A 47,261-nucleotide genomic window follows, 5' to 3' on the forward strand; every position below is an offset into this window, starting at 1 on the left:
GTGATTGTTGGATAATGGTAGCCTTAGCAAGATATATGTCTTGCTAAGGCTCTTTTACTATTAGTTTTTGAAACTAACGAACTATTATTGTTTAGTGTTTAGAAATATATAATTGTGCACAATTGCTTACGCACGACATTTCAAATTTAGTCTAATAGTCGCATGGGTTTAAATCGTGAATGATGATCAACCTTATGTTGTGGAGTCGGCTATTAATTCGATGGGTCTGAATCCTGACATTTCCCCCATCTACTATGATGGCTGGCTCTAATTTGTGAAAGTGAACTTCGAATAATATTCAGAGTGGCAATACTAAATTGTTCCTGTCCGGCTAAAATGCTAACAGTGATCATCCGGTGATTACACGCAAACGTATAAGGCGCATTTACGTCATTGCAGCCATATGGTGCAGTGTGTATTGCGAGGGTAGCCGATATTGGATTATTCGAGATAATTTATGGCGCATTGCTTAGACCCTCTGCTCGGTAATAATTCAGTTCAGTGTATTATAGTTGCTAGGCGGATAAATATAGTTTGGGCTTCGTGTTTTAAAATTAAGTTATGATTGCGGTTATATTTAATCAATTGTTTTATATAGAAAATTTATTATAAAGCAGTACTGTCTGAGTGCAAGAGTCGTAGCGAAAATTTAGCTGAATGAGGGTGGGTTCTGGCGATTTAGCAGAGTAATAGTTGTTCTGTTGCCAAAAAATGCGACGAAATATATTCAACTCAACTAAATTGGTAGTCGATCCCCTTTAAGTCCGACAGGCTGCTAGATAAGAGTCTGAGCTCCATCACTTCCAAATTCAAAGAGGATGCCGAAGGGATAGTTGCCAAGAAGATATAGAGAGCCACAATTTTGCTATGAGATTTCCTTTTAAAACGGTCGCTCTGATTGGAAAATACAAGGCGCCGGAAATTACCGAGCCACTGCTGCGGTTGGCTACATATCTTTCCGAGCAAGATGTTTTTGTTATAGTGGATAGTTTCACAGCCGAGCACCTAAAGCCGCACGACTATAGTGTAATGTCACTGGATGCGATGGGGGACAAAGTCGATCTGGCAATCGTGCTGGGGGGCGATGGAACTATGCTGAACATAGCGCGTACCTTGGCGCCCCTTGGAATTCCGCTAGTGGGGGTAAATCAGGGACGGCTAGGATTTCTTACTGACATTTCGCTTGATACTATGCAGCAAACAATAGCCGCTATGCTGGGCGGCAATTTTGTCACTGAGCAGCGCATGTTGTTATCTACATGTGTTTTGCGCGATGGTGTAGAAGTATTTAATTCGCTTGCGTTTAATGAAGTAGTGTTGCACCGCGGAAATACCAGTAGCATGGTTGAATTCGAGGTGCGCATCGACGGTGAGTATCTGTATCTCCAGCGTGCTGATGGCTTAATTGTAGCGACCCCCACTGGCTCTACAGCATATGCTTTATCCGCTGGTGGCCCTATATTGCATCCTTCATTGGATCTTATCGTCCTGGTTCCAGTCTGTCCGCATACTTTAAGCAATCGCCCCATTGTTGTTAAAAGCGAATCGTTGTTAGAAATTTTGCCGCACCGCATTTCAGATGCGCGCGTGCATTTTGATAGTCACGCCTATTTTGATTTACAGGAAAATGACAAAGTGGTGGTGAGCCGTCATATACAGCCAGCTTGTCTGCTGCATCCGGTAGGACATAGCTATTATCATACATTGCGTGAAAAATTGTTCTGGAATAAAACATTGTAATGTTGAAGTTTCTTAGTATCTGCAATTTCGTCATCGTTGATTCCTTGGAGCTCGATTTTTCGTCCGGCTTTACCGCGCTAACCGGCGAGACAGGTGCGGGGAAGTCCATCTTGATTGATGCTTTGTCGCTGGCGTTGGGCGGGCGTGGCGATGCGGGTATGGTGCGTAGCGGTTGTGAACGTGCTGAGATCGGTGCGGAATTTGATATAGTAGATTTGCCTGACCTACAATCCTGGTTGTTCGAGCAAGAGCTGGTAGGTGATTCAAATGTATGTCTGTTGCGCAGAATACTTGAAGCCAACGGGCGTTCGCGTGGTTTCATTAATGGGCATAGCGCCACATTGCAGCAGATGCGCGATGCGGGCGGTTATCTGCTTGATATTCACGGTCAGCATGCACATCAATCATTACTACGTCCAGATGCCCAGCGCAATCTGCTAGATGGTTATGCCGGGTTGATAAGCGAAGTGGAAGAACTGGCAGGATTGTTTCACGAGTGGCATTCATTGCTACACCGTCGTAGAAAATTGGAGCAAAATGCTGAAGCAGTGGCTAGCGAGCGCGAATTACTGTTGTTCCAGCGGCATGAGCTGGAAATGCTTAACTTCAGTGTGCAGGCGTGGATGGAGTTACAGGCCGATTATGCGCGACTTTCTCACGCCACTGACCTGCTTGAAACTGCACAGTTTGGTGTAGAAATATTAAGTGAAGCAGATACTGCCTGTCTTACTCAATTGAATGCGCTCACTACCCGTTTACGCGATGGAATTGAATTTGACGGATCATTGCAGGATGCGCTTAATATGGTGGAAAGCGCCCAAAATGATTTGCAGGAAGCTGTGTATGCGTTACGCCATTACTCACAGAAGATTGATGCTGATCCACAAAGCTTGAGCGAGCAGGAACAACGTATGACTGCGGTGGTGGATGCATCGCGCAAATACCGAGTATTGCCGGAGCAATTACCTGAAACCTTGCAGTGTATTGTCGCGCGGCTGGACGATCTGGGTAGTAATGCTGACCTTGCCACACTAGCGCAGCAAGAAGCTGCCGCACGTGAACAGTATCTGTCCGCTGCGAAAAAATTGAGTGCGGAGCGGCAGAAAGCAGCTGACAAATTGTCGCGAGAAATTACTACTGCAATGCAGACTTTGGCCATGCAGGGTGGTAGCTTCGCCGTGATGCTGAAACCACTTGCAGAAGGGGGTGTGAAGGGGTTGGAAGTGATCGAATTTCAAGTAGCAATCAATCCTGGTTCTCCGTTACGGAATCTGGCAAAAGTTGTCTCAGGTGGCGAATTATCACGGATTAGTCTGGCGATACAAGTGGCTGTCAGTCTGTCAGCCACCGTGCCTACGCTCATCTTTGACGAAGTGGATAGTGGTATAGGCGGGCGTGTGGCGGAAATCATTGGCGCTTTGCTTAAGCGCTTGGGGCAGCGTCATCAAGTGATGTGCGTAACGCATTTACCACAGGTGGCAGCGATGGCGGATGCACAATTGCAGGTGAATAAGTCCATACGAAACGGTGCCTCTGTAAGTACAATTTCTACCCTCAATCATGCGGAACGTGTCGAGGAAATCGCGCGCATGTTGGGAGGAGTAATAATTACCGATACCACACGCAAACATGCGGCCGAAATGCTTGAGGTGGGGTTCGGCCTGTCATCTGGCAGCTTATCGGATTTTTAAAGAGTCGCAGCAATTCTTTAAGTCCGGCAGGCTGTCAGAAGCGGTGTTGATGTATCATGCGGAAATTCTGTTATCAATGGTTTTTACTATGCGCATTAAGATAATTGTTGTCTCAGTGTTGTTTGTTTCGTGCAGTGAAATGACTATGCCCAAGCTACCCACGCTCACTGCGCACAAAATTGAAATTAATCAAGGTAATATGGTTACTTCAGAGATGCGTCATAAACTCAAGCTGGGTATGACGCGACTGCAGGTGCAGGCTGTCCTTGGTACGCCGTTGGTTAACGACGTCTTTCATGCTAATCGTTGGGATTATGTGTATAGGCTCGAAAAAAAAGCTAAATTGCTAGAAGAGCAACGCATAACGCTATATTTCGAAGATGATTTATTGGCTCGTATTGACGATGGCAACATGCCCGCTCTACCTGCAGAGGTCGTGCCCGTAACGGTTGCACCACCAGTCGGCGAGAATTAGCCCTAAAATAGTCAAGGAGTAGCGATGAATAAAATAAAAGTCGCAATTGCCGGTTGTAGTGGAAGAATGGGTAAGGCTTTGCTCGAAGGCATACTACACTCAGATGATCTGACATTGCATACAGCTTTGGAGCACGCCTCAAGTGTTCAGTTAGGGAAGGATGCTGGAGAGTTGGTTGGTAACGCATGCGGCGTGAAAATCACAGCTAATGCGGAAGTTGCTCTACAAGGTGCGAATGTGTTGATTGATTTTACTCGCCCGGAAGGAACGTTGCAGCATCTTGGAATATGTATGAAACTTGGCGTGCCTATAGTGATAGGTACCACCGGTTTTTCTGCGCAGCAAAAGGCAGAGTTAGGTGCTGCAGCTCAGCACATCGGTATCGTGTTTGCTCCCAATATGAGCGTAGGTGTAAACCTTACCTTCAAGTTACTGGAAATGGCATCCAAAGTGTTGAGCCATGGATTTGATATTGAAATTATCGAAGCGCATCACCGTCATAAAGTGGACTCACCCTCTGGTACAGCGCTGGGCATGGGGGAAGTAATTGCAAAAACGTTAGGGCGAGACCTTGCTAAATGCGCTGTATATGGTCGTGAAGGCACTACTGGCGAACGCGATCCTTCCACCATTGGTTTCGCCACCGTACGCGGTGGCGACATTGTGGGAGACCATACTGTACTATTTGCAGGCACCGGCGAGCGTATAGAAATTACTCACAAGGCTAGTAGCCGCTCCACTTTTGCTCTCGGTGCGCTGCGTGCAGCACGTTTCTTGCAAGGCAATGCGGCTGGGATGTATGACATGCAGGATGTGCTTGGGTTGAAGTAAACGTAGAGAGAGTGCTTCAACAGAGAAAAACTGATATTTGCCACAATTATTTTGTTCGCTGTTGTGTTGAGATGCGTATTGATGGCTGCGTGATTGCTCATCTTTCACATTTTTATCAATAGGTTGTCATATTTGATGCAGTTGATGCTATTGATCCCAATCAGGATTTTTTTGAGGGTTTGATTTATCCAGGCTACTCTATTCTAAACGCATGACTGTCATGTTTAAATATTTTGAGCCTGATGCTTCTGAAGCATTGCTACTGGCAGATTCGCTGCCAGCATCTCTGTCACTGGAATATTCTACGTGCCAATTATTTGATAGGATAGGGTGGGTTGCAACTGCTGACGTATTGAATTGTATAAATTCACGGTGAGGTTACTGGAGAAACCATGCGCGATACGGGTGATAACGAGGATATGATTGCATATGTGCAAGCATTATTGCGCAAAGAAAAGCTTAAAGCCAACCCTGAAAGCCAGATATTGGAAGACGTTGTTGGCTTGGTGTTTCTTCAGTGATATCTAGCAGCCTGTCGGGCTTAAAGGGAATAGGCTGCAAATCCAGTCTGGCTGGTGCAGATTCAGGTTTTGCCGGTATTAGTAATGACTATTACCGGCAAAACCTGTCCTCGCCCAGTCGAATTTTCGCTTAGATTCTTCAAGTACGATAGGCTGCAAGCGAATTTTATGGGTAAATATAATTTTTTGAAGAAGAAAAGCTGCATAAGACTCTCTGTGAGACTTGGAAAAATGTCTGAGATTAGGTCACATAACTGAATTGAAATTTAACCCCGCAGCAGGACTACGAGTGGTGGTTAATAAAGCGCTTGATGTAAGGAGCCTTAAAAATTCTAGTTTTTAGGCAAGGCTTGGCACGAGCAAAAAATTTGAACGCAGTATATGATTAATTTATTAATGATAATGTTTTCAAATAACGCCGTATTGTGACGAAATGGGGTAAGCATGCACGCCGCAAAGCGGCTGCTCGCAAAATTGGTTTGTTAGAGCTGCTCTGTAGCTTGGATATTTGCCAAGAAGACAGTGAATTCTATTAAGCGGTCAGGTTAGGTTTACATTTGATACGCCCTACGCTATCAGGTATAATGCAGAATTAGTACTGGCGGGGTGAACGATCGGTTCATTCCGCTTCTTTATGTCATACAAGCTGTTAGCCCGGATGTTTCATAAAATTGGCGCGTGGTTTTTTGGTTGACAAGCAAGATTTGTTCTTACGGATGTATGGCCTCGTTCGTTCACAAAGTTGGCTAATCAAGTAAGCAAGGTTCGCTGAGGTGGGAAAATATTTCTCAAGCCGCAAAATCTTGTGTAAACCATCGCGCGATTTATGAAGAATTCAGATTGATAGCTATCCTTGGAGAATCTCTGGTGCCGCAAACGAACCCTGCCATTCTTGTGCTTGCCGATGGAACGGTGTTTCGTGGTGCTGCCATTGGCGTTTCTGGCATGTGTGTAGGCGAGGTGGTGTTTAACACCTCGATGACCGGCTATCAGGAGATTCTTACTGACCCTTCTTACTGCAAACAAATTGTCACTCTGACTTCCCCTCATGTTGGTAATGTGGGGGCAAATTTCGAGGACGAGGAATCGCGCCAAGTGTTTGCTAGTGGGCTGGTGATCCGCGATTTGTCCTTGACGGTGAGTAACTGGCGTAGCGCGCAACCTTTGTCTGATTACCTCAAAGCCAATAAAGTAGTGGCGATTTCTGACATTGACACCCGTAAACTAACGCGCATTTTGCGCGAAAAAGGTGCTCAGAATGGCTGCATTTCTACCGACATGGACGAGGAGGCGGCGCTGCAAGCGGCGCGTGACTTTGTTGGGCTCGACGGGATGGATTTGGCGCAGCACGTCTCTTGTGAAAAGAATTACGATTGGACGCAGCGAGAGTGGAGCTTGAAGGACGGCTACCGCTGCAATGCGCATTCCGAGTTTCATGTGGTGGCATATGACTTTGGTGCTAAGCACAATATTTTGAGAAAGCTGGCCGAGCGCGACTGCCAAGTCACCGTTGTGCCCGCAAAAACCAGCGCCGAAGATGTGTTGGCACTCAAGCCAGACGGTGTGTTATTGCCAAATGGCCCGGGTGACCCTGAGCCATGCGATTATGCTATCGCTGCAACGCAGTATTTTTTACGTGTTGGTATGCCGTTGTTCGGTATTTGTTTGGGGCATCAGATTCTTAGCTTGGCACTAGGGGCGCAGACGGTGAAAATGAAGCTTGGTCATCGAGGTGCAAATCACCCTGTTCAGGATGTGCAGAGTAAACATGTGGTGATTACGAGTCAGAATCATGGTTTTGCGGTGGATGCAACGACCCTGCCGGAGAATGCGCGTGTGACACATGTTTCTCTGTTCGATGGCACGCTACAGGGCTTCGAGTTGATCGATATGCCTGCGTTTGGATTCCAGGGTCATCCTGAAGCGAGCCCTGGCCCACATGATGTGGATTATTTGTTTGATCGCTTTGTGGCGATGATGCGCAAGAGCTCCTGATATGCCTAAACGTACTGACATAAAATCAATTTTGATCATCGGAGCAGGTCCCATTATCATCGGGCAGGCGTGTGAGTTTGATTATTCCGGCGTGCAGGCATGTAAGGCGCTGCGCGAAGAAGGTTATCGCGTGATTCTGGTGAATTCGAATCCGGCCACCATCATGACCGACCCAGATATGGCAGATGCTACCTATATTGAGCCGATCACTTGGCGGATAGTGGAAGAAATTATTATCAAGGAAAGACCGGACGCGATCCTGCCTACCATGGGTGGGCAGACAGCGTTGAATTGTGCATTAGATTTGGCTAAACACGGAGTGCTGGAAAAGTATGGCGTAGAAATGATAGGCGCATCGCGTGAAGCTATCGACATGGCAGAAGACCGCGAAAAATTTAAACAAGCGATGACGCGTATTGGTTTGGCATCGGCGCGCTCGGCTATTGCGCATAGTATGGAAGAGGCATTGCAGGTGCAGCAGGTGATGGGCTTCCCTACAGTTATACGTCCATCCTTTACAATGGGAGGCTCGGGCGGTGGTATTGCTTACAATCGCGAGGAGTTTGTCGAGATTTGTGAGCGCGGTTTAGAAGCTAGTCCCACCAAGGAGTTGTTAATTGAAGAGTCACTGCTTGGTTGGAAAGAGTTCGAAATGGAAGTGGTGCGTGACCGTGCTGACAACTGCATAATCATCTGCTCGATTGAAAATTTAGACCCGATGGGTGTGCACACTGGTGACTCTATCACTGTGGCCCCAGCGCAGACGCTGACCGACAAGGAGTACCAGGTCATGCGCAATGCGAGTATTGCTGTGCTACGCGAAATTGGAGTAGATACGGGGGGGTCCAATGTACAGTTCGCCATTAATCCCGAAAATGGGCATATGGTAGTAATTGAGATGAATCCGCGCGTATCGCGCTCTTCGGCGCTTGCATCTAAAGCTACAGGTTTTCCAATTGCTAAAGTGGCGGCGAAACTGGCGGTAGGGTACATGTTGGATGAGTTGAAGAATGAAATTACGGATGGGGCAACTCCAGCTTCATTTGAGCCCACAATAGATTATGTTGTGACTAAGATTCCACGGTTCGCTTTTGAGAAATTCACGCAGGCAAATGATCGTTTAACCACTCAAATGAAATCGGTGGGTGAAGTGATGGCAATTGGTCGCACTTTTCAGGAATCGTTTCAGAAGGCGCTACGCGGACTGGAAGTCGGGGTGGATGGGCTTGACAGAAAAACAAACGATCAGGATTTGATTGCCGCTGAATTGGGCACGCCAGGGCCAGATCGTATCTGGTATGTAGGAGATGCTTTCCGCATAGGTATGACGCTGGAAGAGGTGTTTGGGCTAAGCAAAATTGACCCTTGGTTCCTAGCGCAGATCGAAGACCTGATCAAGCGTGAAGCTGCACTAGCTGGTCGAACACTGGATAGTGTGGGTATGACAGAGATGCGTGGATTAAAGCGCAAAGGTTTTTCGGATAATCGCTTAGCTAAGTTGTTGAGAAGTGATGCCGCTGCCGTGCGCGCGTGCCGTCATGCACTGGGTATTCGCCCGGTGTTCAAGCGAGTAGATACTTGTGCCGCCGAATTCGCCACCGATACTGCTTATATGTACTCAACATATGAAGAGGAGTGTGAGGCACAGCCTACGACCAGAAATAAAATTATAGTGCTGGGTGGCGGGCCTAATCGTATTGGCCAAGGGATCGAATTTGATTATTGCTGTGTGCATGCTGCACTGGCGTTGCGTGATTATGGGTATGAGACCATCATGGTCAATTGTAATCCAGAGACTGTGTCAACTGATTATGATACGTCCGACCGTCTGTATTTCGAGCCGTTGACGCTGGAAGATGTGCTGGAAATTGTGTCTGTGGAAAAACCGGTCGGGGTAATTGTGCAGTTTGGGGGGCAGACGCCGTTGAAGTTGGCGCATGGATTAGAGATGAACGGTGTGCCTATTATAGGCACCACGCCGGATATGATTGGCTGTGCGGAGGATCGTGAGCGTTTCCGCCTAATGTTGCAGCAATTAGATTTAAAGCAACCGCCCAATCGCACGGTCAGCTCGCCAGAACAGGCGGTACTAGCAGCCCAAGAAATTGGTTACCCGCTGGTAATGCGGCCCAGTAATGTGTTGGGTGGGCGTGCCATGGAAATTGTTCATTCTCAACCTGATTTGGAACGATATATGCGGGAGGCAGTGGAGAGTGCTGATATTTTTCCAGAACGCATGCCAATTTTGCTCGACCGTTTTCTGAATGATGCGATCGAGGTGGACGTGGATGCTGTAAGTGACGGAACAGAAGTGCTGATCGGCGGTATTATGGAACACATCGAAGAGGCTGGTGTGCATTCTGGCGACTCAGCTTGTTCATTGCCGCCATTTAGTTTGTCGACCGAGCTTCAAAATGAGTTGCGCCGCCAAACCAAGGCGATGGCTAGAGCATTGAATGTGGTCGGCCTAATGAATGTGCAGTATGCCATTCAGGGTGAATCTGTATTTGTTCTGGAAGTAAATCCGCGTGCCTCTCGCACAGTTCCTTTTGTGTCTAAAGCTACTGGAATTCCGCTGGCCAAGGTGGCTGCATGCTGCATGGTCGGTAAATCATTAGCGCAGCAGGGAGTGACGAAAGAAGTTATTCCATCGTATTATTCGGTAAAGGAAGCGGTGTTTCCATTTATTAAATTTCCCGGTGTGGATATCATACTCGGCCCAGAAATGAAATCCACAGGGGAGGTAATGGGCGTGGGTGATACCTTTGCGGAAGCCTTTGTTAAATCGCAATTGGCGGCGGGAGTGAAGTTGCCGACTGCCGGGAAGGTATTTATTAGTGTGCGAGGTGGAGATAAGTTGGGCGCCGTGGAAATTGCCAAGAGCCTGCGCGATATGGGCTTTACCATATTAGCTACGCATGGAACCGCTGCAACAATAGCGGCTGCGGATGTTGCAGTGACTGTGGTCAACAAGGTGGCAGAAGGTCGTCCGCACATCGTGGATATGATCAAAAACGGTGAGATCAATCTGATTGTTAATACCGTGGACAGTAAACGGAGTGCGGTGCAAGATTCTTATTCTATACGCCATGCCGCATTGCAGGGACGTGTAACTTATTACACCACTCTGGCTGGTGCACGCGCTGCTTGTTTGGGCATGCAGCACATCGCTGAATTAAATGTGTATGACTTGCAGACGCAGCATATGCGTCTGATTCATTAAGAATATAGAAGGAAAATCAGTATGAGCAAGATTCCATTAACCGTGGTAGGTGCTGAGTTATTGCGTAATGAACTACATCATTTAAAAGCCGTGGATCGGCCGTCGGTTATAAATGCCATTTCTGAAGCGCGTGCGCAAGGTGACTTGTCGGAAAACGCTGAATATGAAGCGGCTAAAGAGCGACAAAGTTTTGTCGAGGGGCGCATCATAGAGTTGGGAAGCAAGCTGGGAAATGCTCAAGTGATAGATCCAAAGACCCTCAACGCGGACGGTCGTTGTGTGTTTGGTGCGACGGTGAAGCTGGAAGATCTCGCAAGCGGAGATGTAGTGACTTACCAGATTGTTGGAGATGACGAAGCTGACATCAGGCAATGTAAAATTTCCATCAGCTCTCCGATTGCACGGGCACTGATAGGTAAGTACAGCGGAGATATTGCCGAAGTCCAAGCTCCAGGCGGAATTCGCGAATATGAGGTCGTGAACGTACAATATATTTAAGCTTTTCCGGCTGGCTGCCATGGTAGTCTACGATTTGTATGCAGGTGAGCTCTCCATCTCTGCTAGTGGTTGTCAGATTATTGGGAAAGTACGCCTGCATGTTTGCTAAGTGGTGGTAGGACTTAAGATCAAGCTGGGAGGCTTATCGGCTGCTCAACTGTTTTTTACTGAGCGTTTTACCTTTTTGCTGTGTTGGTTTCTTCACGGGTGTATCTTCTTGTGGTTGGTATACAACAAGAATTTTGCCAATATGTTGCACCGCTGCTGCGTTCAATTGTGTACAAATTTTTTCCAGGGTTGCCTCGCGTGCTTCACGATCTTCACTCATAACCCTGATTTTGATTAATTCATGGCTCTTCAGTGCGCAGGAGATTTCTCTCAGCACGGTGGTGGTCAATCCTGCTGATCCAATCATGACGGTAGGTTTAAGCGGATGAGCGCGTGCTTTGAGATTTTGGCGTTGTAGTACAGATAGTGTTAGCAATTTTAGTGGCTCCTCATAAGGCTGACATTTTAAACGATGAAACGATCCAAAAGTAGCAAACAGTGGATGAGTGAACATGTTAATGATTCATACGTGCAGCGTGCACATAAGGAAGGCTATCGTTCGCGGGCGGCATACAAGTTATTGGAAATTGATGCGCGTGACCACATACTCAAGTCTGGTATGGTGGTTGTTGATTTGGGTGCGACTCCAGGAGGTTGGTCGCAAGTTGCTGCCAGCAAGGTGGGTGGTGGTGGCAAAGTAATTGCAGTTGACTTGTTGCCATTGCATCCGATAAATGGTGTGGAGTTTATTCAAGGCGATTTCTGTGACGATAGTGTTTTGGCTCAAATTGAAAATAAATTAGGCAGCAAAAAAATTGGGCTTGTAATCTCTGACATGTCCCCCAATATTAGCGGTATAAATATGACTGATCAGGCTCGTGCTATGCATCTGGCAGAGCTGGCATTGGATTTTTCATTGCTTCATTTGCAATCAAGCGGCGCTTTTCTAGTAAAAGTATTTCAAGGCGCAGGGTTTGAAGAGTATATTAAGCTGATGCGCAGTTACTATGCTCGAGTGGTGACGCGAAAGCCGGATTCTTCGCGAGATAGAAGCAATGAACTATATCTCTTGGGTACTTTCAAAATTTGAGACAAAGTTTTAAAGTCAAACTTAGTCCATTGGGATGAGATGCGAAAAAGAATTTAACACGCAGTATATTTTTAACATGTAAGCGGAAGAACTTAAAGGTTAAAGCAGTATTGCTATATAGTTGGAGATAAAGTGGTGCCCTTGAGTAATCGGGTCAGACGTAGTCTAATGGTCGCATGGCAGCGAATGTGCGCTGGTTTAAGGAGTAACTTTGAACAACTTGTTTAAGAGCATCGGAATTTGGATGGTCGTGGCGTTGGTGCTGATGACTGTATTCAATCAATTTAACACACGTCAGCAAACCTCGCAGACGCAAATGGATTACTCGCGTTTTCTAGAAGAGGTAAGGCTAGGGAGTATCACTAAGGTCACTATCGAAGGACGCATGCTGAAAGCTGTTGCTAGTGATGGTAAGCGCATTATCAGTTATGCACCGCAAGATTTATGGTTGGTATCTGACTTGATCAAAAACGGTGTTGCGATTGAGGCCAAACCTGAAGAAGAGCAATCTTTTTTGATGAGCATTTTTGTTTCTTGGTTCCCAATGCTTCTGCTTATTGGAGTGTGGATTTTTTTCATGCGCCAGATGCAAGGCGGGGGTAAGGGTGGTGGGCTTTTCTCTTTTGGTAAGAGCAAGGCGCGGATGCTGGATGAGACTAAAGAACGAGTTACCTTTACCGATGTGGCAGGTTGCGATGAGGCCAAAGAAGAAGTATCCGAGATAGTAGATTTTTTACGCGACCCAACCAAGTTTCAAAATTTGGGTGGTCGTATTCCGCGCGGAGTGCTATTGCTCGGTAGCCCCGGGACCGGTAAAACCCTGCTGGCGAAGGCTATTGCAGGTGAGGCAAACGTGCCATTTTTCTCAATTTCAGGTTCTGATTTTGTAGAAATGTTTGTCGGTGTGGGTGCGGCGCGCGTACGTGACATGTTTGAACAGGCAAAGAAACAGGCACCATGCATTGTGTTCATTGATGAAATTGATGCCGTCGGTCGCCAGCGCGGCGCCGGTTTGGGTGGTGGTAATGATGAACGTGAGCAAACCTTAAATGCATTGCTTGTGGAAATGGATGGTTTTGAAGGAGCCAGTGGGGTGATTGTGATCGCAGCTACCAATCGGCCTGATGTACTTGACGCAGCACTGTTACGTCCGGGTCGTTTTGATCGTCAAGTAGTAGTGCCGTTGCCGGATATTCGTGGCCGCGAACAGATTCTGAAGGTTCATATACGTAAAGTTCCAGTTGCGCCTGACGTTCAAGCCGATATTTTGTCGCGTGGTACACCTGGTATGTCTGGTGCCGATTTGGCGAACTTGGTAAATGAGGCGGCACTTTTTGCTGCTCGGCGTGGCAAGCGATTCGTAGAGATGGACGATTTCGAAGCAGCCAAAGATAAGATTATGATGGGTGCTGAACGTCGATCAGTTGTCATGCCGGAGGAGGAGCGGCGTAACACTGCTTATCATGAATCCGGCCATGCTGTTGTGGCCAAGTTGCTACCAAAAACTGATCCGGTTCACAAGGTTACCATTATTCCGCGTGGACGCGCACTGGGATTGACCATGCAATTGCCAGCAGAAGACCGTTACAGCATGGATAAAAACCGCATACTTGATACGCTTGCAGTATTGTTTGGTGGTCGTATCGCGGAAGAAATTTTCATGCACCAAATGACTACCGGAGCTTCCAATGACTTTGAGCGAGCCACTGAAATGGCGCGCCGTATGGTAACGCAATGGGGTATGTCGGAAGCTTTGGGAACGATGGTATATGGCGAAAATGATGGAGAGGTATTTCTCGGCCGCTCTGTGACCACCCATAAAAATGTTTCAGAAGCGACCATGCAAAAAGTGGATGAGGAAATTCGTCGCATTATTGATCAGCAGTACGCATTGGCTCGGGGGTTAATTGAAGCTAATCGGGATAAAGTCGAAGCGATGGCGCAAGCATTGCTTGAATTTGAAACGTTGGATGCTGACCAGCTCGACGATATTATGGCCGGTAAACCGCCACGTCCGCCAAAGGTCGTCCAGTCGAGCAAAGATACGCAGCCGCCTAAGGATGCAGCGCCGACAGCAACAGAAACTCAATCCGCTCAGCCTGCGCCGGAAGCTTGAAAAGCTGAAAAGTATAGTTTAAGGGAAAGGCGTGATGTGCATTTTTCCGCGCATCTTTGTGTTTCTAGATCCCTTTTTATGTTTTATCTGCATTTGACATATGCTTCTCCACTGTGGCTTATTCAAGCTTGACCTGTCCCGTACTTTGATTATGGGCATTGTCAATGTCACTCCTGACTCATTCTTTGATGGAGGCCATCATTCGCATCGCGATGCAGCACTGGTTCATGCACACCAACTGATTAAAGAAGGCGCTGACATTCTCGATATAGGTGGCGAATCCACTCGTCCTGGAGCGCTATCGATTAGCGTACAAGAAGAGCTGGATCGCATTATGCCGGTCATTGAAGGTTTACATGGTGCCCCGGTTCCCCTTTCAGTAGATACTTATAAACCAGAAGTGATGCGTACGTCATTGATGGGAGGTGTTAGTATGATTAATGATATCAATGCGTTGCAGCATAAAGAGGCGTTGGCCGCCGTGGCAGCAAGCGATGTGGCGGTGTGTCTGATGCATAAGCAAGGCCCTCCCCAGACTATTCAGCGAGCGAACTATCAAGATGTGGTGGCAGAGGTGCTTCAATTCTTACATTCTCGTATAGTATCTGTGCAAAAGGCTGGCATCGCGCGGGAGCGTATCATGGTTGATCCGGGTTTTGGTTTTGACAAATCCTTGGCGCATAATCTCACTCTGTTAAGACGACTGGATGAATTTTCTGTATTGGGCGTACCTCTACTAGCGGGGATCTCACGTAAATCCATGCTGGGGACAATAACTGGCCAAGACGTGGAGCACCGAATACATGCCAGCGTAGCAGCAGCATTGCTGGCAGTTATGCGAGGGGCATGCGTGGTACGCGTGCATGATGTGCGCGCCACAGTAGATGCTTTGAAAATTTTGAACGCGGTGAAGGGAGTTGTCTTGTGAGCAAGAAATTTTTCGGTACGGATGGTGTGCGCGGACGGGTAGGCGAATATCCTATCACTCCGGAATTTGTAATGCGCTTGGGCTATTCCGCAGGCAAAGTGTTGGCTTCTGCAAATTGGCATTTGTCACAAGGAGAAAATCCCGGAGTACTGATTGGCAAGGACACGCGTATATCTGGATATCTGCTTGAATCGGCTTTACAGGCGGGTTTGATTGCAGCTGGGATTGATGTTTATCTGGCCGGACCGGTGCCAACGCCTGCAGTGGCTTATCTAACTCGTGCATTGCGCTTACAGGCCGGTATTGTGATTTCTGCTTCGCATAATCTGTTTGAGGATAATGGTATCAAGTTTTTTTCCAGTCAAGGCAGTAAACTGGCAGATGAAACTGAATACGCCATAGAAGCCAAGCTAGAAACAGCAATAGAAACCATGCCTTCGTCTAAACTGGGCAAAGCCAAACGCTTACAAGATGCTGCAGGCCGTTATGTTGAGTTCTGCAAAAGTAGCTTTCCTTACGATTTAGATCTGCGTGGTCTTAAATTGGTAGTGGATTGCGCACATGGTGCTTGCTATCACATTGCCCGACATATTTTCCACGAGTTGGGTGCGGACGTTGTAACTATTGGTGTGCAGCCGGATGGTAAAAACATCAACGACGGTTATGGTGCGACCTCCCCAGCCAATTTGCAACAAGCCGTTAAAGATCATCATGCCGATCTCGGCATTGCTCTTGACGGTGACGGCGACCGATTGGTGATGGTTGATGCGGATGGATGTTTGTACGATGGAGACCATCTTCTCTACATTATTGCCAAACACCGTCATGTGCAGGGCACGCTCAAGGGCGGGGTGGTGGGAACGCTAATGACCAATCTGGCTTTCGAACATGCTATGCAACGCATGCACATTCCCTTTGTGCGTGCCAAGGTGGGCGATCGTCATGTAATGGAAACTATGCTGCAACAAGGCTGGCAACTAGGCGGAGAAAACTCCGGTCACATAATCTGTCTTGATCGGCATACAACGGGTGATGGCATCATTTCCGCCTTGCAAGTATTGCATGCACTTCGTATTAACCAACAGACCTTGGCTCAGGCTGTTTCAGATTTGACGCTGTATCCACAAATACTGCTGAATGTGCGTGTCGCCAGAGGGTCAGATTGCTCTGCACATGCCAGCATACGTGAAGTGGTGACGGCTGCTGAAGCTGCTCTCGATGGTTGTGGCAGAGTATTACTGAGGCCTTCTGGGACCGAACCGTTATTGCGTGTGATGGTGGAAGGCGAGGATGGGGAAAAAGTGAGGCACTGGGCGGAAGCCATCGCACAATCCGTACGAGAGGTGACGCAGATAACTTGACAGGAGCACTTGTTAAAAATATTGGATTTTGTAATTCAACTGGCTCGACATCACACGCATCAGCAATTACAGTAGTTGCATGAAACAAAGGGTCGACGGATAGTGCATGGGCAAAGCCTTCATCGGCCCTTGCCCTGATTTAATTTGTGGAGAACCTTAGGCATAACACTACGTGGGGATAATTTGTACCCTCTGCATGAGGTTTTCTGTCAGCAGCTGCACTACCATCGGGAGCCGGATTTATGTATTTTCCAGCTGAGAGTCGCGCTCGTTGCTGAGTGGAGCTCTTCCTGTTTCAATCCATAAATTGAGATATTTGTTCATGATTATATTGAACACAAATACGGGCAGCGATGACGGCTAATCGGACGCATTATCTTTAAACGAGTTGTCTTTTTGAGGGAGATGTGTCGCGCTTCTATCCGGTATGTCTCTTTTGATAAGGTTTTCGACGTTGGCCGTATGCGATTTACCTTCACCATGAGTGGGTAGCGTTAGCTTGAGATGACGAGACAGAGTTTGTGCTCTCAGTACTTCAGCTGCATTCATGAGATTTGCTACATTATTTCGCCCAGCAATGCTGGGTTCATAGCCATGTGCTGACGCGAGGTTATACCAGACGTAAGCCTGTGTCAGATCACGTTGGATACCTTCCCCAGTTTTGTAAAATGTTGCAAGCTGATGCTGAGCTTCAGGATAACCTTGGTGGGCTGCTTTCTCAATCCACTGAGCTGCAGCGGTGAAGTCTTGTAATACGCCACGACCATTTCTATATAGCAGGCCGAGATTGAATTCTGCCCCCGCATGCCCTTGTTTAGCAGCTAAATCAAACCACTTATGCGCCTCTTTATAATTTATTGAGAAGTCGCCACCAGGCATGTACATGAGGCCCGCAGCGTATTGATCATCGGCTTTACCCTGCTTAGCTTTCTCCAGGACAATTGTTCTGCTGGGCTTTATCCCTTGAGAGATGGGTGGAGGTGTGGTGCTAGGGCCAGGTTTGGATAATAGATAAATCGTAACAAAAACACCTACGCAGGTAAACAAACCCAAGGTGGCAGTAATAGAAAGCTTGAGAGGCCTGCTTAATTTAAAGAATCGATGCTTGCACTCACGACAACGATACGGTGCATAAAGAAAATGGTTCATGTGGCCTTCGTTTTTCTTCCACGAAGAACGGCGCACGTTCATACTTTCGCAACGCGCGCATATCATTTGGTTAACGTCCAATGGGCGCAAAACTTGCAGACACTGAAACGATGATCCGATTTAAGGATAAATGCTGAAGTTGCGGGTTGCACTATTAAAGGCACCTTGTAAGAAAATCGAACATGTTACAACAAATACCTTTCTCAATACCGTCTCTGGCGGCAACCACCAGATCGTATTGTTCAATTGTTCCATGCCCATGCAATAATCTTTCTGAGCGTATATGATTTCTCTCCAATTTTATATATAAAACAATAAAACCTAGCAGCCTGTTGGACTTAGAGATTCGAAAACCAATAAAGAGAAATAATTGTTCAAGAGTCAGGTAAATGTACCACTTGTAAATTATTCAACAGCAATCGGAATATGTTAATCAATATTTCTGACAAGTTGGTTTTTTGGGCAGCTGGTCTAGTAGTAAGCCATCTGCTCAGTTATCCTGTCGATTTTGAGTGTAACCCATCCAACAAACCATAAGTTTACCTTGCAATAGACGTTTGGCGTAGTTTTAGGTGGCTAAATTCACTATCTGGTTGGCTGTTATGGTCAGAATTCCAAACATCAGATAGCGCATGATCTTAGCGTGCCCGCATACACGAACTATTAATCTACAAAATTCCTCTTTCAAGAGGGCGTTAACGAATTCAACAGTGTTGAGTTTGTTATAGCGTATTGCACGGCGGTTATATCACTGACAAATTGATAGTGTTTCTTTTCAGTCGTTAGTGCCCAGTTATCGGAGACATTGTTTATAAGTTCCCAGCCGAAATTCAACGTAAGGCGCCACTGGCTTCCAATTGATGTAGTAAAGCACGTGTCGTTGACATGTTATGAATAATTTTGCCACAAAAGCCTTGGCTATGGCAGTACGGTCTTGAGGGGGGCTGGAAAAACACGGCTAAAGAATCGAATTTTTCGATGCGTAGTAATTCTAATGTGGCCATCAATTCCTCTTGTTCTCTATTTAGAGTTTTAACTCTTCCGACAACCATGGTAAGAAAGGTCCTTGTATATTGAGGTATGCTCGTGATAAAGTGCTCCTTGGATTTCTCATCTCATTGATAAAATTAGATTTATAAGTTATGTTATATCATTCTGGTTAAGTTATTTTTCTTTGTTAACTGTTCCAGCTACTAATTCAACTAGCTTGGTTGGGTTTCGCAAGTCCCCAGAGGATGGGTTTGAATTGAATTTACTCAATACGTATACATAATAGAGTTGGGTTTTCTTGTAGTTAACTAAAGTCATGGAGGATTAAATGGTTGCCAAGTATCAGTAAATAGCTTAATGCGTGGCCTAATATTTCTGCCATTTTTGGTGAGTTGCTAAAGCAAATCATGTTCGACTAGCAGATTTTTAAGTTTTTTGGTGGTTAGTCAAACAGTCAATGAGAACTTTTACTTGCTTCAGCCATAATCACTCCAATAATAAAGTCAACTAGCCTCTTGCTATAAAATCATATAAACAAAATTATTCACACACTTACTAAAATATAAATATAATAAATGCGACTCTAGCGCAGTTATAAACCGCCATTTTAGACATTTGCTGCGGTTTGTGTGTGCGAGTACGCGAGTACGTCATTTTTACTTTAATTAAGAGATATATATGCCTTGTATTACATTGCCAGATGGCTCGCAACGCAGTTTCGAGCAGCCCATTACCGTGGCCGAAGTAGCGCAGAGCATAGGCGCGGGCTTGGCGCGTGCGGCGCTGGCCGGCAAGGTGGATGGGAATCTGGTTGATACCTCTCACCTTGTTGTTGCTGATTCCGCATTGTCCATCATCACCGATAAAGACGAAGACGGGTTGGAGATTATTCGCCATTCCACTGCACACCTTCTGGCTCACGCAGTAAAGGAGTTATTTCCCGAGGCTCAAGTGACTATTGGTCCGGTGATTGAAAACGGGTTTTACTATGACTTTTCTTATGAGCGTCCGTTTACCCCGGATGATTTAGCGGCGCTAGAAAAACGCATGGCGGAATTAGCCCGGCGCAATATTCCAGTATCGCGAAAAGAGTTGCCGCGCGACGAAGCGGTGACTTATTTCAAAAACATAGGTGAGCATTACAAGGCGGAGATTATTGAATCCATTCCAGTCGAGCAGAGCGTGTCACTGTATACCGAAGGTGACTTTACCGATCTGTGCCGTGGTCCGCATGTGCCGTCCACTGGCAAGCTCAAAGTGTTCAAGTTGATGAGTGTGGCTGGTGCATACTGGCGCGGCGATCAACGCAACGCTATGTTGCAGCGTATTTATGGTACAGCCTGGGCTAAAAAGGAAGATCTTGATGCTTATCTGTACCGCTTGGAGGAAGCAGAAAAACGTGATCATCGAAAACTTGCCAAGCAGCTTAATTTGTTCCACATGCAGGACGATGCGCCCGGTATGGTGTTTTGGCATCCGAATGGTTGGACTATTTGGCAGGTAGTTGAAAGTTACATGCGTGGCAAGTTCCGTGAGTATGGCTATCAGGAGGTGCGCACTCCAACCATGATGGATCGTACGCTTTGGGAGCAATCTGGGCATTGGGATAATTATCACGAGAATATGTTCACTACCCATTCAGAGGCGCGGGATTTTGCGGTGAAGCCGATGAATTGCCCGGGGCATGTACAGATTTTTAATTATGGCCTACGCAGTTATCGTGAGCTGCCCCTGCGGCTGGCTGAATTTGGATCCTGCCATCGTAACGAGCCGTCTGGTTCTCTGCATGGCTTGATGCGTGTGCGTGGCTTTACCCAGGATGATGCGCATGTCTTCTGTACCGAACGTCAGATAGAAAGTGAAGTGGCAGATTTCATTGTAATGTTACAAAAAGTATACGCAGATTTTGGTTTTAATGATGTTTTGGTAAAACTTTCTACGCGTCCAGAGAGGCGTGTTGGTTCAGACGAAACTTGGGGCAAGGCAGAAGCAGCACTTTCTGCGGCATTACGTCAGAATGACCTGGAGTATGAGTTGCAGCCTGGAGAGGGGGCGTTTTATGGGCCAAAAATAGAATTCTCACTGAAAGACACGCTGGGTCGTGTGTGGCAATGCGGTACCATCCAGCTGGATTTTAATCTGCCAGCTCGCTTGAGCGCGGAATATGTTGACGAAGATAATACGCGTAAAGCGCCGGTTATGTTGCACCGTGCTATTCTTGGTTCATTAGAACGTTTTATGGGGATTCTTATCGAGCACCACGCTGGAGCTTTTCCGCTGTGGTTATCGCCGATACAAATAGTGGTGTTGAATATCTCGCAGGACCAAGATGGCTATGCTACTAAAGTTGCAGAAATTTTGCGTGCGGCTGGATTTCGTGTGCACTTGGATTTGCGCAATGAGAAAATTACCTATAAAATACGAGAATATAGCTTGCAAAAGTTACCTTATCAACTGATAGTAGGCGATAAGGAAATGGCTGCTGAGTTGGTTTCTGTGCGAACCCGAAAAGGTGAGGATCTTGGGCAGATGTCGATTGCGGTGTTATTACAACACCTGCAAGTTGAGCTGCAAGCGGGTAGTACGGTTTAATTTTTTGTGGAGAAACTGCAATAGCTCAGGATAAAGAACAACGCCTCAACGAGCAAATAACAGCACCTCAAGTGCGGCTGGTTGGAGTAGAAGGGGAGCCACTCGGAGTTGTGGCAATCGGAGAAGCGTTACGCTTGGCTGAAGTAGCTGATTTGGATCTGGTGGAAGTAGCGCCGATGGCGGAGCCGCCTGTTTGCCGGATTATGGATATTGGTAAGTTCAAGTATGCCGAGAGTAAAAAGCAGCACGAGGCTAAGCTTAAACAAAAACAAATCCAGATCAAGGAAGTTAAGTTCAGGCCTGGTACGGATAATGGTGATTACAATATCAAATTGCGTAACCTAACCCGATTTCTAGGGGAGGGTGACAAGACCAAAATCTCGTTACGATTCCGTGGGCGGGAGATTGCGCATCAGAGCATTGGTATGCAAATGATGGAGCGAGTCATGATCGATCTCGGAGAGCACGGTACCGTGGAGCAGTATCCTAAAATGGAAGGTCGTCAGATGGTGATGGTACTGGCGCCGAAGAAAAAATAATTTAATGAATTGCCCTTGGCATTGCTAGTGGTGATTTTTTCGACACTGCTCGGGTTAAGGGGCTGGTCAGAGCAGTTTAGCAGTAAACAGTCCCAGATAAGTGATCCCGGGTTTTTTAAGTGTTCCTGTCAGGAGCCTCCTGGTGTTATCAAATAATAAGGAGTCGTTATGCCTAAAATGAAAACAAAAAGTGGTGCGGCAAAGCGTTTTAAAGTTCGTGCAGGCGGTAGCATTAAGCGCGCACAAGCATTTAAGCGCCACATTCTGACCAAAAAGACCACCAAGAGCAAGCGTCAATTGCGTGGTACTACCGAAGTTCACGCAAGCAACACGGCGACTGTTCGCGCCATGATGCCCTACGCATAAGGAGTAGAACATGCCAAGAGTTAAACGTGGTGTAACGGCGCGAGCGCGTCATAAGAAAATTTTAGATTTGGCCAAGGGGTATCGGGGTCGTCGTAAAAACGTCTATCGTATTGCCAAAGCTGCAGTAATGAAGGCAGGTCAATACGCCTACCGCGATCGCCGACAACGCAAACGGCAATTCCGTACATTATGGATTGCACGTATCAATGCGGCTGCACGTGAGCAAGGACTGAGCTACAGTGTGTTTATGAACGGCTTAAAGAAAGCCTCGATTAGCATCGACCGCAAAGTGCTGGCGGATATTGCAGTATTTGATAAGCTTGCATTCATACAGATTGTCGGACAGGCTAAAGCCAGCCTCGGCGTTTAAGCACACGCTAAACCACATTTAAAGAGGCGTTCAGCGCCTCTTTTTTGTTTTTTATACCGTCTTTAGGATGTCTGCTTGACTGGCAACAAACTTTATAACTTTTATGACCGTTCAGGCGATTTGTGATGTCGGCTTAATAGCTCCTATAGCCTTTCTGTCTTGACAGCCGAAGTAGATACATAATAAATAATTATCATGCAAGAACTAGAGAAAATTCTCGACGAAGCGCTGCAGCAATTTGCGGCGATTGATCAGGCAGCGGAATTGGAGCAGGTTAAGGCGCGCTATCTGGGTAAAGAAGGCCGTTTGACATTGTTGTTGAAAGGTCTTGGCAAGCTGTCTGCTGAAGAGCGCCCAGCAGCAGGGGTTAGGATCAATCAGGTTAAGCAGGGCGTCGAAAGTGCGTTGCAGCAAAGACGTGAAGCCCTGCAGTATAGCCAGTTGCAGCTTAAGCTTAAAGCGGAGGCGCTAGATGTTACCCTGCCTGGCAGAGGGCTGAGTTGTGGTGGATTGCATCCGATCACGCGCACACTTGAACGCATTGAGAACCTGTTCCATTCACTCGGTTTTACTGTTGCATCTGGTCCGGAAATAGAGAGTGATTTTTATAATTTTACAGCGCTCAATATCCCGGAGAATCACCCCGCACGTGCCATGCATGATACGTTTTACGTCGACCGAAAGCATGTATTGCGCACCCATACTTCGCCGGTGCAGATCCGCTATATGGAAAATAATGCGCCTCCATTGAAAATTATTGCACCGGGGCGTGTGTACCGCTGTGATTCAGATGTGACTCATTCACCAATGTTTCATCAAGTGGAAGGTCTGTGGATTGATGAGGATGTGAATTTCTCTATGCTTAAGGGTGTGCTATCGAATTTTATGCAATGTTTCTTTGAGCGCGATGATTTACAGGTTCGCTTTCGTCCCTCATTCTTTCCATTTACCGAGCCGTCGGCAGAGATGGACATCCAGTGTGTGCAATGTAATGGTAAGGGGTGCCGCGTGTGCAGTCGTACGGGATGGTTGGAGGTGCTAGGCAGTGGTATGGTGCATCCGAATGTACTGCAGCACGTCAATATTGATAACGAAAAGTATTTGGGCTTTGCCTTTGGTCTAGGAGTCGAGCGTTTGGCGATGCTGCGCTATGGTGTGGCTGATTTGCGCCTGTTCTATGAAGGTGATTTGCAATTTCTGAAGCAATTCAATTAGCATGAAATTTTCTGAGAAATGGTTAAGGTCCTGGATCAATCCCGAGCTTTCCAGTCACGCACTGGCTCATTCATTGACTATGGCTGGGCTGGAGGTGGAAGCTCTGGAAGCCGTGGCGCCTGCATTCAACAATGTAGTAGTGGCGGAAGTGTTGGAGGTGATCAAGCATCCTGATGCGGATCGACTAAGTGTGTGCCATGTTAATGTGGGTGAGGCGGTATCTCTGAATATCGTTTGCGGCGCACCTAATGTTGCCGTTGGTATGAAAGTGCCTTGCGCGCGTATTGGTGCGGTCTTGCCAGGTGAATTTGTAATTAAGCAAGCCAAGGTGCGCAATGTCGACTCTTTCGGTATGTTGTGTTCTGCCAAGGAGCTAGGATTAACCGAAGAGATTCAAGGCTTGTGGTCATTGCCTGGGGATGCGCCAGTGGGTGTGGGGTTACGCGAATATTTAGAGCTAAACGATATGCTGTTTACTTTGAAACTTACTCCCAACCGTAGTGATTGTTTAAGCATGGCAGGTGTAGCGCGGGAAGTGGCGGCAATTGCCGGGGGGGCATTGAATGCGTTGCAGGTAGATCCCGTTCAGTCGAGTTTTGCTGAAACCGTAACCGTCAGTATTGATGCTCCCGAAGCTTGTCGGTTATATTGCGGCCGTATTGTGCGAGGCGTAAATTCTGCTGTTGCGACTCCCTCGTGGATGATGCGCCGTCTGGAACGTGGCGGGCTGCGCAGCATCAATGCAGCAGTAGATATAACCAATTACGTCATGCTTGAGCTTGGTCAGCCTCTTCATGCCTTCGACTTGGCTAAGCTTGCCGGTGGCATTACAGTGCGTTATGCGCGAACGGATGAGGAATTGGTTTTGCTCAATGGACAAAATATCATTCTGCAGGACGACATGCTGGTGGTTGCAGATGATAGGCAATCGCTGGCATTGGCTGGAATTATGGGCGGCATTGCAAGCAGCGTGGAAACGGCCACTAGTGATATTTTCCTGGAGAGCGCTTTCTTTGCCCCCGATGCTATTGTTGGAAAAGCGCGTAGATTGAATATTTCCACCGATTCTTCATATCGATTTGAGCGAGGCGTAGATTTTGCCGCGACACGCATGGCACTGGAACGTGCTACGCAATTATTGCTGGAAATTTGTGGCGGGCAAGCAGGTGCAATAAGCGAGGTGTGCGGACAATTGCCAGCACGTAATGAGATAATGTTACGCACCAGCCGAGTAAAGCGCGTGTTGGGTATTGTGCTGGGTGCTGCCGAAATCACTGCTTTGCTGCAGCGATTGCAATTTAAATTTGAACAGCAGGGTGACGATTTTTATGTGACTCCACCCAGCTACCGCTTTGACCTGTCGCTGGAAGTGGACTTGATCGAGGAAATCGCACGGCTAGTTGGTTACGATACCATTCCGGCACAGCCACCACAAGTTGTAGGCATGATGGTGCCGCAAACAGAAACACAGCGCCCAGTGTCTCGCCTGTGTCAAATTATGGTGGCGCGTGACTATCAGGAAACGATTAATTATGCTTTTCTTGAAGCAGAGGTCGAGCGTGATTTGTGCGCTAATGCCACGCCTGTTACTCTGAAAAATCCTATTTCCAGTCAATTAGCGGTGATGCGTAGCAGCCTCTTAGGTGGTTTGATCGGTGCTTTGTGTATCAACTTGGTACGTAAACAATCACGTGTACGTCTGTTTGAAATAGGGATGTGCTTTACACGTGAAGGTTACACCCAACGTGAGCAGTTGGCAGGATTGTGTTATGGGACACAGCTTCCTGAACAATGGGGTGAGGCGGCGCGCAGCGTGGATTTTTACGATGTAAAGGCAGATATAGAAGCACTGTTTGCGCCAGCGCTATTAAATTTTGTGGCGAGGCCGCACCCTGCTTCCCACCCTGGACGTTCGGCACAAATCTTGCTGCATGAGCGGGCGGTGGGTTGGATAGGAGAGTTGCACCCGAAGTGGTTGCAGCAATATGAAATTCCGCGGGTGGTGGTGTGGTTTGAAGTTGAGCTGAACGCGCTGTTGTCAGGAGATGTGCCGCATGCCAGCGAGATATCTAAGTTTCTGCCGGTGCGTCGCGATCTAGCTGTAATAGTGGATGAAAGTGTAACGGCTCAATCGTTATTGGATGCTATGCTAGGTAGCAATACCCCTTATGTGGTAGAACTTGCACTGTTTGATCAGTATCGTGGTGAAGGAGTGGGAGACGGAAAAAAAAGCCTTGCTTTCCGTGTGTTATTGCAAGATACTAAAAAAACATTAATTGATAGTGAAATTGAACTAAGTATCGCGCGTTTGGCCGAGATTTTGCAGCAAAATGGCGCGCAGTTACGAATATAAGGGGTGATCAATGACATTGACCAAAGCAGAACTCGCAGATTTACTATTTGAAAAAGTTGGCTTGAATAAACGTGAAGCCAAGGATATGGTTGAGGCCTATTTTGAGGAAATTCGTGCTCAACTAGAACTTGGTGAAAGTGTCAAACTATCCGGTTTTGGTAATTTTCAGTTACGCGATAAGCCCCAGCGCCCTGGACGTAATCCAAAAACAGGCGAAGATATACCCATAACGGCTCGCCGCGTAGTGACTTTTCATCCCAGCCAGAAACTAAAGAGCATGGTAGAGATAAACTATCATGGAAAACCACAAGCCTAAGTCAATTCTTCCAGCGATTCCGGCGAAGCGTTATTTCACTATTGGTGAAGTAAGTGACTTGTGCGGGGTGAAGGCGCATGTATTGCGTTATTGGGAGCAGGAGTTTACTCAGCTTAAACCAGTTAAACGGGGTGGTAACCGGCGCTACTACCAGCATCACGAGGTTTTACTCATTCGTCGTATCAGGCAGCTGCTGTATGAGGAGGGTTTTACCATCAATGGAGCTCGTGGCCGCCTGAATAACGCTATCGAGCAACGTGCGGAGGATTCTCAGCCGCAACTACTCCAGTCATCCGCTAATTTGTCCGAGTTACACCGAGAAATCCGAGAAATTCTCGCTTTGCTGGATTAGTGCTTCGATTCTTCAATGAAGTTTACGATTGGTGCGAATAGCATTCATTACGTGGAATTACCACTCTTTGCGGTTTAGATCGGGTGTCTTTTCCTTTGCATGTATTTCTCGGGTACAAAAGCTGGAGCATTCGGTAAATGCTGGCGCTGGTAGATGCGCTATTTATTGAGCACGTTAAGTTATGTCATCAAGTTGACTATGCAGTATCTTGGCTCCTTTTTCAGTGGCAGTGCGAGTTAAGCATGATTTTGATGGTAACGAGAGTTCCCTATTACTATATAGTTGTCAGTAACCAATGAATAATTGTGACGAAGTCAGTATTAATACGAAAGTGTTACATATTGATATACCCAAAAAAATTGACACCTCGCTTCATGTAAAATGAAAGACGTGATGACGTCAATTTCCACTAACAGATTATTTTTGCTATAATCCGAGCAGATTTTCAGATGGGCCTAGGCCCGTTTTTCATTTGTGGGCACGATTTATGGATGTGGTGAAACTGGTGGAAACGACGGTGACTGGCTTGGGGTATGAGTTAGTTGACTTTGAAGTATCTGGTAGAGGCTTGATGAGGGTGCTTCTCGATAAGCAAGCTGGAATTACGGTGAACGATTGTGAATTGGTCAGTCACCAGTTGACACGCTTGTTTGCGGTAGAGGGGGTGGATTTTGGACGCCTCGAAGTCTCATCTCCAGGATTAGACCGGCCAATCAAAAAAGAAGCAGATTTTGTCCGCTTTTGTGGTGAGAAGGTGCAGCTAAAATTGCGTATACCGTTGGCAGGCCGTAAGAATTTCATCGGCATTCTCGGGAGCCTTCAGGACGGTGTGTTGCAATTAGACGTGGATGGCAAGCAGGTGCTGGTTGAACTATCTAATTTGGATAAAGTGCGTTTGGTGCCTACATTTTGATGCTGTAACCGTATATTTGCGGCGAACGATTTGCTTGAGTTAAATGCTTTTAAAATTCGATTTACGCGTTATCGTTAAAAATATATAACAAAAATTTTTTTTGTTTGTCTGACCTCACAATTGTGAAAAGTAAAGTGGTTACCAATTTACTTGGGTGGAACAAAATTTAATATGGCGAATATTAAGCATATACAAATATGCGAGTGAACGCGTTAGTTTAAAAACATTTGGGTTGGTTGGAGGCAGTGATGAGTCGTGAAGTTTTATTATTGGTTGACGCCTTGGCACGTGAAAAAAACGTGGACAAGGCAGTCGTGTTTGATGCACTGGAATCTGCTTTAGCATCTGCCACCAAAAAACGTTTTGCCGAAGAGTCTGATGTACGTGTCAGTATTGACCGTAATACTGGTGAATATGAGTCATTTCGTTGCTGGCAAGTGATGGATGATGAAACATTTGAAACGCCTGATCTGCATGTCAAGCTTAGTGAGGCACGGAAACGTAATCCGGATGTCCAACTAGATGAGTTTATCGAAGAGCCATTAGAGTCTATCGATTTTGGCCGTATTGGTGCTCAAGCAGCCAAACAGGTGATCTTTCAGAAAATTCGTGACGCCGAACGCGAACAGATCTTGAGTGACTTCATGGAGCGAAAAGAGCACTTGGTATCTGGTACAGTGAAGCGCATCGAGCGTGGTAATGCCATCATCGAATTCGGCAAAATTGAAGCATTGCTACCACGTGATCAGATGATTCCAAAGGAAAATATGCGTGTTGGAGACCGAGTTCGTGCGTATTTGTTGCGCGTGGATCGTTCAATACGCGGGCCACAAATTACCTTGTCGCGTATTACGCCTGAGTTTTTGATAAAGTTGTTCGAGCTTGAAGTTCCAGAGGTAGAGGAGGGGCTGTTGGAGATAGTTAGTGCTGCGCGTGATCCAGGTGTTCGTGCAAAGATATCGGTACGCTCCTACGATAAACGAATAGATCCGATTGGCACTTGTGTGGGTATGCGCGGCTCGCGTGTGCAAGCTGTAACCAATGAATTGGCGGGAGAGCGCGTTGACATTGTGATGTGGTCAGAAAACTCGGCTACAAGTGTAATTAATGCCTTGGCTCCGGCTGATGTGGCTAGCATTATGGTAGATGAAGACAATCACAGCATGGATGTGGTCGTTGAGGAAGAGAATCTCGCGCAGGCTATTGGTCGAAATGGGCAGAATGTACGCTTGGCGAGTGAGCTGACCGGATGGGAGCTCAATATTATGACTATGGAGGAATCAAGCCAGAAGAATGAGCAGGAATTTTCCAATGTGCGCGATTTATTCATGGACAAGCTTGATGTGGATGTAGAGGTGGCGGATATTCTAGTTCAGGAAGGTTTTAACACATTAGAAGAAGTGGCTTATGTGCCACTGAGTGAAATGCTAGAAATTGAAGCACTTGATGAGGCAACAGTGAATGAGTTACGTAGCCGTGCGCGTAATGCCCTGTTGACAGCAGCAATTGTCAACGAAGAGCAGGTGGAGCATAACATTGAAGATTTAGTAAAACTTGAAGGCATGGACGAGCACACTGCGCGTGTTCTGGCAGGCAAAGGAATCAGCACACAGGAACAGCTGGCCGATTTAGCCGTGGACGAATTGGTTGAACAGGCGAGTATAGATGAAGAGCGTGCAAATCGGTTAATTATGGCCGCACGCGCTCCTTGGTTTGCTTAATGGTGTTAGCTAAGGGTAATTGTGTTAACCAGTGCTATCAAAAATAGCATGAGATATATTCCAGATTTTATTGGAAATATAGATTTTGTATCGAGTCAATGCGGTCATTTATGTATGTCCGATAGAACAAAGTCTTGCTTAGAAAAAGCCTGGATGGATGGATGGATTTAATTTATAAACTGTTCTGGCTGATGGTTTCTGTTGACTATTGAGTACTATAAGTCTCAAATTTTTGGGGTTAAGGGGTAGTAATGGGAAAAATGAATGTAGCGCAGTTCGCTGGTGAGCTTGGCTTGCCCGTTGGATTGCTGCTTGAGCAACTACAAGCTGCCGGTGTTATTAGACAGCAGGAATCAGACAGCATATCGGAACAGGATAAAGCAAAGCTGCTGGAACATCTACATAGTACGCATGGTAGTGGCAGCGCCAACAATAAAAAAATAACATTGACTCGTCGTGAAACCACTGAGATCAAAAAGTCGGATAGCACGGGCAGAGCTCGCACCATTCAGGTTGAAGTGCGCAAGAAGCGCGTTGTTGCCTCAATCACAGCTGTCCAGATGGAACAACCAGTTGCTGATGTCGTAAAGGTGACCCCAACGCAAACTATATCAAAGACTTCGAAAGCAGAAATATTGGGCGAGCAAGAGCTTGCTCTGCGTAGTGCAGAAGCTCGTAATCAGGCAGAGTTAGCCTCGCGCCAAGCTGCTGAATTCCAAGCTAAGAAAGAATACGCCAAACGCAAAGCGACGCCAGTTGCCCAGCCTGTGGCTCCAATCGTTAATGTGTCAGACAACAAGGTGGCTTCAAATGCTGAAAAAGTGGAAGTCTCTGCTTCAAAGCCCGATTTAGCCGAAGGTACATTGCATAAGCCCACGCCCAAGCCGGGTGACAAGGTTGCTCGACCTACGGCCCAAAAGGGCGTTAAAAATTCAGCTCCAGACAAAGCTAGTCCATGGACTGATACCGGCCACAAAAAGCGCACCCCCGCTGTCATCGATTCGCGACCTGGCGGTTGGACAGCTAGCCGTGGAAAAGGTGGTCCACGCCATCATGCTAAGCATGTCAAGCAAGAAGAAATTGCCCAGCACGCATTCTCCTTGCCGACAGAGCCAGTTGTACATGAGGTTATGGTGCCAGAAACGATAAGTGTCGCGGAATTGGCACAGAAAATGTCCATCAAAGCTATTGAAATTATCAAGACGCTAATGAAGTTGGGATCCATGGTGACCATTAATCAGGTTCTGGATCAGGAAACTGCGATGATTGTGGTGGAAGAATTGGGGCATATTGCCAAACCAGCCAAAGCGGATGATCCTGGCGCTTACCTGACAGAATCTGACGAGCACAAAAATGCTCCTCTTGAACCGCGAGCGCCGGTAGTTACTGTAATGGGCCACGTTGATCATGGTAAAACATCTTTGCTAGATTATATCCGTCGAACTCGCGTGGCCAGTGGCGAGTCGGGAGGTATCACGCAGCATATCGGTGCCTACCATGTAAATACACAGCGAGGTATGATTACTTTTCTTGATACGCCAGGCCACGAAGCATTTACGGCTATGAGGGCGCGTGGCTCGAAAGTGACAGACATTGTGATTTTAGTGGTGGCAGCCGACGATGGTGTGATGCCCCAGACCAAAGAGGCAATCCACCATGCCAAGGCAGCCAACGTACCCATCGTGGTAGCAGTAACCAAGATTGATAAGGCCGATGCTAATTCCGAGCGCGTAAAACAAGAATTGGTTGCAGAGGGTGTGGTACCGGAAGACTGGGGGGGTGACACAATGTTTGTTGAAGTGTCTGCAAAGAACGGGTTGGGTATCGACTCTCTGTTGGAAAGTGTGTCATTGCAAGCTGAATTGCTGCAACTAACCGCACCCAAACTAAGCTTGGCCAAGGGTATTGTGATTGAAGCTAGATTGGATAAGGGCAAGGGGTCAGTGGCGACCATACTTGTGCAATCAGGTACCTTGAGGCGAGGTGATGCTGTGCTTGTAGGCGCTGTATCCGGACGTGTCCGCGCTATGCTGGATGAAAATGGCAAGGCAATAAATGAGGCAGGTCCGTCGATCCCAGTGGAGATACAGGGGTTATCCGAAGTGCCTATAGCTGGTGAAATTTTGTTAGTACTTTCAGATGAGAAAAAGGCACGTGAAATTGCCTTGTTCCGTCAAGGCAAGTTCCGTGCCGTGAAACTTGCCAAGCAGCAAGCCGCTACGCTTGAAAATATGTTCGAACAGATGGCAGAAGGCGAAGTGCGTATGCTGCCGTTGATAATCAAGACCGATGTACAAGGCTCTTGCGAAGCTATTGCACATGCCCTGCAAAAACTATCCACCGATGAGGTCAAGGTTAATCTGATTCACAGTGCTGTCGGTGCGATCAGTGAATCTGACATTAACCTGGCGCTGGCTTCTAAGGCCATTGTGATTGGTTTTAATACTCGTGCCGATGTTGCTGCGCGCAAGCTTGCGGAATCTGCCGGCGTAGATGTCCGTTACTACAATATTATCTACGAAATGGTAGATGTTATTAAAGCAGCCCTGTCAGGCATGCGGGCTCCGGAACAAAAGGAAGTTATCCTCGGTACGGTGGAAGTACGTCAAGTATTCGTCATCTCCAAGATCGGTACAGTGGTTGGTTGCTACGTAACTAATGGCATAATCAAACGTAATGCGCAGGTACGAGTTCTGCGCAACAATGTGGTTATTCATGCTGGCGAACTGGATTCGTTGAAACGCTTCAAAGATGACGTCAAGGAAGTTCGATCGAATTTCGAGTGTGGCTTGTCGTTGCGTAATTTTAATGACCTCGAAGTAGGGGATCAAGTTGAAGCGTTTGAAATAATTGAAGTGGCACGTCCTTTAAATGCCTAAAGGCTACACTAGGACAGACAGAATCGCCGAGCAAATTCAGCGTGAGTTGGCTCAGCTGTTGCGCTTGGATGTGAAAGATCCTCGAGTACGCATGATCACTCTTACAGGAGTTGAAGTGACCAAGGATTATTCTCACGCCAAGTTGTTTTACACCGCCTTGGATGGTGAAAGCACTGCAGTGCAGCAGGGTTTGGAGCGTGCTAGCGGTTATCTGCGTAGTCGACTAGCACATGCGATGAAGCTGCGTATCATGCCGCAACTGCATTTTATCTACGATCCGTCGATCGAGCGTGGCGCACATTTGTCACAACTTATTGATCAAGCAGTTGCCAGCGACAAAATATCTCACAGCCCTTCCATAGCTCATTTTGACCTTTTATTAACAGAGGACGCATCCGATCACTCGATTCCTTCTGACAAGGTAGTAGTGAAGGATGTATCGAGAAGTTAATATGGCCCGTATAATGCGTCCTTTAGATGGCGTTTTGTTATTCGATAAGCCTCTAGGACTCAGTTCCAATATCGCATTGCAAAAGGTACGCCGCCTGTTTCAAGCGGAGAAAGCGGGTCATACCGGTACGCTGGATCCTCTGGCGACTGGTCTGCTACCTGTTTGTTTTGGTGAGGCAACTAAGTTCACCAGCTCACTGTTGGAGGCTGATAAAACATATTGCGCATTGATTCGGCTTGGGCAAACAACCACCACAGGTGATGCCGAGGGCGAAATTACCAACACCTGTGCTGTTGAGCAGGGTGAAGCTGAAGTACGCTCGACACTATGTAAATTTATCGGCGAAATTCAGCAAATCCCGCCTATGCATAGCGCCATCAAGCACCAGGGAAAGCCACTATATGAGTACATTCGTAAGGGCGAAACTGTTATACGTGCAAGCCGTAGTGCGAGCATACATGAGCTGGTGTTGGAGCGGTTCGCAGGTAACGTGATTGAGATTAAAGTGCGTTGCAGCAAGGGTACTTACGTGCGTACACTGGCTGAGGATATTGGATCGTCATTGGGATGCGGTGCGCACCTGCAAGGTTTACGCCGCACAGCGATTGGCCGGTTTGACCTTGGGGGTGCGCATAACTTGGCTCATATGGAGTCGGTAACCATGATAGAACGAGAGGCATATATTTTGCCGTTAGATAGCTTGCTGCGAGATCTACCCGTGCTTGAGTTGGATGCGGCGCAAGTGACCCGCATTGCTCAGGGGCAGCGGCTCGTCATTGATACAGCGGTACTGGATGGTAAAGTCCGATTGTATGGAGCAGGGCGCTTCATCGGAGTTGCCGATCTGGTGGAGCGACGGCTGACCCCTGTAAGATTGTTGTCCAGCGTGGCGAAAAATGCCGCTTGCGTAGTATAAGTTTGTGTTCTATTTAAAGTGCTTCTTATAGAGTTGGTAGAGACATAAATCAGAGCGAAAAGTTGTAAAGCTGCATTGATGATTCTTAATGCTTGAGAGTTAGGTTCGTAACAGTAGGATGCAAAATGAGTAATTGATGCCCACTCTAATTTCATATCAGATGGAACAAAGCTTTACATAGCTACTGCTTCTAAAGAGTAAGCAATGATTCGTATTAATTTATGTAGCTTTCGGGCTGGTTAACGTAATGTTGGGTTACGTTCTTGTCCGAATAAACTTGAGCAACCGCCGCATTCGAGAGTAAAATGCGGCACTTTTTATTTTGTGGAGTGTGAATAATATGGCTATTTCGGCAGCGCAAAAAGCGCAAATTGTGACTGATTACCAACGCATCAAAGGTGATACTGGTTCACCAGAAGTACAGGTTGCATTAATGACTGCACGTATTAATTACTTGACTGGTCATTTTAAAGAGCACATAAAGGATCACCACTCTCGTCGGGGTCTGCTGCGATTGGTGAGTCGTCGCCGCAAGCTCTTGGATTACCTTAAAGGTAAGAACGAGGGTAGCTACCGAGCATTGATCCAGCGTTTGGAATTACGTAAGTAGTTAATATAAGTGGGCCGCAGATGCGGCCCGTGTTGTTTTAGTTGAGTTTATCCCGATTATGGCTTTACCCCATGGCGCATAGGCGCTATGGCATGCATAGAGAGGCGCACTTTGAGTCACTATAAGAAAACATTAGCGTATGGCAATCATCAACTCACCTTGGAAACCGGGGAAATTGCACGTCAGGCAAGCGGAGCAGTCGTGATCAGCTTGGACGATACGGTCGTTCTGGTCACCGTGGTAGGCAGGAAAGATGCCAAACCGGAGCAGGATTTCTTCCCGTTGACTGTGGATTATCAGGAGCGTACCTATGCTGCAGGCAAGATTCCAGGCGGTTTCTTTCGACGTGAAGGACGTCCTAGCGAAAAGGAAGTCTTGACATCTCGTTTGATCGATCGCCCTTTACGCCCGCTGTTTCCGGAGGGTTTCTATAATGAAGTGCAAATCGTTGCAACGGTGATATCTTCCGATAACCAGATTGACTCTGATATTCCTGCCCTGATTGGTGCTTCTGCAGCCTTGGCGTTGTCTGGTATTCCATTTGATGGACCCATAGGTGCGGCTCGCGTCGGTTATCTAAATGGTGAATATGTACTCAACCCGACCGGGGAGGAGCTTGCTCTCACCAAAATGAATTTGGTAGTCGCTGGTACGGAACAGGCGGTCTTGATGGTGGAGTCAGAAGCTCAAGAACTTTCTGAAGACGTTATGCTAGGCGCTGTAATGTATGGTCACCAGCAGATGCAAGTAGTGATTCAGGCGATTAACGAAATGGCGGATGAAGTCGGTGCTCCGGATTGGGATTGGAATGCACCAGTGCATGACATTGCGTTGAGTTCTAAAGTTGCCGAACTGGCCGAAAATGACTTGCAGAAAGCTTATGCTGTTCGCGAAAAACAGGCACGTACCAATCAAGTGGACTCGATTCGTGTACGTGTTCTGGACGCTATGTCCGTATCTGAAAATGGATCTGTTCCAAAAAATCATATTAATGATCTGTTTCAAGCACTGGAATCTAAGATTGTACGTGGCCAGATACTAAGCGGCGAACCTCGGATAGACGGACGTGACACACGTACAGTGCGCCCGATTGCCATACGTACTGGCGTACTGCCACGCACACATGGTTCAGCCTTGTTTACCCGAGGTGAAACTCAAGCACTGGTAGTAGCCACTCTAGGCACTGCACGTGATGCGCAGAAAATTGATGCTTTGCAAGGCGATTATTTGGATCGCTTCATGCTTCATTACAATTTCCCCCCCTATTCTACCGGTGAGACTGGTCGTGTTGGTACACCAAAGCGACGTGAAATTGGTCATGGTCGTCTGGCTAAGCGTGCCTTGGTCGCAGCATTGCCGAGTGAGGAGGAGTTCGGGTATTCCATTCGCGTGGTTTCTGAAATCACCGAGTCGAATGGATCCAGTTCAATGGCTTCAGTATGTGGGGGTTGCTTGGCGATGATGGATGCTGGTGTGCCAGTCAAGACTCATGTGGCAGGTATCGCCATGGGATTGATTAAAGAAGGTAATCGTTTTGCTGTACTAACCGATATCCTTGGTGATGAAGATCATCTGGGTGACATGGATTTTAAAGTTGCAGGATCAGAGCAGGGTATCACTGCTCTACAAATGGACATCAAAATCAATGGAATAACGAGTGAAATTATGCAAGTTGCCTTGAGTCAGGCGCGCGAAGGACGCTTGCATATCTTGGGTATCATGAAGCAGGCCATGCCTACTGTACGTGAAGAGGTGTCGGCACATGCGCCGCGTATGATTAAAATTAAGATCAACCCTGAAAAAATCCGTGATGTGATTGGCAAGGGCGGCGCTGTAATACGCACGTTAACTGAGGAGACTGGTACCACTATCGATATTGACGATGAAGGCAATGTAACTATCGCAAGTATTAGTGGTGAAGGTGGAATGATAGCTAAGAAACGTATTGAAGATATAGTAGCAGAAGTTGAGGTAGGAAAAGTATATGAAGGTCCAGTTGTCAAGTTGTTGGATTTTGGCGCGATCGTTAATATTATGCCTGGGAAAGATGGTTTACTTCACATTTCGCAAATTTCAAACGAGCGTGTTAATGTTGTGTCGGATATTCTGAAAGAAGGTCAGATTGTTAAAGTTAAGGTGCTGGAGGCTGATGAGAAAGGTCGCTTGCGTTTAAGTATGAAGGCTCTTATTGTGGTAGAGCCTTCAGCCCCTGAAGTTCCTGAAGCTCCTGTTGCAGAATAAAAGTTGAAAATATGGTGTAATAAAAAAGCCCCTCAGTATGGGGCTTTTTACATAGAAAATTTCAATGCATTGTAAATGCACATGCGAATGGAATGAATAAACCGATTACTTGCGATATTTTTTGCACTGTGATCGATAACTTCGGTGACATTGGCGTGTGTTGGCGGTTGGCTAAACAACTGACGCACGAGCATGGGATGATAGTGAGATTATGGGTGGATGACCTGTTGAGTTTTTGCAGGCTGCACCCGATAATCTGTCCCGATATGCCAATACAGGATTGCTTTGGCGTGGAAATCAGGCACTGGAGCTCATCTTGTTTTGAGATTCCATTTCTAAATGTAGAGCCGTCGCAGCTGGTGATTGAGGCGTTCGCATGTGAGCTGCCCGAGCACTACGTGGCAGAGATGGTTGCGCAAGAGTACAAATCGATTTGGATTAATCTGGAATACCTCAGTGCGGAAGAATGGGTGGCTGGCTGTCATTGCCTACCCTCCCCCCATCCTACTTTACCGCTCACTAAATATTTTTTTTTCCCAGGGTTTGCACCACAAACCGGTGGATTGCTGCTGGAGCAAGATCTCATTGCACGACGCGATGCATTTCAGAGCGAACCGCATACACAGGCTGCGTTTTGGCGAGCACTTGGCGTGCCATTACCTAAATCAGACGAAATGCGCGTGTCAATGTTCTGCTATGAAAACATCGCGCTGCCGGAATTATTTTGTACTTGGAGTGAGTCCAATTTCCCAGTGTTGTGTTTAGTATCGGAAGGCTGTGTGTTGTCCCAGGTAGCGTCCTTTTTTGGACGGGAACACGTTGAAGCGGGTGACACATTACAGTGCGGTAATTTGGAAGTCCGAGTATTGCCGTTTATCGAACAGGATCGTTACGATGAACTTATGTGGGCCTGCGATATTAACTTTGTACGAGGAGAAGATTCATTTGTGCGTGCGCAATGGGCGGGCAAGCCATTTGTTTGGCACATTTATCCGCAGCAGGATTGCGCTCATATTAATAAGCTTAGTTCATTCATGGAGTTATATTGTTTAGGACTGCAATTAGATATAGCACAAGTATTAAATAATTTGTGGGAAGGATGGAACATTGGGAACAGCGCAGATCAAGCATTCTTTCCAAGCTCAAAGCAAGCTTGGAAAGAATGCTTGGCTCATAAATACTTATGGCAGAGACATTCGCGCGACTGGTCGCAACGTTTATCCGGAAATAGCCTCGTTTTGAATTTGCTGAATTTTGTTAAAAAAATTGATAGAATACACAGCTTAGAATGTAAATCAGATATTTAAGGTAAGTAAACATGAAAACAGCACAAGAACTGCGGGTAGGTAATGTCGTTATGGTCGGCAGCGACCCCATGGTGGTGCTAAAGGCTGAATATACCCGTTCTGGCCGTAATGGTTCGGTAGTTAAAATGAAACTTAAGAACTTGTTGACTGACTCCCCTAGTGAGGCAATATATAGGGCGGACGACAAATTTGAAATAGTACTGCTTGATCGAAAGGAGGCCACTTATTCTTATTTTGCCGATCCTATGTATGTTTTTATGGATGCTGATTACAACCAGTATGAGGTAGAAAAAGAAAATTTGGGCGAATCGCTCAATTATCTCGAAGATGGTATGGCCTGCGAGATGGTATTTTATAACGAAAAAGCTATTTCGGTTGACCTGCCTAATACGGTTGTACGTGAAATTATCTACACCGAACCGGCAGCGCGTGGCGACACTTCCGGCAAAGTAATGAAGCCTGCAAAAATTGGTTCTGGGACAGAGTTGCAGGTGGCCGCATTTTGCGAAATTGGTGATAAAATTGAAATCGATACACGCACTAACGAATTCAAACGCCGTGTTAATGTTTGATTATACAAATTTAATTTGCATTCTGCTAAAGTCAAGTCAATATCTTAAATTTGGTGAGACGGTTACATATTGGGATGAATAATTCTCACGGATAAGCGACAAGGAACCGTCGTTGAGCTTAAGGAGGTTTGACGGAGTTGCGAGCCACTGTTTATCAAGAAATATTATTTATAAACAGCAGGATACGAAAATATGTGATGTGTCAAAGTCCAGATTGATTCTTTCATCAACGCACGTATCCTTCACGTTCTAGTTTGAGCAAAATTTGTTGTACTGCCTCTTCCACGCTGATATTGGAGGTGTCAATTACTAATTCTGGTTTTTCCGGTGTTTCATAGGGGTCACTAATGCCGGTGAATTCTTTAACAATGCCTGCACGGGCTTTAGCATAAAGTCCTTTTCGATCACGACCTTCGCATACTTGCAGCGGCGTAGCCACGTAGATTTCAAAAAAACCGCCCAATGGTTCAATCATGTTCCGTACGTCTCGGCGTGTGACTTGATAGGGGGCAATCGGTGCGCAAATTGCAATACCGTGGTTCTTAGTTATTTCGGAAGCTACGAAACCGATTCTTCGCACGTTGATATCGCGATGCTCGCGCGAGAAGCCTAGTTCGCTGGAAAGATGTTTGCGCATGATATCGCCATCCAACAAAGTTACTTGCCTGCCACCCATTTCCAGTAGCTTGGTCATAAGCACTTTGGCCAAAGTTGATTTTCCAGCGCCAGACAAACCTGTAAAAAATATCGTAAGGCCCTGTCTGTCCCGGGATGGATTGGCTATACGTAATTCGTTCAGTACTTCAGGATAAGAAAACCATTCAGGGACTGGTAGCCCTTCCACTAGACGACGTTTCAATTCCGTATCGGTCAAACTAGCGCTAAATACTCCTTCAGGCACTTCTTCCAGAGGTAGGTATTGTGCACGTTCTTCTACGTAAACCATGCGTGGAAATGGGATCAGTTCTACGCCTACAGCGTTGCGCTTCGCTGCATTGGCGGGCAAACTGTACTCTTGGAACAAATCAATGCCGCGTCGTGTACCTTCATTTTCTGTATATTCGCCACCAACAATTAAATGAGAGCAGCCATAATTACGTTGCACAATGGCTTTCCAAAAAACTTCTCGCAAGCCAGACCCGCGAGGGTATAGAGGAAGTAAGGAGATGGCCGTTGTTGCGGAAGAAAAACGTGGCATGATAGCCTGATAGCAGCGAATCATGGTGAAGTAATCAGGATGATCAGGTCCTGTGTCACCGATGACAGGGTGGATTAATAAATTGGCTTCATAGGCCATGGCAGAACGCAAAGTCAATTCATATTGAGCACGATGTAAGGGTTGATGTGCCTGAAAAGCAATGATACGGCGCCAGCCGCGCCTAGTGAACGATTTGCGCAATTCTTCCGGTGTAAGGTGGAGAGTCGGGTAATCGTGGCGTAAGGGCGAGGACAACCCCTCAAGGTGCCCAGAAACAGTATGCTGGCCTTTTTTCTGGAAAAGGTGGGCTACACCAGGGTGAGCGGGGTCATTGGAATTGAATAGGGCTTGTGCTTCTACTGTTCTGTCAGGCTGCCAAAGCTCTTCCACTGTAATCACAGCTAGCATAAAGCCCTCCGGATCGCGCAACGCAAGGCGGCTTCCGGGCACAAGTTGCTGGGCAGTTGAGGCTGGAACATCCAGAGTAATGGGCATAGGCCAAAACGTACCATCAGCAAGGCACATGTCGTTCAGAACACTGTTGTAGTCGGCCTGATTCATGAATCCGCGTAATGGAGAAAATCCCCCGTTAAGTAGCAACTCCAAATCTGATAATTGTTGCTGGTTAAGATCCAGAGATGGAAAATCTATAGCTTGCTGGCACAAGGTCTCTGCACGTGCTTGGTCGATATTCAGATCAACCAAATCGCCACCATAAGGTGAAATTAATTTGTCTATTATGTTATTCATTGTGATTGAATGTTGTGTTGAATACTTGATTGAACCGGCCAAATTGATCTTCGGGCAGGCAATTAATGCCTGCAGCCCCTTTTCTTCCCCCGCCCGTTTCAAATTGCTCGCACACGTTATTGGCCCCGTTTTTTGTAGCCAATGGTGCGCGCACGCTAACTACGAACCCTCCATTAGTGCGTTTAGTTAAAATGGCATGTGCTTTTAAAGGAAATGCAGTGGCCAGGAGATTTCCAAATACGCCAGAGATGCGCCGACTCCATGGTGCATCGGGAAGCAAGTATATCGCCCCAGCGGTAGTTTCCACTTCTGGTTTCAGTTTTTGGGCGAGTGTAATATCTTCAATATAGCCATTTTTCAAAGTTTCAAAGGCTGGTTCTTCATGGATAAAGGTAAATGGGTTGTGATGGTGGTGTATGACTTGATAAAGTTCAGCTGGGTGAAAATATAAATCTTGTAATGACTCACCATAGGCATTGTAGTTGATGCATTCTCCCAATTCTTTCAGCGCATCTAGCTGAGTAGTGGTAAGTTGCAGAGTTTTGGATGTGTGAATAGCACTTTCATGCATGTTGTCCCCAAATGCGGCGACTACTGCCCAGATTAAAAATTGTCCGTTTAGGTGATTGTTAACCAACATGCTAGTGCAGGTATTGGGGCAAGTGTCGATAAAAGTAGTGAGTTGAGGATGAGCTGGTATGTCGCCAGGAATATGATGGTCAAAATATCGCACTTGCGCTCCGCGCTCCAAAGCTAGCAATAGTGCGTCCCGGTTTTTGCTCATGGCAATGTCTAATACAGTAATTTGGTCACCAACTTCAGCCTGAATTTTTTCCAACAATAAAATATCTCGTTTTACGCCCGTAACAAGAATACTTTTTGCCGGATGAGCGAGACGTAGTTGATGTAAGGCACAAATACCGTCCGCATCGCCGTTAAAGATATCGTAGATTGTCACAATGCTCACTATAGTTAAAATTTTATCTATCAGATAAATAGAGATAGTATGGGCTGGCGATGTTATTAATCACGCGAATTTATGGAAAGCTTGAGTTAAATGGAAATTAACTTATTCTGAATTAAACGGGGCTTTGAAAGTGCAGGGTTTGTCGCAAAATAGCCTTTGATACCACTGAGAATGGCGCGTGCCATTTTCTTCTGGTAGCCCTTGTTATTCAGGCGACGCTCTTCACTCGGATTGCTGATGAAAGCAGTTTCAATCAATATGGAAGGAATGTCCGGTGACTTCAGTACAGCGAAACCAGCTTGCTGAACAGAGCTACCATGCAATTTATTGATGTTGCCCATCTCCCCCAGCACATGTTTGGCTAGCTTCATGCTGTCGCTGATGGTGGCAGTTTGCGAAAGATCAAGCAATGTGCGTGCGAGATCGGGGTCTTTTGCTGCGAGATTCACGCCGCCAATTAGATCGGCCTCGTTTTCTTTTTTTGCTAGCCAGCGAGCGCTGGCACTAGTAGCACCACGTTCGGACAGGGCAAATACTGAGGAGCCACGTACATGGGGTTTAATGAACGCGTCGGCATGGATAGAGATAAGCAAGTCGGCGTGTACTTGGCGCGCTTTTTGTACACGTCCATTCAGTGAAATGAAATAATCGCCGTCACGAATTAATACGCCAGTCATGTCCGTGGTTTCATCTATTAGCTCTTTCAGTTTGCGCGCGATCGCAAGCGTGACGGTTTTTTCGTAGGTGTCACGGTATCCTATCGCGCCCGAATCTTCGCCGCCATGTCCGGCGTCGATAGCAATGATGAGTTTACGTGCTTTCATCTCAGGTTGGCGACGTGATGTGGAATCGCTTGAGTCTGTTTGTTGATTTAACTGACCTACGGTGGCTGGAGCAGATTCCAGCGTACGAATTACTGACTTCTCCTGCAATAGTGCCATCATCGGGTCAAAAGGAATAGCGGGATAGAGATCAAGAACCATTCGATGACTGTATTTTGCTACCGGTGTGAGGTTGAATAATTCTGGCTTAACTTGGGATTTAAGGTCGAACACCAAGCGCGCTATACCAGGTTTGAAGCGGGCCACGCGTATACTTTTTATGTAAGGGTCGTCGCTGTGAACTTTGTTGGTGAGCTCATTTAGAAGACCATTTATTTCGACATCTTTCAGGTCAATTACCAGTCGATCGGGGTTGCTAAGGGTAAATTGTTCATAGCGGATCGGTTTGGCTGATTCCAGCGTTACGCGAGTGTATTCAGGTGCTGGCCAAACGCGGGCTGCAGTGATAGTGGTGGCTGCCTGTGCGTGGGAAAACCACAGTAAAAGGCTAAATACAATTAACTTTGTAGTGTTTCTAAGCATTCCCAACCCGTCTGTGAAATTGCACGAACTTCAATATTTCGACCATTACTCATTGTTCCAGTGGATAAAATTTTGAGTGTAATTTCCACATCTGCCTGTGGCAGAACGTCTTGCGCTTTTTCGGGCCACTCCACTAGACATACATTCCGTCCGTCAAATTCATCGCGGAAGCCAGAGTCATCCCATTCGTCCGCATCGTGGAAGCGATAGAGATCAAAGTGGCATAAGTGTAACCCACCCGCTTGATATAGCTCAAGTAAAGTATAAGTCGGGCTTTTTACCCGTCCAATATAGCCCATCGCATGCAGTAATGCACGAACCAAAGTGGTTTTGCCGGCACCTAAATCGCCGTGCAGGTAAATAACCATACCAGGTTTTATTCCGAGTGCGAGTCGGGCCGCAAAAGCAACGGTAGCGACTTCATCGACCAGAGACAGGCTTATTCGGCTATTATTCTGATTATGCAAATCGAGACACCTCAAATTTTGGATTACACCGCACTGGCCACCAATATAAAGGAATGGGGTATGGCGCTTGGTTTTCAGGCAGTAGGTATCGCTGATATCAATCTGCATGATGCCGAGGAGCGCTTGCTGGAATGGCTCACGCGAGGCTTCCATGGCGAGATGGATTATATGGCAAAACATGGTGTTAAACGCAGCCGTCCAGCGGAATTAATTCCGGGTACTCTGCGCGTCATCTCTGTACGTATGGACTACTATCCACCCAGTGTGAAAGATGCTTGGGATGTGATGGAGGATGGCAACTGTGCTTTCATTTCACGCTATGCCTTGGGGCGCGACTACCACAAAGTGTTGCGCAACCGCTTGGAAAAATTAGCAAAAAAAATTCGCACTCAGGTGAGCGGTTTCAGTTATCGCGTATTCACCGACAGCGCGCCAGTCATGGAAGTAGAGTTGGCATATAAAGCTCGGCTGGGCTGGCGTGGCAAGCACACATTGCTGTTGTCGCGCGATCGTGGTTCGTGGTTTTTTCTTGGCGAGCTCTACACCGATCTGCCACTTCCCATTGATAAACCAGAATCAGATCATTGCGGTACCTGTATGGCGTGTATTCAAGTATGTCCGACACAGGCTATCATCGCCCCCTATAAGCTAGATGCACGACGCTGCATTTCCTATCTGACGATCGAACTTAAAAGTAGTATTCCGGTAGCGTTACGCCCGCTTATTGGCAATCGCATTTATGGCTGCGACGATTGTCAAATGGTGTGTCCGTGGAACCGTTTTGCGCACAAAAGCCTTGAGCCGGATTTCGCTGCAAGACATGGATTGGATGATGTTGCATTAACAGAATTATTTAGATGGAACGAAGAAACGTTTAAGCAGAAATTTTCTGGTAGTGCAATTTACCGCATCGGCCATGAGCAATGGTTGCGCAACATCGCTGTGGCGTTAGGTAATGCGCCCAAAAGCATTGAAGTGCTGGCCGCGCTACAAGCTCGTGCTCAAGATGAGTCTCCATTAGTGCGCGAGCATGTAGCGTGGGCACTGGAGCGGCAAAAAAACTGACAAATTGTTAACTCAAATAATCAATTAGAAATAGTCACGACTTATACATATCCAACGGATCCAGACTTGGATTGACAGCGCATCAAGCCAAAAACCCTCGAACCATTGACATTGCAGGCAAGGAAAACTACATGCCCCACGAGATCTTCAGCAAGGTAATATCCTAGCTAAAATAAGGTTAATCTATGAGGGGCACATGACCACTACACTACTGGCGATTGAAAATACTTGATAAGTACAACCCGTGCTTATTACGGTTAGCGCCCAATCGCATAAGTGTCGAGCAACATAGGTAAACGAAAGAACCTTAACCTCACAAATTTTATTGCCGCGAAACAGTCGCGATGCAACGTGCGGCAGCACTCCGCACTTTGCGATTTATAGGTTTTATTCAAGATAAAATTTCTTAACTGAGAATTAAAGTTGTACCGATGACAACTTTAATTCCATAGCTTATAGAGACAGCACAAATGTCACCAGCTTCTCGATATCTTCATCCGATACTCGAGGAGAGTTTGGGGGCATTGGGATTCCACCGGTTACCTTCGTCCAGTTGCCCTTGCCGCCTGTCTTCACCTTTGCAATCAGACGCGTCTTGGCGTCAGGATCATCCTTGTAGCGATTGCTTACGTCGCGCCATGCGGGGCCGACTAGCTTGGTTTCGATCTTGTGGCAGGCTAGGCAGCCATTTTGTTTGGCTAACATTAGTCCTGCCTCATGACTCAGTGCTTTACCTGCAACACCGTTACTTGCCGCATGTGGCATTTTGGTTTTCGCTGGAGTGGGGGCTACAGATTCTAGCGCTGTCTTCTCCGACACCTTTTTATTTGTGGGTGTGAGCATTGGTTGCTCGGTAACGATTGGAGAGCTTTGTTTTAAGTTAGGAGTTTTATTATGGCTAACCAGCTCATCCTTCATACTGTCATTTGTCTTCGGTAGGTTGCCTGTTTCTTCAGGCGGTGTTGGAGGAGCGACCGTCGGCGCTGGTAGTGTCTTTTCCGATTCTGATTCTGATTCTGATTCCGACTCATTGTCCTCCGTGGGGGAGGCCATAGACGGATCGGGGATAACGGGTGTGTTGTTCTCAATTAAAGGAGGCGATATTGGGGCAACAGTGGGTTCTTTTTCACTCTTGTCTCCACACGCGGATAACATCAATACAGTAATGGCAATAACAAATTTTAGCTGTTTCATATTCACCTCGTTTTGTTGATGCACTTATGCCTTGCCTTTATGAGCGGCGTTCGATGTCGTTATTAAGTGGCATGGTGAACGCTTTGACAAGGTGACCGATTTTAGTATAAGCACTATTGCTATGGATTAGCAATAGTTTCTGCCAATTACTACATCCTTGTGATATTTAGTTGGCACTATACTTATCGATTCGATCCCCCTGTGCCAGGCTAATTACCGTCTCAAATTTTTATGATGAGGCATGGAGGCAACGATGCACGCTATCGAATAGCCCGGTGCGCGCAGGCGTGGCCACCGTGGCCTCGTTATTCCCTCGAACGTCATTGTCTTGGGCTTTACCCGCATTGCTCGATATTTTCCTGCGGGCGTACCCATTCTACGGTCTTGCCAAACAATGGTATGCCGACGTAACCGCGAACTTTGAGCGTGCCGTCGTTCTCCAGGCTAATGGTGCCGTTGAAATCGCGGCCATCGCCCGGATTGTAGATTTTTCCTGCGTTCCATGTGTTGTCATTCACACGTCGAAAGCCGTTCAGAATAGTCAGTCCGCACAATGGACGGTCGCGCAGTGCAATGTCGGGGTTATTCAGGTCTCGCTTTGGGTGGCCACTGGCCGACCGTAGCTTTTTCAGCCAGTAGATACGCCCACAAAGCAGGCCATTGCAATCCTCGATCCAGACGGCCACCTTGCGCTTGTTACTCTCGACCCATGGACCACGAATATCATCGCTGATGATAATTTCCGGCGCGCTTACGACGGGCGATGCCAGCACGAATGTCAGCAGCAGCGATGCCAGCGACCGAGTCAGCGAGCGAAAAACGACTCGCTCAGAGACGGCGTTCTGGGTCAACGCCGCGTGTGCTCGCGATTCCATGCAGCCAAATTCTTCAGCGGTTGCTTGACGTAGGTGCTGGCTTGGATCAAGCGCACGATCAGGTAGTTGACCAGCGTACCGACGCGGTCCATCGGCCGGTCGATGTCGAGGAATAACACGGCGCGGGTCTCGTCGGTGTCGTTGCGCACCTCGTGCTCGTAGGTATCGTCAAATAGTACCACTTCGCCTTCTTTCCAATTTAGAATCTGGTCGTCCACTCTAATCCAGACGTTCCGCCAATCTTTGGGCACCTTCAGCCCTAGATGCGCACGCACCACCGCGCGAGTAGGTCCCTTGTGTGGTTCAATGTGATAGCGTGGTGCCAAGATCGAGAACATTGCAGTTCGCATACCCGGCAACGAATCGAGCAGAGCAGCCGTGCGTGGACACAGTGAACAATTGTCGTCCACTCGCTGACCATAGATATAAAAAGCAAAAGTCTTCCAGTTGTTGCCCTTGGATATGCGCTTTTGGTCTGGAGAAAGCTGATGAAAAGTGGGAATATCCTCAGGGTGTTCAAGCAAGGCATCGAGCTCGGCGCGGATCTCGCGCCATGCGCCTTCGACTTGCGCTACCCAGGCAAATTCAGTGTTAGCAATCACTGGCGTCGTGCTAATCAGTGAATGGCGCGCTTGAAAACGTCCCAGCCAGCGCAGCAGATGTTTGCCACATTTCACAATCAGGCGACGCCACCAAGGCGTTGTGTCAGAAGTCGTAGCGGCAGTCGTATTCATTGAAATTCCCGATCAATAATGTGGTGATAACCTTTCTTATCTCCGAAAATTGACCTTAGATCAAGACGAGTTAATGGTTGAACGCGATCTACTGTTGGTATTGAAGGCTTAAAAATATCCGCTTGATTGTCTTGCTGGAGCATGTAGCCTGATTTATGCATAGAAATGAAAAATACAATTTTATTATTTGATGCAACACGGTTTCAAAAAATTTTTTAAAATAAAGGGCACCTCTAAAAACCATAGCTTTCAAACTTTCCGGCCCAAACTTTATGAAC

The 47,261-nt window shown here is 46.9% G+C and carries 39 protein-coding genes and 1 pseudogene; 30 read left to right on the forward strand and 10 right to left on the reverse strand.

Annotation, left to right across the window (positions count from 1 at the left end; genetic code table 11):
* Positions 1 to 867: 867 nt before the first annotated feature.
* From MJ770_RS10820 to greA, 8 genes are all read left to right on the forward strand, one after another.
* The gene (locus tag MJ770_RS10820; protein WP_239253974.1) at positions 868 to 1,740 is read left to right on the forward strand and encodes an NAD kinase; all 873 of its coding nucleotides are present in this window, start codon (positions 868 to 870) and stop codon (positions 1,738 to 1,740) included.
* Positions 1,740 to 3,431, forward strand: a complete 1,692-nt coding sequence (gene recN, locus MJ770_RS10825) for a DNA repair protein RecN (protein ID WP_239253976.1) — start codon at positions 1,740 to 1,742, stop codon at positions 3,429 to 3,431. The genes MJ770_RS10820 and recN overlap by 1 nt, the downstream gene beginning before the upstream one ends.
* Positions 3,432 to 3,519: 88 nt before the next feature.
* The gene (locus MJ770_RS10830) at positions 3,520 to 3,906 is read left to right on the forward strand and encodes an outer membrane protein assembly factor BamE (protein ID WP_239253978.1); all 387 of its coding nucleotides are present in this window, start codon (positions 3,520 to 3,522) and stop codon (positions 3,904 to 3,906) included.
* A 24-nt stretch (positions 3,907 to 3,930) separates the two neighbouring features.
* Positions 3,931 to 4,737: a 4-hydroxy-tetrahydrodipicolinate reductase gene (dapB, locus tag MJ770_RS10835; RefSeq protein WP_239253980.1), complete on the forward strand. Its 807-nt coding sequence runs from the start codon at positions 3,931 to 3,933 to the stop codon at positions 4,735 to 4,737.
* A 365-nt stretch (positions 4,738 to 5,102) separates the two neighbouring features.
* Entirely contained in the window at positions 5,103 to 5,258 is a 156-nt protein-coding gene (locus tag MJ770_RS10840; protein ID WP_256448826.1) for a DUF4202 family protein, read from the forward strand.
* An 867-nt stretch (positions 5,259 to 6,125) separates the two neighbouring features.
* Positions 6,126 to 7,253, forward strand: a complete 1,128-nt coding sequence (gene carA / locus MJ770_RS10845) for a glutamine-hydrolyzing carbamoyl-phosphate synthase small subunit (protein ID WP_239253990.1) — start codon at positions 6,126 to 6,128, stop codon at positions 7,251 to 7,253.
* A gap of 1 nt (position 7,254) precedes the next feature.
* Positions 7,255 to 10,476, forward strand: coding sequence for a carbamoyl-phosphate synthase large subunit (gene carB, locus MJ770_RS10850; RefSeq protein ID WP_239253993.1), 3,222 nt, complete (start codon positions 7,255 to 7,257; stop codon positions 10,474 to 10,476).
* A 21-nt stretch (positions 10,477 to 10,497) separates the two neighbouring features.
* Complete coding sequence (gene greA / locus MJ770_RS10855) at positions 10,498 to 10,974, forward strand: transcription elongation factor GreA (RefSeq protein ID WP_239253994.1); 477 nt, start codon at positions 10,498 to 10,500, stop codon at positions 10,972 to 10,974.
* Positions 10,975 to 11,116: 142 nt separating this feature from the next.
* Here the strand turns inward: greA and yhbY are convergent, their stop codons facing one another.
* Complete coding sequence (gene yhbY / locus MJ770_RS10860; RefSeq protein WP_239254004.1) at positions 11,117 to 11,458, reverse strand: ribosome assembly RNA-binding protein YhbY; 342 nt, start codon at positions 11,456 to 11,458, stop codon at positions 11,117 to 11,119.
* 36 nt (positions 11,459 to 11,494) lie between these two features.
* Here yhbY and rlmE point away from each other — a divergent pair, with 36 nt between their 5' ends.
* The 4 genes from rlmE to glmM all read left to right on the forward strand — a co-directional run bounded on the left by rlmE (position 11,495) and on the right by glmM (position 16,517).
* Positions 11,495 to 12,112: a 23S rRNA (uridine(2552)-2'-O)-methyltransferase RlmE gene (rlmE, locus tag MJ770_RS10865; RefSeq protein ID WP_239254006.1), complete on the forward strand. Its 618-nt coding sequence runs from the start codon at positions 11,495 to 11,497 to the stop codon at positions 12,110 to 12,112.
* A gap of 211 nt (positions 12,113 to 12,323) precedes the next feature.
* Positions 12,324 to 14,228 (forward strand): ATP-dependent zinc metalloprotease FtsH, encoded by a 1,905-nt coding sequence (ftsH, locus tag MJ770_RS10870; RefSeq protein WP_239254016.1) that lies wholly within the window; start codon positions 12,324 to 12,326, stop codon positions 14,226 to 14,228.
* A 100-nt stretch (positions 14,229 to 14,328) separates the two neighbouring features.
* Entirely contained in the window at positions 14,329 to 15,156 is an 828-nt protein-coding gene (folP, locus tag MJ770_RS10875; RefSeq protein ID WP_239254018.1) for a dihydropteroate synthase, read from the forward strand.
* Positions 15,153 to 16,517: a phosphoglucosamine mutase gene (glmM, locus tag MJ770_RS10880; protein WP_239254028.1), complete on the forward strand. Its 1,365-nt coding sequence runs from the start codon at positions 15,153 to 15,155 to the stop codon at positions 16,515 to 16,517. Before folP ends, glmM begins: the two co-directional genes overlap by 4 nt.
* Before the next feature lie 360 nt (positions 16,518 to 16,877).
* Here the strand turns inward: glmM and MJ770_RS10885 are convergent, their stop codons facing one another.
* Positions 16,878 to 17,666 (reverse strand): tetratricopeptide repeat protein, encoded by a 789-nt coding sequence (locus MJ770_RS10885; protein ID WP_239254030.1) that lies wholly within the window; start codon positions 17,664 to 17,666, stop codon positions 16,878 to 16,880.
* A gap of 1,668 nt (positions 17,667 to 19,334) precedes the next feature.
* Here MJ770_RS10885 and thrS point away from each other — a divergent pair.
* The 17 genes and pseudogenes from thrS (at position 19,335) to efp (ending at position 38,369) form a co-directional block, all read left to right on the forward strand.
* Positions 19,335 to 21,248, forward strand: a complete 1,914-nt coding sequence (gene thrS / locus MJ770_RS10890; RefSeq protein WP_239254033.1) for a threonine--tRNA ligase — start codon at positions 19,335 to 19,337, stop codon at positions 21,246 to 21,248.
* A gap of 20 nt (positions 21,249 to 21,268) precedes the next feature.
* Positions 21,269 to 21,787 (forward strand): translation initiation factor IF-3, encoded by a 519-nt coding sequence (infC, locus tag MJ770_RS10895; protein ID WP_239254103.1) that lies wholly within the window; start codon positions 21,269 to 21,271, stop codon positions 21,785 to 21,787.
* Positions 21,788 to 21,955: 168 nt separating this feature from the next.
* Positions 21,956 to 22,153, forward strand: coding sequence for a 50S ribosomal protein L35 (gene rpmI / locus MJ770_RS10900; protein WP_239254034.1), 198 nt, complete (start codon positions 21,956 to 21,958; stop codon positions 22,151 to 22,153).
* A 10-nt stretch (positions 22,154 to 22,163) separates the two neighbouring features.
* Entirely contained in the window at positions 22,164 to 22,523 is a 360-nt protein-coding gene (gene rplT, locus MJ770_RS10905) for a 50S ribosomal protein L20 (protein ID WP_239254043.1), read from the forward strand.
* A 195-nt stretch (positions 22,524 to 22,718) separates the two neighbouring features.
* Complete coding sequence (gene pheS / locus MJ770_RS10910; protein WP_239254050.1) at positions 22,719 to 23,738, forward strand: phenylalanine--tRNA ligase subunit alpha; 1,020 nt, start codon at positions 22,719 to 22,721, stop codon at positions 23,736 to 23,738.
* 1 nt (position 23,739) lies between these two features.
* Positions 23,740 to 26,091 carry a phenylalanine--tRNA ligase subunit beta gene (gene pheT, locus MJ770_RS10915; protein ID WP_239254051.1) on the forward strand — a complete coding sequence of 784 codons (2,352 nt, stop codon included), beginning with the start codon at positions 23,740 to 23,742 and terminating at the stop codon, positions 26,089 to 26,091.
* Between the two features lie 10 nt (positions 26,092 to 26,101).
* Positions 26,102 to 26,407: an integration host factor subunit alpha gene (locus MJ770_RS10920; RefSeq protein WP_239254052.1), complete on the forward strand. Its 306-nt coding sequence runs from the start codon at positions 26,102 to 26,104 to the stop codon at positions 26,405 to 26,407.
* On the forward strand, positions 26,388 to 26,759 hold the full coding sequence (locus MJ770_RS10925) for a MerR family transcriptional regulator (RefSeq protein WP_239254053.1): 372 nt from the start codon (positions 26,388 to 26,390) through the stop codon (positions 26,757 to 26,759). Before MJ770_RS10920 ends, MJ770_RS10925 begins: the two co-directional genes overlap by 20 nt.
* A 487-nt stretch (positions 26,760 to 27,246) precedes the next feature.
* A complete protein-coding gene (gene rimP, locus MJ770_RS10930; protein ID WP_239254054.1) occupies positions 27,247 to 27,672 on the forward strand; it encodes a ribosome maturation factor RimP in 426 nt (141 codons plus the stop codon).
* Positions 27,673 to 27,920: 248 nt separating this feature from the next.
* Positions 27,921 to 29,393 (forward strand): transcription termination factor NusA, encoded by a 1,473-nt coding sequence (gene nusA / locus MJ770_RS10935; RefSeq protein ID WP_239254065.1) that lies wholly within the window; start codon positions 27,921 to 27,923, stop codon positions 29,391 to 29,393.
* A 251-nt stretch (positions 29,394 to 29,644) separates the two neighbouring features.
* The gene (gene infB, locus MJ770_RS10940) at positions 29,645 to 32,272 is read left to right on the forward strand and encodes a translation initiation factor IF-2 (RefSeq protein ID WP_239254067.1); all 2,628 of its coding nucleotides are present in this window, start codon (positions 29,645 to 29,647) and stop codon (positions 32,270 to 32,272) included.
* A pseudogene (rbfA, locus tag MJ770_RS10945) lies at positions 32,265 to 32,612 on the forward strand (30S ribosome-binding factor RbfA); the annotation flags it as partial. The gene infB and the pseudogene rbfA, both read left to right, overlap by 8 nt.
* Before the next feature lie 112 nt (positions 32,613 to 32,724).
* Positions 32,725 to 33,639, forward strand: a complete 915-nt coding sequence (gene truB / locus MJ770_RS10950) for a tRNA pseudouridine(55) synthase TruB (protein ID WP_239254068.1) — start codon at positions 32,725 to 32,727, stop codon at positions 33,637 to 33,639.
* A gap of 340 nt (positions 33,640 to 33,979) precedes the next feature.
* Positions 33,980 to 34,249 carry a 30S ribosomal protein S15 gene (rpsO, locus tag MJ770_RS10955; RefSeq protein ID WP_239254070.1) on the forward strand — a complete coding sequence of 90 codons (270 nt, stop codon included), beginning with the start codon at positions 33,980 to 33,982 and terminating at the stop codon, positions 34,247 to 34,249.
* A gap of 111 nt (positions 34,250 to 34,360) precedes the next feature.
* The gene (gene pnp / locus MJ770_RS10960; protein ID WP_239254071.1) at positions 34,361 to 36,490 is read left to right on the forward strand and encodes a polyribonucleotide nucleotidyltransferase; all 2,130 of its coding nucleotides are present in this window, start codon (positions 34,361 to 34,363) and stop codon (positions 36,488 to 36,490) included.
* A gap of 92 nt (positions 36,491 to 36,582) precedes the next feature.
* The gene (earP, locus tag MJ770_RS10965; protein ID WP_239254072.1) at positions 36,583 to 37,797 is read left to right on the forward strand and encodes an elongation factor P maturation arginine rhamnosyltransferase EarP; all 1,215 of its coding nucleotides are present in this window, start codon (positions 36,583 to 36,585) and stop codon (positions 37,795 to 37,797) included.
* Positions 37,798 to 37,808: 11 nt separating this feature from the next.
* Positions 37,809 to 38,369, forward strand: a complete 561-nt coding sequence (efp, locus tag MJ770_RS10970) for an elongation factor P (protein ID WP_239254073.1) — start codon at positions 37,809 to 37,811, stop codon at positions 38,367 to 38,369.
* A gap of 226 nt (positions 38,370 to 38,595) precedes the next feature.
* Here efp and MJ770_RS10975 read toward each other — a convergent pair whose 3' ends face one another.
* The 4 genes from MJ770_RS10975 to tsaE form a co-directional block, all read right to left on the reverse strand.
* Positions 38,596 to 40,317 (reverse strand): bifunctional sulfate adenylyltransferase/adenylylsulfate kinase, encoded by a 1,722-nt coding sequence (locus MJ770_RS10975; protein ID WP_239254074.1) that lies wholly within the window; start codon positions 40,315 to 40,317, stop codon positions 38,596 to 38,598.
* Positions 40,310 to 41,275: an acetyltransferase gene (locus MJ770_RS10980; RefSeq protein WP_239254075.1), complete on the reverse strand. Its 966-nt coding sequence runs from the start codon at positions 41,273 to 41,275 to the stop codon at positions 40,310 to 40,312. Before MJ770_RS10980 ends, MJ770_RS10975 begins: the two co-directional genes overlap by 8 nt.
* Positions 41,276 to 41,370: 95 nt before the next feature.
* A complete protein-coding gene (locus tag MJ770_RS10985; RefSeq protein WP_239254076.1) occupies positions 41,371 to 42,648 on the reverse strand; it encodes an N-acetylmuramoyl-L-alanine amidase in 1,278 nt (425 codons plus the stop codon).
* A complete protein-coding gene (gene tsaE / locus MJ770_RS10990) occupies positions 42,624 to 43,115 on the reverse strand; it encodes a tRNA (adenosine(37)-N6)-threonylcarbamoyltransferase complex ATPase subunit type 1 TsaE (RefSeq protein WP_239254080.1) in 492 nt (163 codons plus the stop codon). The genes MJ770_RS10985 and tsaE overlap by 25 nt, the downstream gene beginning before the upstream one ends.
* On the opposite strand from tsaE, the gene queG reads away from it, so the two are divergent.
* On the forward strand, positions 43,110 to 44,180 hold the full coding sequence (gene queG / locus MJ770_RS10995; protein ID WP_239254082.1) for a tRNA epoxyqueuosine(34) reductase QueG: 1,071 nt from the start codon (positions 43,110 to 43,112) through the stop codon (positions 44,178 to 44,180). The genes tsaE and queG overlap by 6 nt on opposite strands.
* Before the next feature lie 453 nt (positions 44,181 to 44,633).
* On the opposite strand, the gene MJ770_RS11000 is transcribed toward queG, so the two are convergent.
* From MJ770_RS11000 to MJ770_RS11015, 4 genes are all read right to left on the reverse strand, one after another.
* Complete coding sequence (locus tag MJ770_RS11000) at positions 44,634 to 45,374, reverse strand: c-type cytochrome (protein ID WP_239254084.1); 741 nt, start codon at positions 45,372 to 45,374, stop codon at positions 44,634 to 44,636.
* Positions 45,375 to 45,709: 335 nt separating this feature from the next.
* Positions 45,710 to 46,147: a DUF2147 domain-containing protein gene (locus MJ770_RS11005; RefSeq protein WP_239254086.1), complete on the reverse strand. Its 438-nt coding sequence runs from the start codon at positions 46,145 to 46,147 to the stop codon at positions 45,710 to 45,712.
* A 74-nt stretch (positions 46,148 to 46,221) separates the two neighbouring features.
* A complete protein-coding gene (locus MJ770_RS11010) occupies positions 46,222 to 46,983 on the reverse strand; it encodes an aspartyl/asparaginyl beta-hydroxylase domain-containing protein (RefSeq protein WP_239254088.1) in 762 nt (253 codons plus the stop codon).
* Positions 46,984 to 47,071: 88 nt separating this feature from the next.
* On the reverse strand, positions 47,072 to 47,261 hold a 190-nt coding region (locus tag MJ770_RS11015), incomplete at its 5' end, for a hypothetical protein (RefSeq protein ID WP_239254090.1).

This window comes from Candidatus Nitrotoga sp. M5, assembly GCF_927904885.1.
GTDB lineage: Bacteria > Pseudomonadota > Gammaproteobacteria > Burkholderiales > Gallionellaceae > Nitrotoga.

Excerpts from the sequence above, each read along its gene's own strand:
- MJ770_RS10820 (WP_239253974.1), top strand. The coding sequence starts at position 868 with ATGAGATTTCCTTTTAAAACGGTCGCTCTGATTGGAAAATACAAGGCG.
- recN (WP_239253976.1), top strand. The coding sequence starts at position 1,740 with ATGTTGAAGTTTCTTAGTATCTGCAATTTCGTCATCGTTGATTCCTTG.
- rplT (WP_239254043.1), top strand. The coding sequence starts at position 22,164 with ATGCCAAGAGTTAAACGTGGTGTAACGGCGCGAGCGCGTCATAAGAAA.
- carB (WP_239253993.1), top strand. The coding sequence starts at position 7,255 with ATGCCTAAACGTACTGACATAAAATCAATTTTGATCATCGGAGCAGGT.
- MJ770_RS10985 (WP_239254076.1), bottom strand. The coding sequence starts at position 42,648 with ATGCTTAGAAACACTACAAAGTTAATTGTATTTAGCCTTTTACTGTGG.
- MJ770_RS10920 (WP_239254052.1), top strand. The coding sequence starts at position 26,102 with ATGACATTGACCAAAGCAGAACTCGCAGATTTACTATTTGAAAAAGTT.
- rpmI (WP_239254034.1), top strand. The coding sequence starts at position 21,956 with ATGCCTAAAATGAAAACAAAAAGTGGTGCGGCAAAGCGTTTTAAAGTT.
- MJ770_RS11010 (WP_239254088.1), bottom strand. The coding sequence starts at position 46,983 with ATGAATACGACTGCCGCTACGACTTCTGACACAACGCCTTGGTGGCGT.
- rimP (WP_239254054.1), top strand. The coding sequence starts at position 27,247 with ATGGATGTGGTGAAACTGGTGGAAACGACGGTGACTGGCTTGGGGTAT.
- pheT (WP_239254051.1), top strand. The coding sequence starts at position 23,740 with ATGAAATTTTCTGAGAAATGGTTAAGGTCCTGGATCAATCCCGAGCTT.
- nusA (WP_239254065.1), top strand. The coding sequence starts at position 27,921 with ATGAGTCGTGAAGTTTTATTATTGGTTGACGCCTTGGCACGTGAAAAA.
- thrS (WP_239254033.1), top strand. The coding sequence starts at position 19,335 with ATGCCTTGTATTACATTGCCAGATGGCTCGCAACGCAGTTTCGAGCAG.
- efp (WP_239254073.1), top strand. The coding sequence starts at position 37,809 with ATGAAAACAGCACAAGAACTGCGGGTAGGTAATGTCGTTATGGTCGGC.
- folP (WP_239254018.1), top strand. The coding sequence starts at position 14,329 with ATGCTTCTCCACTGTGGCTTATTCAAGCTTGACCTGTCCCGTACTTTG.
- MJ770_RS10925 (WP_239254053.1), top strand. The coding sequence starts at position 26,388 with ATGGAAAACCACAAGCCTAAGTCAATTCTTCCAGCGATTCCGGCGAAG.
- rpsO (WP_239254070.1), top strand. The coding sequence starts at position 33,980 with ATGGCTATTTCGGCAGCGCAAAAAGCGCAAATTGTGACTGATTACCAA.
- dapB (WP_239253980.1), top strand. The coding sequence starts at position 3,931 with ATGAATAAAATAAAAGTCGCAATTGCCGGTTGTAGTGGAAGAATGGGT.
- MJ770_RS10830 (WP_239253978.1), top strand. The coding sequence starts at position 3,520 with ATGCGCATTAAGATAATTGTTGTCTCAGTGTTGTTTGTTTCGTGCAGT.
- MJ770_RS10885 (WP_239254030.1), bottom strand. The coding sequence starts at position 17,666 with ATGAACCATTTTCTTTATGCACCGTATCGTTGTCGTGAGTGCAAGCAT.
- rlmE (WP_239254006.1), top strand. The coding sequence starts at position 11,495 with ATGAAACGATCCAAAAGTAGCAAACAGTGGATGAGTGAACATGTTAAT.
- earP (WP_239254072.1), top strand. The coding sequence starts at position 36,583 with ATGAATAAACCGATTACTTGCGATATTTTTTGCACTGTGATCGATAAC.
- pheS (WP_239254050.1), top strand. The coding sequence starts at position 22,719 with ATGCAAGAACTAGAGAAAATTCTCGACGAAGCGCTGCAGCAATTTGCG.
- truB (WP_239254068.1), top strand. The coding sequence starts at position 32,725 with ATGGCCCGTATAATGCGTCCTTTAGATGGCGTTTTGTTATTCGATAAG.
- greA (WP_239253994.1), top strand. The coding sequence starts at position 10,498 with ATGAGCAAGATTCCATTAACCGTGGTAGGTGCTGAGTTATTGCGTAAT.
- MJ770_RS11000 (WP_239254084.1), bottom strand. The coding sequence starts at position 45,374 with ATGAAACAGCTAAAATTTGTTATTGCCATTACTGTATTGATGTTATCC.
- MJ770_RS10975 (WP_239254074.1), bottom strand. The coding sequence starts at position 40,317 with ATGAATAACATAATAGACAAATTAATTTCACCTTATGGTGGCGATTTG.
- queG (WP_239254082.1), top strand. The coding sequence starts at position 43,110 with ATGCAAATCGAGACACCTCAAATTTTGGATTACACCGCACTGGCCACC.
- infB (WP_239254067.1), top strand. The coding sequence starts at position 29,645 with ATGGGAAAAATGAATGTAGCGCAGTTCGCTGGTGAGCTTGGCTTGCCC.